This is a genomic window from Curvibacter lanceolatus ATCC 14669 (assembly GCF_000381265.1).
GTDB classification, from domain to species: Bacteria; Pseudomonadota; Gammaproteobacteria; order Burkholderiales; family Burkholderiaceae_C; genus Curvibacter; species Curvibacter lanceolatus.
Genome location: NZ_KB906258.1, coordinates 110,150 through 166,075, shown reverse-complemented (window position 1 = coordinate 166,075; position 55,926 = coordinate 110,150). Strand labels below are relative to the sequence as shown.

Here is a 55,926-nt window from a genome sequence, read left to right as displayed (position 1 = left end):
GCCACGGGCGAGAGGATGGGCGCGGCGTGCAGGGTGCCGCGCACCTCGGGCAGGTCATCGATGTAGGTGGCGGCACCGGCCACCTGGGCGGCGGCGCTTTCGTGTTGCTGGGAGCGGCCTGCGGCCAGTGTCTGGGGTTGGTGGGGGCTGGTGCTGGCGTTCATGCGGCCTCCTTGCGGGTCAAAGGCTGGGCCCCGGACAGGGGTTGCGTGTCGAGGGCGGCGGGGTCCAGGCGCTGCAGCTCCACGGTCTGCAGGCCCTGGCTGTCCAGCCACAGGCGGCGCAGCAGGTTGCCCAGCACCTCGCGGCGGTAGGCACTGCTGGCGCGCATGTCGGAGATGGGCGAGAACTCGCCGCGCAGCACCTCGGTGGCAGCGGCCACGGTGGCCTCGGTCCAGGGCTGGCCGGCGAGCGCGGCCTCGGTGGCGCGGGCCCGCACCGGGGTGGCGGCCACACCGCCCACGCCGATGGAGGCGCTTTGCACCGCGCCCTCGGCCAAGTGCAGGCGCAGCACCAGACACACGGCCGAGATGTCGTCATCCTGGCGCTTGGAGATCTTGTAGGCGCGCAGCAGCTCGCCCGGGGCGGGGCGGGGCACCTTGATCCAGGCCAGCAGCTCGTCGGGCCGCATCACGTTCTGGCGGTAGCCGGTGTAGAGCGATTCGAGCGGTATTTCACGGTGCACGATGCGGCCCGGGCGGCGACCAGAGCGATTGCCCGGTGCGGGCTCCCAGCGCATCAGCACCACGTTGGCGCCCAGGGCGATCAGCAGCGGCATCGAGTCGCCGATGGGCGAGCCGTTGGCCACATTGCCGCCCAGGGTGCCCGAGTTGCGCACCGGCAGGCCGGCGAAGCGAGCGGCAAAGCCATGCAGGCCGGGGCGGTCGGCCTCGAGCGCGGTAAAGGCATCGGCCAGGGGCACGGCCGCGCCGATCGCGATGTGGTGGGGGTAGGGCTCGACGCGCCGCAGCTCGGCGGCACGGGTCACGTCCAGCACCTGATCGAACAGGCGGTGCTGCTTGGTCACCCACAGCCCCACATCGGTGCAGCCGGCCACCACCTGGGCCTGCGGGTGCTGCTGGCGCGCCTGCAGCAAGGCCTGCAGGGTGGTGGGGGCGAGGTAGGCGGGCGTTTGGGCTCCAGCGGCGGGTTCGGCGGGTTCGGTGGGGGCGGCCTGCAGGGCGCGCAGCTGTTGGGCCAGGGCGGCCTCGTCCACGCGTCGGCGCGGCAGGTCGGCCATGGCCTCGGCGGCGTCGAAGATCGGGCGGTAGCCGGTGCAGCGGCACAGGTTGCCCGACAAGGCCTCCACCGCCTGGGTGCGGCTCACGGGCTGGCCCTGCTGGCAGACCTGGCTCTGGTACAGGCCGAACAGGCTCATCACAAAACCCGGGGTGCAGAAGCCGCATTGCGAGCCGTGGCACTGGACCAGGGCCTGCTGCACCGGGTGCAGGGCCTCGGCCTCGGGTTCTTCGGCCTCGGGCTTGATCAGTGGGTCTTGCGCCAGGTCTTCGGCCGTCCACAGCGCCATGCCGTCGATCGAATGGGCCAGGCGAATGCAGCTGTTGATGGCACGGTATTTGATTGCATCCGGGCCTTGAGCTGGGTCCAGCTCGCCCAGGACCACGGTGCAGGCGCCGCAATCGCCTTCGCCGCAGCCTTCCTTGGTGCCGGTGCAGTGCAGGTCTTCCCTGAGCAGCTCCAGCAAGGTGTGAGTGGGTGTTACATTGCCCAGCGAGACAAGCTGGCCACGGCGCAGAAAGCGAATCGGTCTGTGTTGCATGGGTGGTGTGTGATCCCTGGAGTGGTGTTTGGCAGCCTGGGGAAATCCCTTGGATGACTGCCGTCTGGTTCAGAGGGTAGGGCGAGCCATGGTCGCCAGCATAAGCGTTGACGTATGACAAGAATGCAGCCCCTGCTATGAGAGACCAAGCCCTTTTCGACAAGATAGACCTCCACTTGATAAGGGTCTTGCACACCGTGTTAACCGAACGCAGCGTTTCTCGCGCCGCCATCCGCCTGGGCATGCACCAGCCCGCCGTCTCGGCGGCGCTGAAGCGCCTGCGTGATCTGGCCGACGATCCGCTGCTGGTGCGCTCGGGTTCGGGCATGACGCCCACCGACGCCGGCCTGCGCATGGTCGAGCCGGCGGCCAGCATCCTGCGGGCGGCCGAGGTGCTGTTCACCGATGTGCGTGGCTTTGACCCGCGCACCGCCAGCAACACCTTCCGGGTGGCGGCGAGCGATTACCTCGACCCGCTGTTCCTGCCCCAGCTGGTGTCGCAGATCAAGGTGCAGGCCCCGTTCTGCCAGATCGAGATCCACCCGCTGTCGGCCGACACGCACTACCACGCCCACCTGGCCCAGGGCCAGCTCGATGTGGTGATCGGCAACTGGCCCAAACCGCCCGACGACCTGCACATGGGGCGCCTGTTCGGCGACGAGGTGGTGTGCCTGGTGGCGGCCGAGCACCCGGCGGTGCGCCGGGGTTGGGACCAGGCCGCCTGGCTGGCCTCCGAACACATCGCCCCCACGCCCACCCACCCCGGTGCACGGGGTGTGATCGACGATCACCTCGACACGCTGGGTGTCCAGCGGCAGATCACGGCGCGCTGCGCGCATTTCAGCCTGATCCCGGCCATGGTGGCCTCCAGCCTGCTGGTGCTGACCACGGGCCGGCAGTTCTGCGAGCGCTTTGTGGACCGCTACCCGCTGCGCATCCTGCCCTGCCCGGTGGCCTTTCCGCGGCTCATGTATTACCAGCTCTGGCACGAGCGCACGCACACCTCGGTGGCGGCGGCCTGGCTGCGCGACCGGGTCAAGTCGGTCGCCGCCTCGCTTCGAAAAGAGTAGCAACAGATCCCCCACAGGAGCCCCTTGTGACCCGCCAAACTTTGAGAAAATCCGCGGCATGAACACGCACGCTTCACCCCCGCCCAGCGCCCGCCTGGTGCTGCAGGGCATCACCAAGCGCTACCCCTCGGTGGTGGCCAACAGCGGGGTCTCACTGACCGTGCAGCCCGGCGAAACCCATGCCGTGCTGGGCGAGAACGGCGCCGGCAAGTCCACCCTGATGAAGATCATCTACGGCTCGGTCAAGCCCGACGAGGGCACGGTGCTGTTCAATGGGCAGCCCGTGAACGTGCGCAACCCGCAGGAGGCGCGGGCCCTGGGCATCAGCATGGTGTTCCAGCATTTCAGCCTGTTCGACACCCTGACCGTGGCCGAAAACGTGTGGCTGGGCCTGGACAAGCACTTCAAGCTGGCCGAGGTGACGCGCCGCATCACCCAGAAGGCCTCTGAATATGGGCTGGACATCGACCCCAGCCGCCCGGTGCACACCCTGTCGGTGGGCGAGATGCAGCGGGTGGAGATCATCCGCGCCCTGCTGACCGACCCGAAGCTGCTGATCCTGGACGAGCCCACCTCGGTGCTGACCCCGCAGGCGGTCGAAAAGCTGTTCGTGGTGCTGAAGAAGTTGGCGGCCGAGGGCTGCAGCATCCTCTACATCAGCCACAAGCTGCACGAGATCCGTGAACTCTGCACCGCCTGCACCGTGCTGCGGGGCGGCAAGGTGACCGGCGTCTGCAACCCGGCCGAAGAATCGAATGCCTCGCTGTCGCGCCTGATGATCGGTGCCGAGCCGCCGGCCCTCGAACACCGGCCGGCCAAGCTGGGCGCCACGGTGCTGGGCGTGTCCAGCCTGTCGCTGCCGCGCCTGGACCAGTTCGGTGTCGACCTGATCGACGTGAACCTGGAGGTGCGCGCCGGCGAGGTGGTCGGCATTGCCGGCGTCTCGGGCAACGGCCAGCAGGAGCTGCTGTACGCCCTGTCGGGCGAAGACACGCGCGCCGCGCCGGCGGCCATCAGCGTGGCCGGCCAGGCGGCCGGTCAGTTGCCGCCGCAGCGGCGCCGTGCCCTGGGCCTGCATTTCGTGCCCGAAGAGCGCCTGGGCCGCGGGGCGGTGCCCACCATGGGCCTGGCGCACAACCTGCTGCTGACCCGTGACGAGGCGGTGGGCGGGGGCGGCTGGCTCAAGCTGGGCGCGCTGGAGGTGCAGGCGGCCGACATCATCCGCCGCTTCAACGTGAAGGCCGGTGGGCCCCAGGCGGCGGCCAAGTCGCTGTCGGGTGGCAATCTGCAGAAGTTCATCGTGGGCCGCGAGATCGACGCCAAGCCCCGGCTGCTGATCGTCTCGCAACCCACCTGGGGGGTGGACGTGGGCGCGGCGGCCCAGATCCGCGGCGAGATCCTGGCCCTGCGCGATGCGGGCTGCGCGGTGCTGGTGGTGAGCGAAGAGCTCGATGAATTGTTCGAGATCAGTGACCGGCTGCATGTGATCGCCAAGGGCCGTCTGTCGCCCTCGGTGGCGCGCACCCAGGCCACGGTGGAAAAGATAGGCGAATGGATGAGTGGACTCTGGAATGAAGACGTGCAGGCCCACCTGGCCGAACTGGACCAGGCCCAGGGTGCCGCAGCGGAGGTGAGCCATGTTCAAGCTTGAACCCCGGCCACAGGCCTCGCGCTGGTGGGGCCTGGGCTCGCCGCTGCTGGCGCTGGCCATCACGGTGCTGATCGGTGTGGCCTTGTTCATGCTGCTGGGCAAAGACCCGCTGCGCGGGCTGCAGGTGTTCTTCTGGGAGCCCCTGAAAAGCGCCTATGCCATCGGCGAATTGATGGTCAAGGCCACGCCGCTCTTGCTGATTGCACTTGGCCTGGCCGTGTGCTACCGCTCCAATGTCTGGAACATCGGCGCCGAAGGCCAGTTCGTGATCGGCGCGCTGGCCGCGGGCGGCGTGGCCCTGCTGGCCGACAAGGGCACGGGCAGCTGGATCATCGTGCCCATCCTGCTGGCTGGCGTGCTGGGCGGCATGGTGTGGGCCGGCATCACGGCGCTGCTGCGCGACCGCTTCAATGCCAGCGAGATCCTGGTCAGCCTGATGTTGGTGTATGTGGCCGTGCAACTGCTGAGCTACCTGGTGTTCGGCCCCTGGAAAGACCCGGCGGGCTACAACTTTCCGCAGACCCGCATGTTCGATGCGGCCACCCAGATCCCGCGCCTCATGAAAGGCTCGCGCGTCAGCGTGGGCCTGCTGATCGCGCTGGCCGGCTCGGCCGCGCTGTGGGTGTTTTTGTTCCGCACCAAGGCGGGCTTTGCCCAGCAGGTGGGCGGGCTGGCCCCGGCCGCGGCGCGCTACGCAGGCTTTTCGTCGCGCAAGGCCCTGTGGCTGGCGCTGCTGGTGTCGGGCGGCGCGGCCGGCCTGGCTGGTGCGCTGGAGGTGGCCGGCCCGATCGGCCAGCTGACGCCCTATGTGCCGGCGGGCTACGGTTTTGCCGCCATCATCGTGGCCTACGTGGGGCGTTTGCACCCGGTGGGCATGGTGTTTTCGGCCATCCTGATGAGCATGTTCTACATCGGTGGCGAACTGGCGCAGTCGCGCCTGGGCCTGCCCAAGTCGCTGACCGGGGTGTTCCAGGGCCTGCTGCTGTTCTCTTTGCTGGCTTGTGACACGCTGATTGCGTACCGGGTCCGTTTTGTCACCACGCGTTCCACGGGAGGGGCCCGCTGATGGAGTCCTATGCACTGCTTCTGGGGGCCACGCTGAATGCGGGCACCGTGCTGGCCATTGCGGCCCTGGGCCTGCTGATCAACGAAAAGGCCGGCATCGTCAACCTGGGCGCCGAGGGCCTGATGCTGTGCGCGGCCATCGCCGGCTTTGCCACCGTGTCGCACACGGGCAGCGACTGGCTGGGCTTTGCCGCCGGCATGGGCGCTGGCGCCTTGCTGGCCGGGCTGTTCGGTGTGCTGGTGATCTGGCTCAACACCAACCAGTACGCCACCGGGCTGGCGCTGAGCCTGTTCGGGGTGGGCTTCTCGGCCTTTGCCGGCATCAACTACGTGCAGGCCAAGCTGCCTGAGCGGCCGCAGTTTTCCATCCCGCTGCTGGGCGACATCCCGCTGCTGGGCCAGGCCTTGTTCCGCCAGCACCCGCTGGTGTATGGGGCCATCGCGCTGATGCTGGCCCTGAGCTGGTTCCTGTACCGCTCGCGCGCCGGTCTGGTGCTGCGCTCGGTGGGCGAGTCGCCCGAGTCGGCCCATGCGCTGGGCTACCCGGTGCGGCGGATCCGACTGGGGGCCGTGATGGTGGGCGGCGCGCTGTGCGGCCTGGCCGGCGCCTTCATCTCGATCTCCTACACCCCGCTGTGGGTGGAGGGCATGGTGGCCGGGCGCGGCTGGATCGCCCTGGCCCTGACCACCTTCGCCACCTGGCGCCCGGCACGGGTGTTGCTTGGGGCTTATCTGTTCGGTGGCGTCACCATGCTGCAGTTCCATTTGCAGGGGGTGGGGGTCAACGTGCCCAGCCAGATCCTGAGCATGCTGCCCTACCTCGCCACCGTGGTGGTGCTGGCCCTGATCTCGCGCAACCCGGTCTGGATCCGCGTGAACATGCCGGCATCGCTGGGCAAGCCTTTCTATCCCGGCGCCTGAAGCGGGGCAAAGGCCTTGCTGTTTTGTTTTTCCTGACTGGATAATCAATTTTTCAACCCTCGTCACCGACCTCAACAAGGATTTGACATGACTGACCTGAACAAACGCTCCCTGCTCAAGGTAGCCGCCCTGTCTGCGGTTGCCGCAGCGGCCCTGGTGGGTTGCGGCAAGAAGGAAGAGCCGGCACCGGCGCCTGCACCGGCCCCGGCCGCTGCCCCGGCGCCCAAGCCCGAGCCGCTGAAGATCGCTTTCGCCTACGTCGGCCCGGTGGGTGATGGCGGCTGGTCCTTCGCCCATGACAACGGCCGCAAGGCGCTCGAAAAAGAGTTCGGTGACAAGGTCCAGACCTCGTTCGTGGAAAGCGTGCCTGAATCGGCCGACGCCGAGCGCGTGCTGCGCGACATGGCCGGCCAGGGCAACAAGCTGATCTTCGGCACCACCTTTGGCTACATGGAGACCATGCTCAAGGTCGCCGCCGACACCCCGGACGTGAAGTTCGAACACGCCACCGGCTACAAGACGGCGCCCAACATGCGCACCTACGACAGCCGCACCTACGAAGGCGCCTACATGGCCGGCGTGATCGCTGGCGCCATGACCAAGACCAACACGCTGGGCGTGGTGGGCTCGGTGCCGATCCCTGAAGTGATCCGCAACATCAACAGCTTCACCCTGGGTGCCCAGAGCGTGAACCCGAAGATCAAGACCAAGGTGGTGTGGGTGAACGAATGGTTCAGCCCGCCCAAGGAAACCGAAGCCGCCACCGCCCTGATCAACGGCGGCGCCGACATCCTGTTCCAGAACACCGACTCGCCGGCCGTGCTGAAGACCGCCGAAGAAAAAGGCAAGCGTGCCTTCGGCTGGGATTCCGACATGACCGCCTACGGTCCCAAGGCCCACCTGGCCTCCTCGATCATCAACTGGGGCCCGTACTACATCAAGGCCACCAAGGACGTGCTCGAAGGCAAGTGGGAAACCGGCCAAAGCTGGTGGGGTGTGAAGGAAGGCGCGATCGACCTGGTGTCGATCGCCGAAGACGTGCCGGCTGAAACCAAGGCCAAGGTCGAAGAGATCAAGAAGGGCCTGACCGACGGCAGCTTCGCGATCTGGAAGGGCCCGATCAAGGACCAGGCCGGCAAGGAACTGCTGAAGAAGGACGAAGTGGCCGACGACAAGTTCCTCGGCGGCATCAACTTCTACGTCAAGGGCGTGGAAGGCAAGGTCCCCGGCGGCGACAAGAAGTAAGACCTCGCGCCTTGGGGCCTCGGCCCCGAGCGTTGCAAGAGCTGCCCCTGGGCAGCTCTTTTCAATTGGGACGCCGACACGTTCAGGACATTCAGGAATCACCATGGAAAAAAACCTTTGGCACCCGGTGGCGCTGGCCAGCGCGGTGCAGACCGGCCCGGTGGCCGTGACCCTGCTGGAGCAGCCTCTGGTGCTGTGGCGTGACGCCGATGGCCGGGTGCAGGCCTGGGCCGACCGTTGCCCCCACCGGGGTGCGCGCCTGTCGCTCGGGCAGGTGCAGGCGGGTCGGCTGGAATGCCCCTACCACGGCTGGCAGTTCGAGTCGGGCGGGCGCTGCGTGCAGGTGCCGGCCCTGCCGGATTTCACGCCCCCGGCCTCGCACTGCGCCACCGCCCACGCCTGCCGCGAAGCCCATGGCCTGGTCTGGGTGCGGCTGGAGGCCTCCGGCGAAGACCCGGGACTGCCTCCGTTCGAGGCCGAGGCCGATGCCGGCCTGCGCAAGATGAACTGCGGGCCCTACGACGTGGCGGCCAGCGCCCCGCGCATCGTCGAGAACTTTCTGGACATGGCGCATTTCTCGTTCGTGCACGAGGGCTGGTTGGGCCTGCGCGCGCGACCCGAGATCGATGCCTACGAGGTGCACGACACGCCGCGCGGCCTGATCGCCACCGGCTGCAAGGCCTGGCAGCCCCAGTCCAACCTGCATTCCACCGCGCCGGCCCAGGTGGAATACGGCTACGAGGTGACCGACCCCTATTGCGCCTTGCTGACCAAGGTGCCCGAGGCTGGCACCACGGCGGTGGCCGATGCGGTGGTCGATTGGCGCGAGTCGATCGCGCTCTACATCTGCCCCGTCACGCCCGAGACCAGCCGGGTCTGGTTCCGCCTGGCGGTGGCCGATTTCGAATCACCCGACGAGAAGCTGGCCGCGTTCCAGCACACCATCTTCACCCAGGACCAGCCGGTGCTCGAGTCGCAGACCCCCAAGCGCCTGCCGCTGGACCTGCAGGCCGAGCGCCATGCCGCCACCGACCGGGTGTCGGTGGCCTATCGCCGCATGCTGGCGCGCCGCGGTGTGCGCTTCGGCGTGATCTGATCAGCGCGACCTGATGCAGCGCAAGCCCCAGGCCGGCAGGGCGGGAAAACGCTCTGTCGCGCCCTGGGCGCTGTGGTAAAAAACTTCAAACTCTCCGGAAGGCCCCCATGTTCAAGATTCCCCACATCGCACCGGCACGCCTGCCCGAGCTGCTGCGCCGCATGCCCAAGGCCGAGCTGCACATCCACATCGAGGGCTCGCTCGAGCCCGAGCTGATCTTTGCCCTGGCCCAGCGCAATGGGGTGAGCCTGCCCTACGCCGATGTGGAGAGCCTGCGCCGGGCCTATGCCTTCACCAACCTGCAGAGCTTTCTCGACATCTACTACGCCGGCGCCAGCGTGCTGCTGCACGAGCAGGATTTCTACGACATGGCCTGGGCCTACCTGCAGCGGGCCGCGGCCGACCACGTGGTGCATGCCGAGCTGTTCTTCGACCCGCAGACCCACACCGCCCGCGGCGTGCCCATGGCCACCGTGATCCAGGGTCTGCACCGGGCCTGCACCGACGCGGCCACCCAGCTGGGGGTGGATGCCTCGCTGATCCTGTGCTTTCTACGCCACCTCAGCGAGGAAGACGCCCTGGCCACGCTGGAGCAGGCCTTGCCCTGGCGTGAGCACTTCATCGGCGTGGGCCTGGACTCGAGCGAGCTGGGCCACCCGCCCGAAAAGTTTGCCCGCGTGTTTGCGCGCTGCCGCGAGTTGGGCCTGCGCCTGGTGGCCCACGCCGGCGAAGAAGGCCCGCCGGCCTACATCTGGAGCGCCCTCGACGTGCTGAAGGTCGAGCGCATCGACCACGGCGTGCAGGCCCTGAAAGACCCGGCCCTGATGCAGCGCCTGGCCCAGGACCGCATCCCGCTGACCGTGTGCCCCTTCTCCAACGTCAAGCTGTGCGTGTTCCCCGACCTGGCCAGCTCGAACCTGCGCCAGCTGCTCGATGCGGGCCTGGTGGCCACCGTCAATTCGGACGACCCGGCCTACTTTGGCGGCTACCTGAACGACAACTTCGTGCAGACCTTTGCCGCCACCGGGCTGGACGCCTACCACGCCTACACGCTGGCGCGCAACAGCTTCGAGGCCAGCTTTGTCACCGAGGCCCAGCGCCACCAGTGGGAGCACGAGCTCAAAGAGGTGTTCCTGAGCTTTTCCGAGAACGATTACTGACACTGGCCCCAGGCCCCAGCAACAAGGGGCCGGCCAAGGCCGCACAGGCACTGGCCGCCAGCCACACCGCGGGCCAGCCCTGCCACTGCAGCAAGCCGGGCAGCACGCTGGGGGTCACGAAGCACACCACAAACACCCAGGTGTTGGCCAGGCCCAGGGCGGTGCCGGATTGCCGGGCCCCGGCCAGGGTGGCCAGCTCGGCGTAGGCCACGCCGTGCCAGGCCGACACCACGAGGCCGGCCAGCACCAGCCAGGCGGCCAGCAGCGCTTGGAGTGAGTGGGGCGACAGCCCCCAGCCCGCGGCCGGCGATGCCGGTTGAAGGGCACTCAGCGCTGCCAGGCCCAGGAACACCGCGATCACCGCAGCGACGCAGGCACGCAGGTAGGCTGGGCGGTTGCCGTGGCGATCGGTCCAGCGGCCGCTCCACACCCGCAAGCCCATGGCGCCCACCTGCACCAGCGCCATGGCCCCGGTGCAGGCTGGCAGGCTGAGACCGCCGAAGTCGTGCAAAAAGACGGTACCGAACGAGATTACGGCGAATTGCGGCGCGCACAGCAGGCCGATGCCGCTGGCCAGGCGCCACACCCGGCGGTCGCGCAGGGCGCGTGGGGCCGGGGCCAGCGGGCCGGCACCCGGGGCGGGGGCGTCATGGGCGGGCTCGTGCACCCAGGCCGCACACAGCAGGGCCGCTGCGCCACACAGGCTGGCCAGCACCCCGAACAGGCAGGCAAAGCCCCCCTGCCAGGCCAGCCAGGGCAGCAGCAAGGCCCCCACGCCGCCGCCCAGGGGCACGGCGGTCTGGCGGATGCTCATGGCCAGGCCGCGCTCGGAGGCCGGAAACCAGCCCATCACGGCCCGGCCGCTGGCGCCATTGACGCTGCCCCCCAACAGGCCCACCCCCAGCAAGCCGGCGCCCAGCACCCACAAAGGGGCGCCCGGCGCGGCCCACCCGGCCAGGGCGAGCAGGGCCAGTGCGGTGCCGCCCAGGCCCGCCAGCAGCACGGGGCGGTCGCCCAATCGGTCGGTCAGCAGGCCCCAGGGCAGTTCGCTCAGTGCGATGCCCAGGCCCATCAGGCCCAGCATCAGCCCCAGCTGGGCGTTGTCGAGCTGGTAGGCCTGGCGCAGCAGCACGGCCGTCATGGGCAGGCCACTGAAGGCCACAGAAAAAGCCGCATTGGCCGCCACCCCGGCGGCAAGCACTTTCCATCGGTGAATGGGCGGGTGGGAGACCTGGGGCAAGGGAAGGGGATATGACATGGCCCGCAGTGTGGGCTGGCACAATGATTTTGAAAATCAGAAAATTCAGCATCAATTGTTTTGAAAAATGGGACGATTCAATGCCGCAAGCCTTGTTTGACCTGGACGTTCTGCGCACTTTCGTGACCGGTGTGCGCCTGGGCAGCTATGCCAAGGCCGCCGACCGGCTCGGCCGCTCCACCTCCGCCGTGAGCGCGCAGCTCAAGAAGCTGGAAGCCCAGGCCGAGGCGGTGCTGTTCCGCAAGGCCGGCCGGGGCCTGGCCCTGACCGAGGCCGGCGAGACCCTGCTGGCCTATGCCCAGCGCCTGATCGACCTGAATGACGAGGCCAGTGCGGCCTTGCGGGGACTGCACCTGCAGGGCCGGGTGCGCCTGGGCTTGCAAGAGGAGTTCGGTGAGGTGCTGCTGCCCCAGGTGTTGGGGCGCTTTGCCCGGGCCCACCCGCAGGTGCGCATTGAGGCCAGCATGATGCGGTGCGCCGGCTTGCGCGAGCGGCTGAGCCAGGGCCAACTGGACCTGGCCTTGGTGTGGGAGACGGGCGATCAGCCCCTGTTGCCGGGCGCCGAGCGCTGGCTGGAGACGCCGCTGCATTGGATCGGGCCGGCCGTGGCCCATGGCAGCGACCGGCCCGCCTGGTGGGGCGCCGATGCGGTCGGCTGGCGCAGCGATGAACCCCTGCCCCTGGTGCTGCTGGACGAGCCCTGCCCGGTGCGGCGCATGGCCATGGCGGCCCTGGACGCCCAGGGCACCGCCTGGCGCCATGCCTTCACCAGTGCCAGCCTGGCGGCCCTGTGGGCGGCCAGCTCGGCGGGCCTGGGGCTGACGGTGCGCACGGCGCTGGGTTGCCCGCCCGGGGTGCAAAGGCTGGAGGCCGCGGCCTGCGGCCTGCCGGCCCTGCCCACCATCAGCCTGGTGCTTTACCGGGGCGAGACCCAGGTTCCGCCGGTGGTGGAGCAGCTGGCGCGGCTGCTGCGAGAGGCCCTGCCGCTGGTCTAGCGGATGCGGCGCTGGGTGCGCCAGTTCCAGGCCGCCCCCAAGGCCAGCAGCACGCTGGTGCCCAGGAACACCCAGCGCATGCCCAGGTGGCCGCCGATCAGCCCGCCCAGCATGGGGCCGGTGACCTGCCCTGTGTACTGGGCCGAGGTGGAGTAGCCCAGCATCTGGCCGGCCGTGCCTTCGGGCACGTTGTGCCGGATCACCGCCGCAATGCAGGGCAGCAGGCCGCCCAGCGACAGGCCCATGAGAAAGCGCAGGCCCACCAGTTGCCAGGTGGCCGTGACGAAGGCCTGGGGCAGCAGCAGCAGGGCCGCCACCACCAGGCAGGCGATGATCACGTTCCAGTGGCCCACCCGGTCGGCCAGGCGCCCCAGGCGCGAGGCCGACACGATGCTGCCCAGCGCGGCGGCTGACATCACCAGGCCCGCGTGCAGGGTGACCTGGGCCGGGTCGGGCACCAGGGTGGCCACGTAGACGGTGATGATGGGCTCGATCGACATGTTGGCCAGCATCAGCAGCATGCCGGTGAACAGCATGGCCAGCAGCGGGCGCCGGTCGGGAATGGCCTGCCAGCGGCTGGGGGCCCCGGCGGCGGGGCGGGGCGCGGGGCGCACGTCTTCACGGATCAGGGTGCAGGTGGCGATGAAGGCCACAAAGATCACGGCGCCGGCGGCAAAGAAGGTCCAGCGGATGCCGATCCACTGGGGCAGCACGCCGCCCACCAGCGGGCCGACCAGGCTGCCCGCCATCACGGCGGACGACAGCGTGCCCAGCGCCCAGCCCGACTGGGCCTTGGGCGTCTGGGTGGCCACCATCACGGTCGAGCCCGAGGCATAACCGCCCAGAAAGCCCGCCAGCAGGCGCAGCAGCACCAGTTGCCAGACATTGCTGGCCAGGCCGATCAGGGCCATGGCCACGGCCATGCCCAGGCTGGCGCGGATCAGCATCAGCTTGCGGCCATAGCGGTCGGCCAGCCGGCCCCACAGCGGTGCCACCAGGGCGGCCGACAGAAAGGAGGCGGCATACGCCGCCCCCGACCATTGCACGATGGCGGCCGGGTCGTGCACGCCCAGTTGCTCCACGTACAGCGGCAAAAAGGGCAGCAACAGGGTCATGGCCACGATGGTGGTGAAGGAGCCGAACATGCAGACCCAGAGGTTGCGTTTCCAATGGGCTGAACCGGTGGGTGCCGGTGAGGGTGGGGTGTTCATGCAGGCATTGTTCATGGCGCTGCCGGCCCTGTCTCTTGCCGCTTTGCGGGCCCTGCCATCGCGATCGGGGCGGGGCTTAAAATCACGACCCCCAGCGGGTGCCCCGGCCGCTGGGGCTTTTGCATTCCGGGGCCATGTCGAGGAACACCATGTACAAAAACCTCGCCGCCAGGGGCCGCAGCGCCCTCATGGCCGCCTGTTTTTTCACCCCCCTGGTCACTCACCAAGCCGCTCTTGCGGCCCCCGCCACGCCCCCCGTCAAGGCGGCCTTTGTCTATGTGGCCCCCATCACCGAGGCCGGCTGGGTGCGCCAGCACGAGCAGGGGCGCCTGGCGGTCGAGGCCGCGCTGGGCGACCGGGTGAAGACCACCTATGTGCAGGACGTGCCCGAGGGGGCCGACGCCGAGCGCGTGATCCGCGACCTGGCCCAGCAGGGCCACCAGATCATCTTCACCCCCAGCTTCGGCTACACGGAGCCCACGCTCAAGGTGGCGCGGGAGTTTCCGCAGGTGAAGTTCGAGTCCATCACCGGCTACAAGACGGCGGCCAATGTGGCGGTGGCCAATGCCCGCTACTACGAGGGGCGCTACCTGGCGGGCATCGCGGCCGGCCGCATGAGCAAAAGCCATGTGGCGGGCTATGTGGCGGGCTTTCCCATCCCCGAGGTGCTGCAAGGGCTGAATGCCTTCATGCTGGGCATGCGCTCGGTCGATCCGCAGGCCAGCGTGAAGGTGGTGTGGCTCAACGCCTGGTTCGACCCACCGCGCGAGCGCGATGCCGCCATGACGCTGATGAACCAGGGCGCCGACGTGCTGGCCTTCCACACCGGCTCGTCGGCCGTGATGGCGGCGGCGCAGGAGCGTGGCAAGCTGGCCGTGGCCTACCACTCGGACATGCGCAAGGTGGCGCCACAGGCGCAGATCCTGGCCGTGACCCACGAGTGGGGCGCTTACTACACGGCCCGCGTGAAGGCGGTGGCTGAGGGCAACTGGAAGCCCACGGCCCTGTGGGGCGGCGTGCGCGAGGGCATGATCCGGGTCGGCGACTTCGGGCCCCAGGTGCCCCAAGCGGTGCAAAACGAGGTGCTGGCGCGGCAGAAGGACATGGCGGCCGGCCGCCTGCAGCCCTTCAAGGCCGGCGCCCAGCCGGTGCGCGACAACCAGGGCCACACCGTGATCGAGCCCGGCCAGGCCCTGAGCGACGAGCAGATCCTGAACCTGAACTGGCTGGTCGAGGGTGTGCAGGGCAGCCTGCGCTGAGCGTCACGCCACGATTCAGAGTTCAGAGTTCGCCCAGGGGCACCAGCGGCCCCAGCAGCCACAGTTTGAAGCGCAGCCAGGGGCTGGTCTCGGGCTCTTCGGAGTGCACCGTCTCCTGGCCCTCGCCATTGCGTTCTATCCATTCGATGCCCTGGCCATCGGCGGCCAGCCGCAGCTGGTAGACGCTGGCCAGGTCGCCCATGGCCTCCAACTGGGCGGCCATCTCGGGGCTGTCGATGATCAGGCCCAGTTCGGTGTTCAGCCGCACCGAGCGCGGGTCGAGGTTCATCGAGCCGAGGAACACCTGGCGGTGGTCGAGGATGGCGCTCTTCATGTGCAGGGCGCTCAGGCTCTTGCCGATCACGCCCAGGCGTCGGCGCTTGGCGCTCAGGCTGGGGCTGATCTCGAAGATCTCGACCCCCATCTTGAGCAGCGCCCGGCGTTGGCGCGAGTAGCCCACATGCACCCAGGGCTCATCGGTGGCGGCCAGCGCGTTGGTCACCAATTGCAGGCGCACCCCGTGCTGGCGTGCTTCGGCCAGCGATTGCAGGGCCTTGTCGTCCGGCACGAAGTAGGGCGAGGTCATCCTGAGCAGCTCCCGGCTGGTGGTGAACCACTGGTAGGTGCCCTCAAACACCGTGCCGGTGATGGAGTGCTCGTGTTCGTTCACGCCTTCGGTCTTGCTCAGCGGGTCGACCAGCACGCGGGCCTGGGCCGGCAGCAGTGGCCCCAGCCGGCCCTCGGCCAACTCGTAGGGCAGGTTGAGCATGCGCACCAGGGCGGGCGACAGGCGATCAAAAGGCAGGTCCAGCCCCGAGCCCTGGACCTGCCCATCGTCCGGTATCCGCCCGGTGTCGGTGGGCGGGTGGGTGCTGGCGCTCAGGCGCTCGAACTGGCCGCGGCGCTGTTCAGGGCTCAGCGGGCTGAAGGCGATCTGGCCCACCGGGTAGACGTGTTCGCTGTTCCAGTACAGGTCGAAGGCGCGCGAGAGTTCACGCACCGCCGGGCCGGCCACAAAGGTGTCCATGTCGATGAAGTTGCTGCCCTCGGCATTGACCATGTACTCGTCGGCGATGTTGCGCCCGCCCGCCACCGCCGCCACGTTGTCGGCCACGAACAGCTTGTTGTGCATGCGCCGGTCCACCCGGCCGATGTCCAGCCCCGAGCTGATGAAGCGCGTCAGCAGGTGCCCGCGTCCGCCGGGGAAGGGGTTGAACAGCCTCAGCTCCACGTTGGGGTGGGCCGCCAGGCCCAACAGCAAGTCATCCGAGCCGGCCGTGTGCAGGTCGTCCACCAGCACGCGCACGCGCACCCCGCGGGCCGCCGCGTCACGCAGCGCGCGCATCAGGGTGCGGCCCGTGTGGTCGGACTGCAGCAGGTAGTACTGCACATCGAGGCTGCGTGTGGCCAGCCGGCACAGGGCCAGCCGGGTGGCGAAGGAGTTCGGCCCGTAGGGCTGCAGCAGAAAGCCCGAGCGGCCGTCGGCAGGCAGCTGTGGCTGGGTGATGCGAGCCAGCGGCGTGTCCTCGAACCCGGCGATGGCGTGGGTCGGGGCCACCGGCGGCGGCTTGGGCAGGCTGGAGCAGGCGGACAGCGCTGCCAGCATCAGCAGCAGGCTCAGGGCCCGCAGCATGCGCGGCAACCCGTGGGTGCAAGGTCGGATGGGCATGGTGAACGCGATTGTGGGCCCTGAGTCGGGCCGCCTCAAGCGCCGTCCTGGCGACCCGGCAGGGCCAGCGGCAAGGCTGTGCTGCTCTTGATCTGCTCCATCGAAAACGCCGAGGAGACCCCGCTGAGCTCTCCCACCCGGATCAGCTTTTTGTAGAAGGCGTCATAGCCCTCGATGCTGGTGGTGACCACCTTCAGCAGGTAGTCGACATCGCCACTCATGCGGTGGAACTCCTGCACCTCGGGCAGGGCGGTCACGGCGGCAGCAAACTGCGCCAGCCAGCGTTCGTCGTGTCGGGCGATGCGCAGGCTGACGAAGACCGTGATCGGCAGGCCCACCTTCTTGCGGTTGACGATGGCCACGCGCCGCTCCAGGTAGCCCTCGTCCTCCAGCCGTTTGACGCGCTTCCAGCACGGCGTGGACGACAGACCCACCCGCTCCCCGAGCTGGGCGATGGACAGGCTGCCATCGTGTTGCAGGGCGTCCAGCAGTTGCAGATCGATGCGGTCCAGTGGGTTCATGTTTTGATTAGGCTTGAAATTGGGAAAATTTTCTCTCAACAAGCGCTGAATGGGGGATTTTTGGAATGTTTTTCAAGTCCTGGCTCCCTAGACTTTGGGGCTTGCCTGGCCGCCGGCCAGTGCTTGAACACCCTGACGAACCGCCATGAACCTGGACCTGCCCGCCGAGCTCTACCTCGATTTCAACGCCACCAGTGCCGTGCTGCCCGAGGCCGCGGCCGCGGCCCAGGCCGCCATGCTCAGCGCCTATGGCAACCCCAGCAGCACCCACGCGCTGGGCTTGAGGGCGCAGGCCCTGCTCAGCCAGACCCGGCAACGGGCGCGCGAGGTGCTGGGGGCGAGCACGGGCCAGTTGCTGTTCACCAGCGGCGCCACCGAGGGCATCCAGACCGCGGTGCTGTCGGCCCTGTGCGGTCTGCGTGAACGCCGCCGTCAGGGCCTGCCGGCGGGGCGGGTGCTGCTGTACGGCGCCACCGAACACAAGGCCGTGCCCGAGGCCCTGGCGCACTGGAACCAGGTGCTGGGCCTGGGCTATGAAGTGCGCGCCCTGCCCGTGGATGCGCGGGGCCGGCACGATCTGGCCGCCTTGCGCGCCGCCTTGCCCCAGGTGGGGCTGCTGTGCACCATGGCGGCCAACAACGAGACGGGCGTGGTGAGCGATCTGGCCGGCATCGAGGCCCTGTTGCGCGAACTCGACAGCCCTGTGCTCTGGCTGGTGGACGGGGTGCAGGCCCTGGGCAAGCTCAGCCTGACCCTGAGTGCCAGCCGCATCGACTACGCCCCGTTTTCCGGCCACAAGCTGCATGCCCCCAAGGGCGTGGGTCTGCTGTACGTGCGTGAAGGCAGCCCCTTCACCCCCCTGATCGCCGGGGGCGGCCAGGAGGGTGGCGCCCGGTCGGGCACCGAGAACATGCCCGGCATCGCCGCCCTGGGTGCCGTGTTGGCGGCCTTGCAGCGCGGCGACACCTTCTGCCCGCCGGCGCGGCTGCAGGCCTTTCGCCAGCGCCTGTGCGAGGCCCTGGAGGCGGCCTTCCCCGGGGTGGTGTTCAACGCCGCGCTGGAAGACAGCCTGCCCACCACGCTCAATTTCTCCTGGCCCGGCGTGCCTGCGCAGCGCCTGATGAGCGCCCTGGAGGCAGCCGGCCTGATGGTGAGTGCCGGCAGTGCCTGCTCGGCGGCCCAGGCCAAGCCCAGCGCCGTGCTGGCGGCGATGGGGTGGCCCGAGTCGCGCAGCACGGCCTCGGTGCGTCTGTCGCTGGGCCTGCTGGTGGACGAGGCCTTTGTGGATCAGGTTTGTGAGCGCCTGCTCGCCTGTGGGGCTGCTCTGAGAACGGCTCACGGGGAGGTGTCTGCGGCGGCGGAGCCTGCTCTGACAGACCTCACCGAGGCCCCGGGAATCACGCCCGAAGCGCTGGCAGACTGGCTGGCCCGTCACCCCCAGGCCCGCCTGGTGGACGTGCGCGAGCCCCACGAGCACCTGGCCAGTGGTCTGACGCGCCTGGTCGGCCGCCCGGTGCAATCGGTGCCCCTGGCCGAGCTGGCACAGGCGCTGCCGGCTTGGCTGGGTGAGCCGCAACCCTTGCTCTTCTTTTGCCGCAGCGGGGCGCGCAGCCAGCGCGCGGCGGCGCAGGCGCTGGCCGGCGGTCACGCCGAGGTGGGTCAACTGGTGGGCGGGCTGGTGGCTTTGGCCGGAGCCTCCGCCCTGGCGCAAGCCCGTGCAAGCGGCATGCCGTTGTCGCAATAGCGGTTATGGCGGCTGGCATATCGGGGCTGGGGTGAGGGCAGGTATGCTGCGGCCCCATGAAAGCACACCGCGCCGCCATCCTCCGATTTGCCGATGACCGTTCTGCCGTTTATGAAGAAGATGGCCTGCTGGTGATCGGACCCGACGCCCAGGGCCAGCCGGTGGTGCGGGCCGTGGGCCCGTACCGCGAGCTGATCGACCGCTACCCGGGCGTGGTGGTGACGCACCACCCGGGCCGCATCCTGGCGCCGGGTTTTGTCGATCTGCACATCCACTGCCCGCAGACCGATGTGATCGGCTCGCCCGCCGAAGGCCTGCTGCCCTGGCTGGAGAACTACACCTTTCCCCACGAATCACGCTTTCACGATGGCGACTACGCCACCGAGGTGGCGGGTTTCTTCCTGGACGAGCTGCTGCGCCATGGCGTGACCACGGCGCTGGCCTTCGCCACCTCGCACCCGGCGTCGGTCGATGCCTTGTTCGAGCAGGCACGCCAGCGGCAGATGCGCTTCATCACCGGCAAGGTGCTGCAAGACCGTTTCTCGCCGGATGGGGTGCGCGATCAGACCGAGCAAAGCCTGATCGACACCGAAGACCTGATCCGCCGCTGGCATGGGGTGGACCGGCTGGGCTACGCCATCACGCCGCGCTTTGCCCCGACCAGCACCCCCGCCCAGCTGCGCGGCGCCGGCGAGCTGGCGGCCCGCTACCCGGAGGTGTGGGTGCAGTCGCACGTGGCCGAGAACAAGGCCGAGATCGCCTGGGCGCGTGAGCTGTTCCCCGAGTCGCGCAGCTACCTGGGCACCTACGCCGACTTCGGGCTGATGCGCGAGCGCGCCATCTACGCCCATTGCATCCACTTCGATGACGACGACCGGGCCCTGATGCGTGAAACCGGGGCCGCCGCCGCCGTCAGCCCCACCAGCAACCTGTTTCTGGGCAGTGGTTTCTTCGACTACGAAGGCGCCGACCGGGTGGGCTACCGCTACGGCCTGGCCAGCGATGTGGGCGGCGGGACCTCGTTCAGCCCCTTCCACACCATGCTGGCCGCCTATTACGTGGGCCGCGAGGGGCAGACCAAGCCCGGGCTGTCGCTGAGCCCGCAGCAGCTGTGGTGGCAGCACACGGCCGGTGCGGCCCAGGCGCTGGGCTTGGGCGGCGTGGCGGGTGCTCCCGGTGCGCCCAGCATCGGCAATCTGCAGCCCGGCAGCGAAGCCGACTTCGTGTTGTTGAACCCCCAGGCCACGCCCCTGCTGGCGCGCAAGACGGCCCAGGCGCGCAACCTGGACGAGCTGTTGTTCGCCTTGATCGTGCTGGGTGACGACCGCCTCATCGAGCAGACCTTTGTGGCCGGCCAGGCCGCTGTCATCCCCACTTGAGCACTGGCGGGCTGCCCTACAATGGGCCGCCCAACGCCCGGCCTGCGCCAGGGCGGGCAACGGAGCATTCCCATGAGCATCAAGAGCGATAAATGGATTCGGCGCATGGCCGAGCAGCACGGCATGATCGACCCCTTCGAGCCGGGGCAGATCCGTGAGCAGGAGGGTCGCAAGATCATCAGCTACGGCACCAGCAGCTACGGCTACGACATCCGCTGCGCACCTGAATTCAAGGTGTTCACCAACATCCACAGCACCGTGGTCGATCCGAAGAATTTCGATGAAAAGAGCTTTGTCGATTTCGAGGGCGACTCCTGCATCATCCCGCCCAACAGCTTCGCCCTGGCCCGCACGGTCGAGTACTTCCGCATCCCGCGCAATGTGCTGACCATCTGCCTGGGCAAGAGCACCTATGCCCGCTGCGGCATCATCGTCAACGTGACGCCGTTCGAGCCCGAATGGGAGGGCTATGTGACGCTGGAGTTCTCCAACACCACCCCGCTGCCGGCCCGCATCTACGCCGGCGAAGGTTGCGCCCAGGTGCTGTTCTTCGAGAGCGACGAGGTCTGCGAGGTCAGCTACAAGGACCGCGGCGGCAAGTACCAGGGTCAGCATGGCGTGACCCTGCCGCGCGCTTGAGCACCCCCGCTCCGTCGCCGGTGCAGACCACCGGCTACACGCTGGAGTCCGCAGGCGCGCCCGAACTCTCCCGGCCTCGGCCCGAGCGCCTGGAGGTGGGCAACCCTTTGCGCGAAACCTGGACGGCCGTGACCGCCCCGGTGGGCCAGGCCACTGCCTTGAGCAGCGGGCTCTGGCGTTGTGAGCCGGGCCGCTGGCGCATCGAGTTCGGTCCCGCCCAGCAAGAGGTCTTCACCGTGCTGTCGGGCCGCTGCCGCGTGCATGACCAGAACGGCGCTTGGCGCGAAGCCGGCCCTGGCGACAGCCTGCACATCCCCGCGGGTTTCAGGGGCGCTTTCGAGGTGTTGGAAACCGTCATCAAGGCCTGGGTGATCCTCGACTGATTTTGGAGCCGGACTCTGGACCGGTGCGGCTGGTTTTTGAACGGTACTTGTGCTGGTGTCAGCGGCGTTTGTGTCATCTGCTGGACATTTCGCACGGGGGGATGGGCTTCCGTCCTACAGCCCTGAAATATCTGCTTACCTACGATTTCCTGTCACCCAACAGGAGCTCTGTGTCATGAAAATCTCTTCCAGTCGAACGATCCGCTGGACGCAATGGCTGGACTTTCCCATGCTGATTGCCTTGGGCGGCGTGCTGGCCGTCCTGGTCATGATCGAAGTCCTGAGCCGCGGCGGTTTGCTCTACAGCGCCAGCCCCCAAGAAGACGATGCCTTTGCCCCTGCGCCTGCCGCCTGGGTGCAGCAGCGCGAACTGTCGGCCATGTGTGGCACCGTACCAGGGCGACCCCTGCATCCGGCCTGCGACATCCCAAGCACCCAGCGTCGCAATCCCTGAGCCCGGTTCCTCACCCCAGCCTGCGACAGCGCGACGCGCGTCCCTCTGGCAGGCTCAAGCCGTGCCATTTTTCACGCTGCCCGGTCCCTTTTGTGCGCAGCTCCCAGGTAGCATCCGCGCTGACCGCCGTTGATCGGCTTGGGAGCGCCACATGAAATGGGAAGACCAGAGAAGTTCCAGCAACGTTGAAGACCGCCGAGACCAGCCCGCTGCAGGCGGCGGTGGTTTTTCGTTGGGAGGAGGGCGCCTGGGCCTGGGCACCGTGCTGGTGGTGCTGGCCGTGGGCTGGTTCATGGGTATCAACCCGCTCACCTTGCTGGGGCTGCTCGAAGGCGGTGGTGGCCCTGCACCGGCCGCGCCGGTGAGCAGCCACGCTCCCCCCGCAGAAGATCGCCTGGCCCGTTTCGTCTCGGTGGTGCTGGCCGATACCGAGGATGTCTGGAAAGACATCTTCCAGCGCTCCGGTGGCCAGTACCGCGAGCCTCGTCTGGTGCTGTTTCGGGGCAGTACCCCCACCTCCTGTGGCCAAGGGCAGTCGGCCATGGGCCCGTTTTATTGTGCGGCGGATCAGAAGGTCTATATCGACCTTGATTTCTATGAAGTGTTGCGCACCCGCCTTGGCTCGCCGGGTGATTTTGCCCAGGCCTATGTGATCGCCCACGAGGTGGGGCACCATGTGCAGCATTTGCTGGGCATCAGCCAAAAGCTGGACGAGGCGCGCGGCCGGGTCAGCCAAGAGCGCTACAACGCGCTGAGTGTGCGGCTGGAACTTCAGGCCGATTGTCTGGCCGGTGTCTGGGCCCAGCATGCCGATCAGAGCCGACACATCCTGGAGAGCGGCGACATCGAGTCGGCGATGAATGCGGCGGCTCACATCGGGGACGATGCCTTGCAAAAAGCGGCAGGGCGTGCGGTGGTGCCAGAGAGCTTCACGCACGGCAGCAGCGCTCAGCGCCAGCGCTGGTTTGCCACCGGGTTGCGTGAGGGCACGGTTCGCGCTTGCGACACTTTCAACACCCGAAATCTCTGAGTCATCGGCCTGCAGGCCTTGCCATGCTTGAACACGCAGCTATCAATTTCGTGGCGTTCAAGGTGGTGAATCCGCTTTTTGTGGCCGCCAAAATACGCCGCATTACCGGGTTTTCCCCGCCGGTGCGACAATACAAGGCTTCATGACGACATCATTCTCACATTTATCGCTCGCTGAGCCCCTGGCTCGCGCCGTGGCCGAGATGGGCTACGAGTCCATGACCCCCATCCAGGCCCAGGCCATTCCGGTGGTGCTCACGGGCAAAGACGTGATGGGGGCCGCACAGACCGGCACCGGCAAGACGGCTGCGTTTTCGCTGCCCTTGCTGCAGCGACTGCTCAAGCACGAAAACAGCTCGACGTCGCCAGCCCGCCACCCCGTGCGAGCCCTGGTGCTGCTGCCCACACGCGAACTCGCGGACCAGGTGGCGCAACAGGTCAAGCTCTATGCCAAGTACACCCAGTTGCGCAGCGCCGTGGTGTTTGGTGGCATGGACATGAAGCCCCAGACGGCAGAACTCAAGCGCGGCGTCGAGGTGCTGGTGGCCACGCCGGGGCGTCTGCTCGATCACATCGAGGCCAAGAATGCGGTGCTGAACCAGGTTGAGTACGTGGTGCTCGACGAGGCAGACCGCATGCTCGACATCGGCTTCCTGCCCGATCTGCAGCGCATTCTGAGCTACCTGCCCAAGCAGCGCACCACCTTGCTGTTCTCGGCCACGTTCTCGCCTGAGATCAAGCGTCTGGCCGGCAGCTACCTGCAAGACCCGATCACCATCGAAGTGGCCCGCTCGAACGCCACGGCGTCCACCGTGGAGCAGCACTTCTACGGTGTGAACGATGACGACAAGCGCCGTGCCCTGCACCAGGTGCTGCGTCGGCAAGGCATCAAGCAGGCCTTTGTGTTTGTGAACAGCAAGCTGGGCTGTGCCCGGCTGGCGCGCTCGCTGGACCGCGATGGCCTCAAGACGGCCGCATTGCACGGCGACAAGAGCCAGGACGAGCGCCTGAAGGCGCTTGACGCCTTCAAGAAGGGCGAAGTCGACCTGCTGGTGTGCACCGACGTGGCGGCCCGCGGGCTGGACATCAAGGATGTGCCGGCGGTGTTCAACATGGACATCCCTTTCAACGCCGAAGACTATGTGCACCGCATCGGCCGGACGGGCCGCGCGGGCGCATCGGGCCTGGCAGTGAGCTTTGTGGGTGGCAACAACGATGCCCGCCTGGTGGCCGACATCGAGAAGCTGATCAAGAAGAAGATCGAAGTCGAAGCCCTGGAATACGACGAAGACCGTCCTCGCGAGCGCATCAACGAAGGCCGCCGCATGTACCAGCAGGGCGAAGGCCGTCCGGCACCGCGCGAACGTGAACGCGAGCGCACCGAGGCGACGGCGGAGGGCTATGGCCGTGAGCGCCGCTCCTACCGCACCCATTCGGCGCCCCGGGATCCCTTCTTTGATCAGCCCTACCAGGCCCCGGCCGTGGATGCCGCCCCCGCTTGGGAGGCTGCGGCCAAGGCGCCGGCCCGTGCGATTTCCTCGAACATCAAGCCCAAGCGCAAGGTCGCTGCGCTGTTCAAGGCAGCGGATCCGGTCGTTTCCTGACCGTCCTCCCCGGGTGACCTGCCTTTGGCAAGGCCGAAGCCCGGCGAGGTACCGTCAGCGCCCAGGCTTCTGGGCGGGCGGGCATTTCACCTGGATCAATTCTCGCTCGGCAAGGTTTTGACCCAGGCGTACCGCGCTCAGGCAGCCGCCCCAGACACAACCTGTGTCCAGCGAAAGCAGGTTGGGGCGATTCTGCCAACCCAGCGTCGACCAGTGGCCAAACGCCACCAGCGTGTCGGCGGTGGCCCGCCCCGGTACATCGAACCAAGGCAGATAGCCTGGTGGCCCGCCATCGGCACTCTCCGTGCTGGCGAATTCCATTTCTCCCTGAGGCGTGCAAAAACGCAGCCGCGTGAGGGCGTTGACGATGACGCGCAGGCGGTCGTGCCCACGCAGGCCATTGCGCCATCCCAAGGGCAGGTTGCCGTACATATTGCGCAGGAAATCGAGCCAGTCGGGGCCGCTCAGCACATCCTGCACCTCTTGGGCCAAAGCCATGACCTGGCTGGATGTCCAACTGGGCAGCACGCCAGCGTGGAACATCAACACGCCGTTCTCATGGCGGGCCAGGGGCTGGCGCCTCACCCAGTCGATCAAGGTGTCCCGGTCTTCGGCCTGCAGGATGCCCTGCAGGGTGTCCTTGCGTCCGGGGGGGCGCAGACCTTCGGCCGCGGCCAGCAGGTGCAAGTCGTGGTTGCCCAGCAGGCAGCGGGCCGCATCCTCCAGTTTCATCAGGCGCCGCAGCACCCCGGCGGAGTCGGGGCCCCGGTTGACCAGGTCGCCCAGCAGGTAAATCGTGTCACGGCTGGGTGAGAAACCCAGTGTGTCCAGCAGCCGGCCCAGGGCATCGTTGCAGCCCTGGACATCACCAATCAAGTACATTGCCATGGTGTTGATTCTCTACTCCCCTGCATGGATTTCCTGCTGATTGCCCTGCTGACCCTGCTCAATGCAGTGTTTGCCATGTCCGAGATGTCGCTGGCATCGAGTCGCAAAGCCCGTTTGACCGCCATGGCCGAAGCGGGCGACAAGGGCGCGGCCACGGCACTGGCCTTGCTCGACAACCCCACCCAATTCCTGTCCTCGGTCCAGGTCGGTATCACCTCGATCGGCATGCTCAACGGCATTTTGGGTGAGGCCGCATTCAGCGATCGTCTGGCCCATTGGCTGGTGAGCTGGAACATGCCCGAAGGCGTGGCTGGCGTCACGGCGACGGCGGTGGTGGTGACGGCCATCACCTTCATCACCATTGTGTTCGGTGAGTTGGTGCCCAAGCGCATCGGGCAGCTGTACCCTGAGACGGTGGCTCGCTGGATCTCGCGTCCCATGTCCTGGGTGGCGGTCGGGGCCAAGCCTTTTGTGCGTTTGCTCTCTCTCAGCACCCATGCTGTCTTGCGTCTGCTGCGGGTCGATGATTCGGGGGGGCGTTCGGTGACCGAAGAGGAAATCGTGGCCAGCCTCGAGGAAGGGCTGGACGCCGGGGTGATCGAAGAGCATGAGCACCAGATGGTGCAGAACGTGTTTCGCCTGGACGACCGGCCGCTGACGTCGATGATGCTGCCCCGGGCTGAGATTGATTGGCTTGAGGCTCAAGATTCTGCGGCGCAGTGCCTGCAACGGATTCGCGCTGCCGGCGCGCTCAACAGTCATTCCTGGTACCCGGTCTGCCGAGGCTCGCTCGATGATGTGGTGGGGCTGATCAGTGTCGCTTCGCTGCTGGAGTTGGGGCCCGACCATGCCGGGCCCATTGAGGCCCATGCCTTGCCGGCTGCATTTCTGCCAGAAACCCTCAGTGGCATGGAGTTGCTGGAGCAATTCCGGGCTCGCGCCGCCCGCATGGTGCTGGTGGTGGATGAATATGGTGTGGTGCAGGGCTTGATGACGCCGCACGATGTGCTGGAGGCCATCACCGGTGAATTGCAGCCCCTGGCGCAGGCCGATGCCTGGGCTGTGCAGCGCGAGGGGGGGTCGTGGCTGCTGGATGGGCTGATGCCGGTGGATGAATTGCGGGCGCGCCTGGATATTCGCGAGTTGCCCGAGGAAGAGCGCGGCCGCTACAACACCCTGGCGGGCCTGTTGATGTTTGAATCAGGGCATTTGCCTGCGACGGGCGAGCGCATTGAGTGCGCCGGCTGGATTTTTGAAGTGGTGGATCTTGATGGCCGACGAATTGACAAAGTTCTGGCATGGCCCCTGGGTACCAGTCTCTGAGGGACTTCTCATTTCGCATTTCGCGGTGTTGCCGGAACTTCAATAATCAGGTCAACGTGTCTGGTTGGTGAAGATAATCCTGAAATTGCAGAAGGGTTCAGCCTTGGTCTTTGTGCGGCTTGAATTTATTTCTATAATGGCGTTTTAACACGAATGGGTTGATCAAATCATGAGCACCACGTACAAGGATCTACTGAAGCAACGCGAAGCCCTGGAGCAGCAAATTCAAGAAGCCCGCAAGCGTGAAACCGCCGATGCGGTGGCGCAAGTGCGTACCTTGGTCGCTGATTTTGGTCTGACGGCCGAAGATATTTTCCAGGCACCGCGTGCCCGTAGCAGTTCTGCAGCCAAGGGTGGCAAGGTTGCCGCCAAATACCGCAATCCCGCCACAGGCGAAACTTGGACTGGCCGTGGCAAGGCGCCAAAGTGGATTCAGGACCAAGACCGTGCGCAATTTTTGATTGCTGCGTGATCTCCGTCTGATTGATTGAATCCCGTTCTGCGCTGACTGGCGCATGACAACAAAAAGCCCGACCAGAACTCTTTCTGTTCGGGCTTTTTGTTGTCTCCCCGGTCAAGAAGGGTGGTCAGTCGCTCAGTTTGTGCTGTGAACTTGTGTCTAAATGTATTTGCGATGATGCCCTCAGGCCCGACCTGTGGATCTATGAGCTTGATGTTGTGAATTGATATTGTGAAAATCAGGTGTTGCTTATTTTCATTTCCTCAAGGTGCAATCGCATTTAAGCATTGGGATGCTGGCTATCCTCTTGAAATGCGCACAGCCGTGGGGCATGCTTTGACGTTCAGTGCGTGCCTCGGTGCGGATTCTGCAGAACGCCATGCAGCGGCGTGGGTGAAATGAGCTGCAGACGCTGGTGGGTGGGTTGACAAGCCGGTATTTGCCACATGAGAGGGCACCACTGCGTTTGGGGACGAGCAGCGTGCCAGGCGGCCTTGGTTTTCTCAAGGGCAGCTCTCAGCCTGTTTTCAGGCGGGTGACATGCCACTCGCACAAAGAGGCCGTGCAAACTTGCTGGTCACGGCCGCGGAGGCCCATGCCAAGCGATGTGTCGTGGGCCGTATCAGGCTATCCGACCTTGCAGTGGACTGACGAAGACTGTTCCCAGGCAGTCGGCTGTCGGTATTGAGGTATTTAGGCTGCAATGCTCCACATTCTTATTGTCGATCGGTCGTTTTTGCCGGATAAAGGGTGCAACGAAATCGATAGGCTTTCAGCATGAAGGACCAAGACGCCAGTCTTCAGGCGCGCACGATCACGACCCGCCTGGGGATGGTCGCGGGCGTGCTTCTGTCAGTGTTGTTGTTGTCCCCGCCGGTGCGGCTGTTTGATCGGGGCGAGGGTTTGTGGCTGGGCTTGCACCTTATGCTGGAGTTGTCGGCCGTGGTGGTGGCCTCCCTCGTGGTCGCGGTGTCGTGGTATTCACTGGATCGGGTGCAGCGTCGGCAGTCCAATGCCCTGATCTTTGGTTTCACGGTCACGGCGGTCTGTGATCTTTTGCATGCGCTCTCCTATGCCGGGATGCCATCTTTGTTCTCGGCATCGAGTACCTCCAAGGCGATTTACTTCTGGTTGGCGGCCCGAATTTTCGAGACCCTGGCCTTGACCATGCTGGCGATCAACCTTCGTTTGCCGGGCCCGGCCGGACGCTGGTTCGGGGCCGCTGTTGGGGTTTCGCTGGGTTTGTTTGGCTTGTTCACCTGGCCCCCTCTGGGTTTGCCTGCGGTCTACGTGCCGGAATATGGTCTGACGACGTTCAAGGTGTTCGTCGAATACCTGCTGTGCCTGGCCAATCTTGCGATCGCCGTGACTTTCTGGGGCTCAGCGCAGCGCACCGGCCGATCTCGTGGGTATTGGCTGGCGGGGGCCTGCTTTGTGATGGCCCTGGGCGAGGTCGTATTTGCCAGCTACCACGCGCCCGAAGATTCGCTCAACGTGCTGGGGCATGTCTTCAAGGTGCTGGCTGACGGGCTCATCTTCCGGGCCGTGTTTGCCATCAACATCCTCCAGCCCTTTGAGCTGGTGAGGCGGACCGAGGCCTCGTTGCGTGATCGCGAGGCCCAGTTGGCCGCTCTGGCCAGGAATATTCCCAATGGACTGCTTTTTCAGGCCGAACGTGACCAGAATGGGAACAACCGCTTTGTGTATGTGAGTGACGCGGTGCAGCGTGTGGGCGGCATGAACATGGCCGATGTGCTGCGCGACCCGATGCTGCTCTATGGGCGCCTGCTGCCCGAGGATCTGGCGTCGCTTCGCGCAGCCGAGGCCGAATCTGCACGCTTGATGTCCGTGCTGGATGTGGTGGTGCGCATGCCTGTCAGAAATGGCGCCATGCGGTGGCTGCGGGTCTGCTCCGCGCCCAGGCATCTGGAGGATGGACGCGTCATGTGGGATGGGCTGGTGCTGGACATCACCCGTGAAAAGTTGGATGAGCAATTGCAGCGCAGCAATGAAGCCGTTTTGCGCACCATGGTCGACAACATGCCTTTCGAAGCCTGGGTGCGCGACGAGCAGGAGCGCTTGGTGCTCGAGAACCCAGCGCGTGTGGCGCATTTCGGAACGCAACTGGGGCTGACGCCGGCGCAGTGCACCGATCAGGAGGACGAGCAGGAGCGGTGGGCGCGCTACAACGCCCTGGCCTGGCAAGGTGAAGTGATCGAGTACGAGATGGACACCTTGGTGCAGGGGCGCATGCGCTCATTTCTGTGCATCGTGGCGCCCCTCTGGCAGGGCGAGTCGGTGCGCGGGCTGGTTGGGTTCAACATCGATGTCACCCCTCGCAAAGAGGCGGAGCGGCGGGCTCATGAGAAAGATGCGCAATTGGCCAGCATTCTCATGCAGATGCCCGGTGGGGTGTCGCGGCTGGACCGCGACCTCAGATTCCAGTTCGTCAACGAGGCTCATGCTTCCTGGTTTGGCCATTCGGTCGAAGCGATGCGCGGGCAGCCTTTGTCGGCCATCGTCTCACCAGATCGGCTGCAGCGCATGCTGCCCTATGTGCAGCGCACTCTGGCCGGGGAGTTGGTGGTGTTCGAGAACCGTGTGGAACTGCCCTCGGGGCAGGTGCGCTACCGCCACACCACATTGGCCCCGGAGCGGGGGGCGGATGGCGCGATCATCGGCTTCATTGCCTTCGCCATCGACACCACCGAACGCAAGACCATGGAGTTGGCCCTGCAGCAGAATCAGACCCGATTGCGGGCCCTGGTCAATGCGCTGCCTGACATGGTGTTCCTGAAAGACGTCGAAGGTCGTTACCAGTATTGCAACCCGGTCTTCGAGCGGTTTGCAGGGCGTGGCGAGAACGCCATCATTGGTTGCACTGACGAGCAGTTGTTCTCGATGGAGGCCGCCCTGCATTACCGTGCCCGTGACCTGGAATTGCTGAAATTGAAGCAAGCGATGATCTACGAAGAGGACATGGTGTTCTCGGATGGCCACCATGGCTTGTTCGAAACCATCAAGACGCCCATTCGGGACAACGAAGGTCAAATCACGGGCATTCTTGGCGTGGCGCGCGACATCACGGATCGCAAGCGGGCGGAGCGCGAGATTGAGCGCCTGGCTTTCTACGATGCGCTCACCGAACTGCCTAACCGTCGCCTGCTGATCGATCGCCTGCACCAGGCCTGCCTGTCCAGCGAGCGTATGGGGAACCACGGAGCCTTGTTGTTCCTGGATTTGGACAACTTCAAAGACCTCAACGACACCTTGGGCCACGCCAAGGGCGATCAACTGCTGGTGCACGTTGGGCGTCGGCTGGTCAAGTGCGTGCGGCAGTGCGATACGGTGGCTCGCTTCGGAGGCGATGAGTTTGTGCTGATGCTGGAAGACCTGGCCCAGGACAGGGCCGCAGCGGCCGAGCAGACCGAACGCGTGGCCGAGAAACTGCTGGCCAGCATGAACAAACCTTTTGACCTCAATGGCCTGGAGTACTACAGCACACCCAGTATCGGCATCACCCTGTTCCAGGGCGATGACACCCCGATTGACGAGTTGCTCAAGCGCGCTGATCTGGCCATGTACCAGGCCAAGGCGAACGGACGCAACACGCTGCGCTTTTTTGACCCGCAGATGCAGGCCGCGGTCACGGCGCGGTCCGTCCTGGAGGGGGATCTGCGCCAGGGACTGCTGCGCCATGAGTTGCTGCTTTATTACCAGCCTGTGGTCGATGACGCGCGGCGCATCACCGGGGCAGAAGCCCTGGTGCGCTGGGCGCATCCGCAGCGTGGCATGGTCTCGCCAGCAGAGTTCATCCCGCTGGCCGAGCAGACCGGGCTGATCCTGCCCTTGGGGCAGTGGGTGCTGGACCAGGCCTGCTCCCAACTCGTGCGCTGGTCTGAGCAAGAGGCCACACGTGATCTGACCATCTCCGTCAACGTCAGCGCCCGGCAGTTCAGGCACCCCGATTTCGTGGCCTGGGTGCGGCAAAGCCTGTCGCGCTCGGGGGCGCGGGCGCGCTGCCTGCAGCTGGAATTGACCGAGAGTCTGCTTCTCACAGACGTCGAGGACATGATTGCCAAGATGACCGAGTTGCGCATGGAAGGGGTGCGCTTCTCGCTGGACGACTTTGGTACCGGGTATTCGAGCCTGAGCTACCTCAAGCGCCTGCCGCTGGACCAATTGAAGATCGACCAGTCATTTGTGCGTGATGTGCTGGTCGATCCCAACGATGCCGCCATCGTCCGCACCATTTTGGCCTTGGCAAACAGCCTGGATCTTGCCGTGGTGGCCGAAGGGGTGGAAACGCTGGGGCAGCTGGAATTTCTCTACCAAAGTGGGTGTCGGGCCTTTCAGGGCTATCTCTTCGGGCGCCCGTCACCGGTCGATGTGCTTGAGCGAGCGCAAGGCTTGGCCGAAAACGAGCCCTCTGAGCGCGGCACAATCCTCGGATGAGTCAGCAGATCGAAGTTTTGGTGGCCGGTGGCGGTATTGGTGGCTTGGCCGCGGCCCTGGCCTGTGCGCAAGCCGGCTGGGTGGTGCGCCTGTTTGAACGCGCCCCGGTCTTCAGTGAGGTGGGGGCGGGGATCCAGATCAGTCCGAACGTGGTCCGCGTGTTGCACCACTGGGGTCTGGAGACCGCGTTGAAGCCTGTGGCTGCTTTTCCGGATCGGCTGCAGGTGCGTTCAGCCTTGTCCGGGGCTGTGCTGGGAGCACTGCCCTTGCGCGGCCGTGCCGAAGGGCGGTATGGGGCACCCTATGCCACCATCCACCGCGCCGATCTGCACCACCTGTTGCTGGAGGCTGTCCGTGCGCACGGTCAGGTCGTGCTGAACCAGGCCTCTGCGGTGCAGGGTGTTCATGCAGCGGCAGCCGGGGAGGGGGTGGCGCTGGAGCTGGAAGGCCGCAAGCGCATCGAAGGCGATGTGCTGGTGGGGGCCGATGGCTTGTGGAGTCAGGTGCGGCGTGAGGTATGGGGTGACACCCCGCCGCGAGTCACAGGTCATCTGGCCTTCCGCGCCATGCTGCCTCAATCGTCCTTGCCTGCCGGCTTGCGCACTCAGTCGGTGACGGCCTGGCTGGGGCCGCGACTGCACGTGGTGGCCTACCCGGTGCGGGGGGGTGACTGGCAGAACGTGGTGGCCATCGTGCACGGCGAGGTGGAGGGCGATCTCAGCCATTGGGACCACAGCACCAATGCGCAGCAGTTGCAGGCTGCCATGGCCGGCACCTGCGCCGGCTTGCAGGATCTGATCAGGGCGGTTCCTGAATGGCGCCTGTGGGCGCTGTGCGACAGGCCGCCTGTGGCGGGGGCCGAGCAGATGGCGCGTGGACGCGTGGCCCTGCTGGGCGATGCGGCGCACCCCATGCGCCCTTACCTGGCCCAGGGGGCGGGCATGGCCATCGAAGATGCCCATGCCCTGGCGCAATCCTTGGCCATGACGGAGATCGATTTGCCCACCCGACTGCAGCGCTACGCCTTGAACCGGTGGCAGCGCTGTGCCCGTGTACAGGCCCGGGCCGAGCGCAATGGGCGCATCTTCCATTCCAGCGGCTTGCTGCGCTGGGGGCGCGACCTGGGCATGCAGATTCTTGGGGACCGGCTGCTGGATGTGCCCTGGCTGTACGGGGGTGATCCGCTCAATCCCTTGCCCTCGCGCGATTGAGGCGTGGACGTCAGTCGGCGGGTTGGGAGATCTTGCGCGCCTCGTCGATCTGGTACTCGAAGTAGCGCTGAAAGCTGTAGACCAGGCTGGTCATCAGCACGCCAGTGCCGATCAGCAGTGCTGCCGCCAGCACTGCAATCGTGCCCCAGTGGGTACGCCCTGGGGCCGCGTCTTCGGCCAGGCCCGGGTTGTAGCGACGGTTCCACTTCTCGGGCGTCATCAGCCCGTAGACGATGGCACACAGGGCGCAGGCCGCGATGTTGAAGCCCAGCACGGGCAGCAGCACCCAGCTCAGGGTGTCGTCCAGGCCCAGTGCCTGCACGCGCTCCAGGCCCCACAGGCCCAACAGGGTCGGAACCCACAGAGCCCAGCCCAGCCAGTCGCCCCAGCCCTTGAGGTAGAAGCGATGCAGGCCGAGTGGCCCGCCCAGAAAGGCCAGCCACGCGGCCAGGGTTTTGTTTTTCATGCGCCGACTTTACTCGGGCGAGCTGCTGTCGCCCTGGCCCAGGCTTTTTTCCATCAGAACGATGTCAAGCCAACGGTTGAACTTCCAGCCGCAGGCCTTGAGCACCCCGGCCGGGGTGAAGCCGACGCTGCGGTGCACGCCAATCGAGCCCGCGTTGGCCGAGTCGCCGATCACAGCAATCAGCTTGCGCACGCCCACGGCCTCGGCCCGTGCGCCCAGTTCGGCGAGCAGGGCTCGGCCCCAACCCTGGCCCTTGGCCTCGGCGGCCATGTAGATCGAGTCTTCGGCAGAGAAGCGGTACGCTGGCCTGGGCTTGAACCAGTTGCAATACGAGAAGCCGACCACCCGACCCTCGTGCTCCATCACGAGGTAGGGCAGGCCCTTGGCCAGCACGTCAGCACGCCGGGTGGCCATGTCGGCCTCACTGGGTGGATCGACCTCGAAAGTGCCTGTGCCATGCAGCACGTGGTGGGCATAAATAGCGGTGATGGCAGGCACGTCGGCCTCGGTGCTGGGTCGGATGATGGGCATGAAAATGTGAAACGGTTATAATCGTGAGCTTTTCAGCGTGTCGCTGGCCGGGTGGCTATGTCGCGTGTCTCAACGCTGGAAGAAATTTCGGAAGAAATTCCACCACCCAAGGATAAATCATGGTCGTCATTCGACTCTCCCGCGGCGGCTCCAAGGCCCGTCCGTTTTACAACATCGTCGTCGCAGACAAGCGCGAACGTCGCGATGGCCGCTTCATTGAACGTCTGGGTTTTTACAACCCCAGCGCCAAGGAATCGGAAGAAGGCCTGCGCATCGCGCAAGACCGTCTGACCTACTGGAAGGGCGTTGGCGCCCAGGCTTCCGACACCGTGGAACGCCTGATCAAGCAACTCGCCAAGAAGGCTGCCTGATCGCGCCACGCGTTCAATCCGCACGCTCTTCGCTTTGCTGATTGAGCGCACAGACAGGCCGGCAGTGTTCGCACCGCCGGCCTGAATTTTTTTGGGGCCTGCATTTTCATGTCACAGAACTTTCCCCCGCTCGAGGCGGCTGAACTTCCGGCCGATGCCATCGAGGTGGGCCGCATTGCCGATGCCTGGGGCATCAAAGGCTGGTTCCGCGTGTTGCCTTACAGCGCAACGCCAGAAGCCTTGTTTTCATCCAAGCGCTGGTACTTGCAGCCTGCTGAGAAAGGGGCCAAGACCTTCACCGGCACGGTGCGCCTGGCCATCAAGGAAGCCAAGGAACACTCAGACTCCGTGGTGGCCACAGCACACGATGTGCCCGATCGCAATGCCGCCGAAGCCTTGAAGGGCGCGCGCATCTTCGTGCCCCGCTCCAGCTTCCCGACCGCGGCCACCGATGAGTACTACTGGGTGGATCTGTTGGGCTTGAACGTGGTGAACCGCGAAGGCCTGGCCCTCGGCGTGGTGCGCGATCTGATGCACACTGGGCCCCAGACCGTGCTGGTGATTGCCTACGAACAGGACGGCAAGACCCTGGAGCGCATGGTGCCCTTCGTATCGGCCTATGTGGACAAGGTGGATCTGGCGGGCCGCTGCATCACCGTCGATTGGCAGCCGGATTACTGAGCCGAGCCGGCAGCGACCCATGCGATTTGACGTCATCACCCTGTTCCCCGAGTTGTTCGAGCCGTTTCTGGCCGCCGGCGTGACACGCCGGGCCTACGCTTCGGGCCAGGTGAGCGTTCGTCTCTGGAATCCGCGCGATTTCGCGCAGGGCAACTATCGGCGTGTGGACGATCGGCCTTTCGGTGGTGGGCCCGGCATGGTCATGATGATCGAGCCTCTGGAGCGCTGCCTGCAGGCCATCCGTGCCGACCGAGCCAGCCTGGCCGAGCCCGAGCGAGCCCCAGTGGTGCTGTTCTCGCCCATTGGGCAGGCTCTCAACCACCCTGCGGTGGAGCGGTGGGCGCAAAGCCCGGGTGCGATTCTGCTGTGCGGCCGCTACGAGGGCATCGACCAGCGCTTCATCGATGCCCATGTGGATGCTCAGATCAGTCTGGGTGACTTCGTGCTGTCGGGGGGCGAAATTGCCGCGATGGCCCTGATCGATGCTGTCACGCGCTTGCAGCCCGGTGTGCTCAATGACGAGGGCAGTCACCAGTTCGACAGCTTCAACCCTGCGCTGGATGGTTTGCTCGACTGCCCGCATTACACCCGACCGGAAGTCTGGCAGCCCGCTGAGGGCGCTGCACCGGTGCCCGTGCCGGACGTGCTGCTGTCGGGCCACCATGCGCACATCGAGCGTTGGCGGCGGGATGAGCGCTTGCGCATCACAGCACAACACCGCCCGGAGCTGATCGTCGCCGCGCGTGAGGCTGGCCTGCTGAATGCCAAGGATGAGGCTGCTCTGGTCAGAAATTCCTGATTGGTTATAATCAAAGGCTTTTCGATCCTCTGGCCGGCCGCTTGCTCTGTGATTTTTTAGAGCGAGCCACCTTGAAAATTCTTCGAAGTTCTCTTCGGAAATTGTCCACGAGGCATGGGGTGGGCGTTGTGCGCAGGCACGGTGTCTCGCTTCAGGCCTGTGCAGCAAGGTGCAAGTCATTCCGACACTGCCAATCATGGCGCGGGCAAGATCGTATGAGGTCCTCATGAATCTGATCCAAACTCTTGAGCAAGAAGAAATTGCTCGCCTGAACAAGACCATTCCCGAGTTCGCCCCTGGCGACACCGTGATCGTCAGCGTGAACGTGGTTGAAGGCACCCGCAAGCGCGTTCAGGCTTTCGAAGGCGTCGTGATCGCCAAGCGCAACCGCGGCCTCAACAGTGGCTTCATCGTGCGCAAGATCTCGAGCGGCGAAGGCGTGGAGCGTACGTTCCAAACCTACAGCCCGCTGATCGCCAGCATCGAAGTCAAGCGTCGTGGCGATGTCCGTCGTGCCAAGCTGTACTACCTGCGTTCGCGCAGCGGCAAGTCGGCTCGCATCAAGGAAAAGCTGCCGGCGCGTGTCAACAAGGTGGCTGCTGCCGCCTGAGCTTGATAGCTTCGTCCGGGAAAGCCGCTGCAGCCCATGCTGTCAGCGGCTTTTTTGTTTCTGCTGACCATCGCCTTGTTGGTCTCATCCTAGTTTTCCTCCCAGGGGCACTCCCTTGAGCACTGACACCTCTGCCCTCACGCTCCTGTCCCGCCTGCCGAACTTTGACCCGCGTGCGGTGCCTGTGCTGCGCACCGATGCCGATTTGCCTGCCGTGGGCGCTGATCGGCTGCGTCCTGAGGCCTTGGCAAAGCGGTTTGCGCTGCCGCCAAGCTGGCAGCCCGAAGTGACGATGGAGCGGCGCTTTGCCAATCGGCAGCCCGCTCAGGCCTCGGTGCTGGTGCCCATCGTGCTGCGCGATGAGCCGACCGTCTTGCTCACCCAGCGCACCGAGCATCTGTCGACGCACTCTGGGCAGGTCGCCTTTCCGGGGGGGCGTATGGACGACACCGACACCTCGCCTGCGGCCACAGCCCTGCGCGAAGCCCAGGAGGAGGTGGGGCTGGCCCCTGAGCATGTGCATGTCCTGGGCAGCTTGCCCATCTACACCACGGGCACGGCTTACATCGTCACCCCGGTGGTGGGTTTGGTCAGCCCAGGATTCAACCTGCAACTCAACCCCGATGAGGTGGCCTCGGCCTTTGAGGTTCCGTTGGCGTTTTTGATGAACCCAGCGAACCACCGGCGGCATGCCTATGAGGCCGAAGGCGTGCGGCGTGAATGGTTTTCAATGCCCTGGATGGATGGCGAGCAGGAGCGTTTCATCTGGGGTGCCACGGCAGGCATGTTGCGCAATTTCTACCGATTTCTGGCGGCTTGAGGGCCGCGACGCAGAAGCAGTAACAGCCCCCGGTATCATCGCAGCATGAGTTTTTTCGCCATTCTTTTGGCTTTGTTGATCGAGCAGGCCCGGCCCCTGGGGCGCAGCAACCCGATTCATGCGGGATTGCGCGCCTGGGCACGCACCGCCAGCCGCAATTTTGATGCCGGCAAACCCCAGCATGGCTGGATCACCTGGGGCCTGGCGGTGCTGTTTCCGGCGCTGGTGGCTCTGGCGATCCACTGGTTGCTGTGGGTGTTCGTGGGCTGGCCGGCGGCCATGCTCTGGAACGTGGCCGTGTTGTACGTCACCCTGGGGTTCAGGCAGTTCAGTCACCACTTCACCGATATCCGCGATGCCCTGGAAGAGGGTGACGAGGCACGTGCACGCGAGTTGCTGGCCCAGTGGCAACAGGTGGACGCGAGCGAGCTGCCGCGCAGTGAGATCGTTCGTCACGTGATCGAGTATTCGGTGCTGGCGGCGCACCGCCATGTGTTTGGTGTGCTGGCCTGGTACTCTGTATTGGCTGCCGTGGGCCTGGGGCCTGCCGGGGCCGTGATCTACCGGCTGGCCGAGTTTGTCTCGCGTTATTGGCGCTATCGCAACCGGGTGGGTCAGGAAGCTGTCAGCGAAGCGCTTCAGCGCGCCGCGGCCCAGACCTGGACGGTGATCGATTGGCTGCCCGCCCGCCTGACGGCGTTGGTGTTTGCCGTGGTCGGCAACTTCGAGGAAGCCATCGACGGATGGCGCTACCACGCGCAACGCTTTCCCAACGATAACGACGGTGTGGTGCTGGCTGCGACGGCAGGTGCCATCAACGTGCGGCTGGGGGGCGAAGCCTTGAAGGTCACGGCTTTGCCTTCGCAACTGCCTGAGTTTTCGGCAGGTGAGGCCGATGCCGAGTCTGCGGACAGTGACAGCACGCCCGGCCGTGAGCCCGAAGTCGCCCATCTGGCCCAGATCGTGGGCCTGGTGTGGCGCTCGGTCGTGGTGTGGATGGTGTTGTTGGCCTTGTTGACGCTGGCGCGCCTGCTGGGTTGAGGGTGCCTTTTTGAGCACCGCATGCCTGATCGCTTTGGGCTTGCACACCTCCCTATCTGATTCAGCCCTGCGACCTGGGGCACTCATCCAAGCGAGATCTCTGTCATGAATCCGAGTTTCTGGAGCCCTCTGGTGGGCACGCTCAAGCCCTATGTGCCTGGCGAACAGCCACGCATGGCCGGTCTGGTCAAGCTCAACACCAACGAGAACCCTTACCCCCCATCGCCTCAGGTGCTGGCTGCCATCAACGCCGCCACCCGCTCAGGCCTGGAGCGTTACCCCGATCCGGAGTCCATTGAATTGCGTCGCACCATTGCGGCCCACCATGGCTTGCAGTGGGGTGAGGTGTTTGTGGGCAATGGGTCGGATGAGGTGCTGGCACACGCATTCCAAGCTTTTTTCCAGCAGGGCGGAGCCCCCCTGCTGATGCCGGACATCACCTACAGTTTCTACAGCGTCTATTGCGATCTGTATGGCATTCCGGCGCTGAAGGTCCCCTTGCGCGACGACCTGCATCTTGAGGTTTCCGACCTGGTCGCACCGCCGGCCACCGTGGTGGCGGGGGTGGTGGTGGCCAATCCCAATGCGCCCACCGGCATCGGCTTGCCCTTGGCCGAGATCCAGCGCCTGCTGCTTCTGCATCCCGACAGGGTTGTGTTGGTGGATGAGGCCTATGTTGATTTCGGCGCTCAAAGCGCTGTGTCCTTGATCGAGCAGCATCCCAATTTGCTGGTGGTGCACACGTTGTCCAAGTCGCGTTCGCTCGCAGGCCTGCGGGTCGGGGTGGCGATGGGGCAGCGTCACCTCATCGACGCCCTGGAACGGGTCAAGAACAGCTTCAATTCCTACCCCCTCGACAAATTGGCCCAGGCCGGAGCGCAGGCGGCCTATGAGGACCAGGCCTACTTCGATCAGACCCGCCAGGCCGTGATGCACAGCCGCGAAGGCCTGGCCTTGCAGCTTGAAGACCTGGGCTTTGAGGTGCTGCCCTCGCAGGCCAACTTCCTGTTTGTGCGCCACCCGGCTTGTGATGCGGGTTTGTTGGCTGCCGGGCTGCGCGAACGCGCCGTGCTGGTACGTCACTTCCGGCTGCCGCGCATCGAGCAGTACCTGCGCATCACGGTGGGCACCCCGGACCAGTGTCAAGCACTGGTCGAGGCACTGCGTCCTTTGTTGCCAGCCTGATCGGCTGGCGAGGCCGTTATGGCCTCAGTAATTGCCTCAGTAGTGGCCTCAATACCGGCTCTGGCTCAGCTCAGCGAACAGGTCCGCATAGATGCGGTAGCGTTGCTCGCTGATGGCGTCTGGTCGGTCCTCGGTGCTCACCGCGGCCATGACCCCGCAGCCCGGCTCGTGCAGATGGGTGCAGTTGTAGAACTTGCAGTTCGCCACATGGGGCTTGAGGTCGGGCATGTAGGCCGCCAATTGGGCGGGGTCGATGTGATGCAGCCCGAACTCCTGAAAGCCCGGCGAATCGATCAGCCCCGTCTGGCGCTCTGCGTCCACCCAGTACCAGGAGGTGCTGGTGGTCGTGTGCTTGCCCGAGTTCAAGGCCTGTGAAATCTCCTGCGTTTCGACCAGGGCGCCTGGCACCAGCAGATTGATCAAGGTGCTTTTGCCCGAGCCAGAGGGGCCCAGCACCAGGGTGTTCTTGTGGCTCAGCAGACGCAGCAGGTGTTCGCGGTCGACCTCGCCCGACTTCTTGAGCGACAAGGGCATGACGCCGTAATGCATGTGCCGGTAGGGCGCCAGCCGGGCCCAGGCGCGGGCGAAGGGCTCGACCAGGTCGCTTTTGTTGAGGCCGATGATCGGAGTGATGTGCTCGGCTTCGGCCGCGATCAGGGCGCGCGAGAGCTGGTGCGCCGAAAACTCGGGCTCGGCGGCCACCAGGATCAGCACCTGATCAAGGTTGGCGGCAAACGACTTGGTGCGGATCTCGTCTTGCCGGTAGAAAAGATTCTTGCGCGGCAGCACCTTCTCGATGGTGCCTTCCTCGCCTTGACCCGGTGTGGCCGACAACCAGCTCACACGGTCACCCACCACGGCCTGACTCTTCTTGCCACGGGGGTGGCAGATGCGCCTCACGCCGTCGGGGCTTTCGACGACACAGTGACGCCCGTGGCTGGCCACCACCAAGCCCTCTTGCAAGGTGCGGCGCTCACTCACGGAAGTTACCTGCAGGGTCGCTGTCAAGGAGGGCATCGACCAGGGTGGCCGCATCGAAGTCACGCTCGGACAGGCCTTTCACATCGTGGGTGTTGAAGCGAACCACGCAGCTGTGGGGGCGCACCAGCAATTCAGGATGGTGATCGCGCCGGCGGGCGATGAAGGCCACGGCATTGACGAAGGCCATGGTGTCGCCATAGCTGGTGAAGGCATAGCTCTTTTCGATGCAGATGTCGGCGCCATCGCCGTTGAGCCGCCAGCCTGGGTGGCGGGCCAGGCGGGTCACGATTTCGGTCGGGCTCAGAGCGCGCAAGGGGCGCTCTGGCTTGGAGGGGGATTGCGGGGCGTTCATGGAGGGGCGTGTGGGCCAGGAGCCAAACCGTTTCAAGTGCCCAGGCGGACCAGCCGTTCAGAGGCCGGAGGGTGGGAGTAGTAAAAATTGGCAAACACCGGATCAGGTGTCAGCGTGGAGGCATTGTCCTCGTAAAGCTTGAGCAGCGCGCTGGCCAGGGCCTGCCCGTCGGTCTGCGCGACGGCGTAGGCGTCGGCCTCGAACTCGTGGCGTCGCGACATGCGAGCCATCAAGGGCGAGACAAAAAAGCTGAAGACCGGCACCACCAGCATGAACAGCAACAAGGCCAGGGCATCATTGGCGCCCGTCAGTGAGGGCTGTACGCCCAGCCCGGCAAAGAACCACACCTGGCCACTCACCCAGCCCAGCAAGGCAAAGCCGGCCAGGCTGAAGGCAAACACGCCGATCAGGCGCTTCAGGATGTGCTTGTGTTTGAAGTGCCCCAGTTCATGGGCCAGCACGGCATCGACTTCTGCAGGCGAGAGTTTGCTGAGCAGGGTGTCGAAAAACACCACCCGCTTGGCGGTGCCAAAGCCGGTGAAATAGGCATTGCCATGGGCGCTGCGCCGGCTGCCATCCATCACGAACAGGCCTTTGGCCGAGAAGCCGCAGCGCTGCATCAGCGCCGTCACCCGTGCCTTGAGCGTTTCGTCTTCCAGCGGCTGGAACTTGTTGAACAGCGGCGCAATGAAGGTGGGGAAGACGATCATCATCAGCAGGCTGAAGGCCATCCAGGTGCTCCAGGCCCAAAGCCACCAGAAACGCCCTGTGCTGCCCATCAGCCAGAGGATCAGGCTGGCCAGGGGCAGGCCGATCAGCACGCCGAGCAGGCTGGACTTCAGAAGGTCGCCCAGCCACAGACGCCAGGTGATCTTGTTGAAGCCGAAGCGCTCTTCGATCACAAAGGTCTGGTAGAGCGAGAACGGCAGGTCCAGCAGGCCGCCGATGAGCACGAAGCCGCCCAGCAAGGCCAGTTGCTGCACCATGCCAGCACCCAGCCAGCCGAGCAGGGCCTGGTTCAGGGCATCCAGGCCACCCAGCAGCGTCCATGCCATGAGGGTGGCCGTGCTCCAGGCCAACTCCAGCATGCCAAACTGGCTCTTGGCGATGGTGTAATCGGCGGCCTTTTGATGGGCTGCCAGAGGAATGCTCTGGGCGAACGGCGTGGGCACCGAGGCGCGGTTCAGGGCCACATGGCGGATCTGCCGTGACGACAGCCACAGGCGCAGCAATACACTGCCCACCAGGGCGAGCGCAAAAACGCTGGTGAGTAGCAGCGCGGGGTTCAGGGTCGAGGAGGCTTCAGGCATGGTGGCGGAGTTTAGGCCATCAGCGACAATCGACCCATGTCAGAAACCATTTCTCCCCTGAGCAAATCCGACCTCAACCTGGTGTGGCTGGATTGCGAAATGACCGGACTCGACCCCGAGGTGGACCGCCTGATCGAGATCGCTGTGGTCGTGACCGGACCGAATCTGGAGCCCCGCGTTGAAGGCCCTGTCTTCGTGATTCACCAAAGCGATGCGCAGCTCGACAAGATGGACGCCTGGAACAAGGGCACCCATGGGCGCAGCGGCTTGATTGACAAGGTGAAGGCGTCCACCACCACCGAAGCCGAAGCCGAGGCTGGCTTGATCGAGTTCATCCGCCAATACGTGCCCAAGGGCAAAGCCCCCATGTGTGGCAATTCGATCGGTCAGGACCGGCGCTTCCTGGTCAAGTACATGCCCAAGTTGGAGGCTTTCTTCCATTACCGCAACCTGGATGTCAGCACCCTCAAGGAGCTTTCCAGGCGTTGGAAGCCGGAGGTCTATGCCAGCTTCAAAAAGGCACAGAAGCACACCGCCTTGGCCGATGTGCATGAGTCGATCGACGAGTTGGCGCATTACCGCGAGCACTTTCTCAAGCTGTAAGTGCCCGGTGCTCTGCTGTCATCGACAGCGCATAAAGGTCATTTTTGGGCTTTCTCTTGCGGGAAAACCCTGAACCTGTCACAATCGCAGGCTGCACTCGGAAACGGGTGCTTCTTGTGCATCTCCCTTCACTCCCGGGCTTGCGGCTGTGGATGATGACCCAGAGCTTTCCAGAAAAGCAGGTCTCGTCCGGATCGATGAATGTCGGTCTTCCAGATTCGCTGAAACGCCCACCCGCGCCATCGTCTCCCAGACACCAGATGGCTCAGGCTTCGTTTGATGGTTGATGTTGTTTAACCATTGACGAAGCGTCCGCTGGCTACGCCGGCGGCGCATTTCGTGTGAGAAAACCATGACCGACACTCTTGCAGTGCAGGGCGACATCGCGCCTGCCGAATCCTTTGTTTCCACCGCCGCCGTGGTCGCCCAAGTGGCTGCCCAGGTGCTGGGTACCGAATCTGATGCTGCCAGCCAGCCCGCAGAACCCGCTCTCCCCAATGGCTTCGTGAAGCTGGGCCTGGCGCCCGAACTGGTTCAGGCCGTGGCCGACCTGGGCTACACCGAACCCACCTCCGTGCAGTTGAAGGCCATCCCGCTGGCCCTGCCCGCCGATGTGCAAGCCGGCGAAGCCGCCCGCTACATCGATTTGATGGTCTCCAGCCAGACCGGCAGCGGCAAGACCGCCGCCTTCCTGCTGCCCGTGCTGCACACGCTGATCCAGCAACAAGCCCAGGCCGAGGCCGATGCCCGCGCCGAGTTCGATCGTGCCGTGGCCGAAGCCGCTGCCCGTGGCGAGCCCGCCCCCAAGCGCCCCAAGCGCAAAGACCCCACCAACGCCCGCAACTTCAAGGCCGCCGTTCCTGGCGCCCTGATCCTGTGCCCGACCCGCGAGCTGGCTCAGCAGGTGGCCCATGACGCCATCGACCTGGTCAAGCATTGCCGTGGCCTGCGCGTGGCCAACGTGGTGGGCGGCATGCCCTACCAAGTGCAGATTGCCAAGCTGCAAAACGCCAATCTGGTGGTGGCCACCCCGGGCCGCCTGCTCGACCTGCAGCGCTCGCAGCAGATCAAGCTGGACCAGGTTCAGTTCCTGGTGGTGGACGAAGCCGACCGCATGCTGGATCTGGGCTTCTCGGACGATCTGGCTGAAATCAACCAGCTCACCATCCAACGTCAGCAGACCATGATGTTCAGCGCCACCTTCGCGCCGCGCATTCAGCAACTGGCTGCCCGCGTGATGCGCGAGCCGCAACGCATCCAGATCGACTCCCCGCAGGAGAAGCACGCCAACATCAAGCAGGTGCTGTTCTGGGCTGACAACGCCCAGCACAAGCGCAAGATGCTGGACCACTGGCTGCGTGACACCACCATCGACCAAGCCATCGTGTTTGCCAGCACCCAGGTGGAATGTGATGGCCTGGCCACCGATCTGCAGCAAGAAGGTTTCTCGGCCGTCGCATTGCACGGTGCCCTGAGCCAGGGTCTGCGCAACCGTCGCCTGATGGCCCTGCGCAGCGGCCAGGTGCAGATTCTGGTGGCCACCGACGTGGCAGCCCGTGGCATTGACGTGCCCACCATCACCCACGTGTTCAACTTCGGTCTGCCGATGAAGGCCGAAGACTACACCCACCGCATTGGCCGTACTGGCCGTGCCGGCCGCGATGGCCTGGCTGTGACCTTTGCCGAGTTCCGCGATCGTCGCAAGATCTTCGACATCGAGGGTTACAGCAAGCAGACCTTCAAGGCCGAAGTCATTCCCGGCATGGAGCCGCAACAGCGCTTCGATGCACGTCCGCGTGGCGACTTCGGTGGCCGTGGCCGTGGCAGCGAAGGCCGTGACTACGGTCCGCGTGACCGCAAGTTCGGCGGCGGTGGTCGTGGCGGTTTTGCCGGTGGCGATCGCGGTGGCTTTGGTGGTGGTGACCGTGGCGGCTTCGGCGGCGGTGACCGCGGTGGTTTCGGTGGTGGCTTTGGCGGTCAAGGTGATCGTGGCGGCCAGCGCCCGGCCCGTGGCGAAGGTTTCCAAGGGGCTGACAGCTTCGGCGGTGGCCGCCGTGAGCCGCAGCGCGATGGTCAGGGTTATGGCCGCAAGTCGGGTTTCGGTGATTTCGGCGGTGGCGCTGCGCCCCGTGGTGATTTCGCTGCCCGCAAGCCTGGTGGTGCTCCGCGTCACGCCGGCCCCGGCCCGGCCCGTCCTTTCGTTCCGCACGACGCACGCAAGCGTCCCGTTCGTTGAGCTTGATGCTCAGGTCACGGCCGATTCGGCTGTTTGACTGAGACATCTGCCCATCAGAAAGCGCTGACACCGCAAGGTGTCGGCGCTTTTTTGCGTCCGGCAGGGTGTCTTTGCTCACATGGGCGTCGCAATGCTGGGCAAGCGACCAGAGCCTGCGGTCCTGTGGCTCCTTTAAACCACTTGATCCCAGGGCCGTGACAGGCGCATGGCACCATGGATGATCCCCACCATCGAGTAGGTCTGTGGAAAGTTGCCCCAGAGCTCACCTGTTTTCGGCGCCAGATCCTCTGAGAGCAATCCCACGTGATTGCGATGGCCGAGCAGGCGCTCGAAGCTGGCACGGGCCTCGTCCAGGCGTCCCACCCTGGCCAAGGCATCGACACGCCAGAACGAGCACACATTGAACGCGGTTTCCGGTAAACCAAAATCATCAGGGGCCTCGTAACGGCGCATGAAGGGGCCATCGCACAGTTCGTTGTCCAACACCCGGACGGTGCTCACGAAGCGGGGATCCAACGCATCGATGAACCCCACCTCGCACATCAGCAGCACGCTGGCGTCAAGATGTTCGCCCTCGAAACTCTCGACAAAGGCCTGACGCTTGTCGCTCCATGCCCGCTCCAGGATCTTGGCGCGGATCAATGTGGCGCGCTCCGCCCAGAATATCTCGCGCTCATGCAGTGCCAGCGTGCGGGCGATCTTGGCCAAACGGTCGCATGCGGCCCAGCACATGAGCGATGACGAGGTGTGCACCCGTGCCCGTGTGCGCAGTTCCCACATTCCGGCGTCGGGGACGTCGTGCAGTTGCCAGGCCTGCTCTCCCATGCGTTCGAGCAGCCTGAAATCTTCGGCATCTGCCCGGCGTTGCAGCCGATGATCGTGAAAGGACTGTGCGGCGCCCAGCACGATGTTGCCGTAGACGTCGTGCTGGAAGTGTTCGTAGGCCTGGTTGCCCACCCGCACCGGACCCATGCCACGGTAGCCGGCTGGCCCAGCCTGCAGACGTTCAGGCAGTTGCGATTCCAGTCCGACGCCATACAGGGGCTGAACGTGACCAGGGCTGGCGCGCACCACATCGTGCAACCAGCGCAGATAGTCTTCCATGGTGCCCACCTCGGCCAGGCTATTCAGTGCACGCACCACAAAAAAGGCATCGCGCAGCCAGCAGTAACGGTAGTCCCAGTTGCGTTGGCTGTGGGGGGCTTCGGGCAGGCTGGTGGTCACGGCGGCAAGGATCGCGCCGGTTTCCTCGAACTGGCAGAGTTTGAGCGTGATGGCTGCGCGAATGACGGCGTCCTGCCATTCCAGCGGTAGAGCCAAGCGTGAAGTCCAGTGACGCCAATAGGCGTGGGTCTCCTCTTCAAACAGGCGCGCAGTCTCCTCGATTCCTCCGTTGAGGGATTCATCAGGGCCCAGCAACAGGCTCACGGGCCCGGACAAGGAGAACCAGGTCTCGTCCACCAGGTAGGTGATGGGCACATTGGTGTTGACCCGCCAGGTCCAATCTGGCGTCACGTATCGGACATGGTTGCTTCCCCGGGTCAGTTCGGGGCGGGTGTTGCCCCAGTTGGCGCGCGGTCGCAGCACGAAGCGAACCCTTGGATGACCCGAGAGCGGCCGGACCCGGCGCACCAATTGGGCGGGCCTGAACATGCGATCGCGACTGCGGTAGCGCGGCGCGAAATCAATCACCTCGATACCCGCACCGGCGGTGTTGAAAAGCCGTGTTCGCACAATGGCGGTGTTTTCATCGTAAGACTGCTCGGATCGACACAGGTCTTCCAGCTCGACGGCCAAGGTGCCGTCCAGCCCAATGCCATCGCTGGAGTCGAGCAAGGCATGGAACAGCGGATCCGCATCGGGGCGGGGCATGCAGCACCAGACGATGCGGGCCTGCCGATCAATGAGTGCGTTGACGGCGCAGTTCCCGATCAGGGCCAGTTCAAGGTTGGGATTGGGCTGTCGTTGGGGCAAGGCACACCTCCTGACATTGGGTTGTGAAATGCAGTCATGTATATTTGTACAAATGTATTTTGACGGCCTGACGCATCAAAGTCCATCGGGCACATGATCTGGCAATTCGATCTGCAAACGAAGCCCGAACCAGGATGGCGTCAGGGTGAAGAGGGGAGGGAGGGCATGAAGGGAAGGCTGAAACCATGATCCTGAATACCTTGCGGTTGCAATTCCGATTCCTGCTGCCACTGGTTTTGACCCTGGTGGCTGCGGCTTACCTGGCTTTGCCCTTGATGGACAAGCTCACGCTGCGCTGGTCTTCACGGGACCTGTCGTTGCGCGGTGAACTGGTGACTCGTGCGCTGACCGAGCCGATTGCAGAGGCCTTGCCTGAGCCAATGCGGCAGCGCACCGCGCGGCTTCAGGCTTTGTTCAACCGTGCCGTGCAGGACGAGCGCCTGTTTGCCATGGCTTTGTGCGGTTCTGACGACACCATCGTCCACAAGTCGGGGACCTATCCTGCGGATCTGGGGTGTGCCCAGGCGCGCAGCCTCTCGGCCCAAACCCTGGCGCAGTTGTCTCTTGCCAGTGGTGCGGTGCATGTGGGCATGCATCCGGTGGTGGTCGATGGTGAGCGGGTGGCCAATCTGGTGCTGTTGCATGACCTCAGCTTTGTGGAGCGGCGCAGCCAGGATACGCAAAAGTACCTGATCGCATTCATGGCCGGCTTGGGGCTGGTCATCTCTGTCATCACCGTGGTGGTGGCTCAGCTGAGCTGGCGTGGATGGGTGTCCGGCGCCCGCGCGTTGTTGCGTGGAGAAGGTTTGCTGAGCCCGCTGATCAGCACCCGTGGTGAATTGGCGCCACTTGCCGCTGATTTCCGTGAGCGCCTGCGCGATCTGGAGGACAGCTATCGGCGTTCGCTCGATCGCGATGACCATTGGGGGCCGGAACGTCTGCGGGCCTTGTTGCGCTCCCAGCTGCGTGGCGATGAGTTGATGGTGGTGTCCAATCGCGAGCCTTACATCCATGAGCAGCGCGGTGACGGCGTCGTGTGCAAACGACCGGCCAGTGGGCTGGTCACGGCGGTCGAGCCGGTCATGCGTGCCTGCTCAGGTACCTGGATTGCCCACGGTGGGGGCAGTGCAGACCGAAGCGTCGTCGACGCGCATGACCGGGTGATGGTGCCGCCAGGCAGCAACGACTACACGCTGCGGCGTCTCTGGCTCAATGCGGAGGAAGAGCAGGGCTATTACAGCGGTTTCTCCAATGAAGGCCTTTGGCCGCTGTGCCACGTCGCCCATGTACGTCCTGTGTTTCGCGAATCCGATTGGGTGGCCTACCGTGCCGTGAATGAGCGCTTTGCCGATGCTGTGGTGGCTGAGGCGCGCAGTGCGGATCCTGTGGTGCTGGTGCAGGACTACCACCTGGCCTTGTTGCCCGCCCTGATCCGTCAGCGTCTGCCGCGTGCCACGATTCTCACCTTCTGGCACATTCCTTGGCCCAACCCGGAGTCCTTTGGCATCTGCCCCTGGCGCGAGGAGTTGCTGCAAGGCCTGCTGGGCAGCACCATCGTCGGCTTTCATACGCGCTACCACTGCAAGAACTTCATGGAGACCGTGGACCGTCATCTGGAAGCCCGCATCGAACACGAGCATTCGACCATCACCGTGAACAAGCAGACTACGCTGATCGAGAGCTACCCGATTTCGATCGCCTGGCCCGATGAACAGGAGCGTCAGCGTTGGCCTGTCATTGCGCACTGCCGGGATGCGGTGCGCCGGCGCCTCGGGATGTCTGCGGGGCACAAACTGGCGGTTGGGGTGGACCGCTTCGACTACACCAAGGGCATTCTGGAGCGCTTGCATGCGGTGGAGCGCTTGTTGGAAAAGTACCCGCAGTGGGTGGGGCAGTTCAGCCTGATCCAGGTGGCCGCGCCCTCCCGCAGCACGCTCGATGAGTACCAGGCTTTTCAACAGCGCATCCATCAGACAACCGAAAGGCTCAACACCCGGTTTGGTCGGCCGGGCTACCTGCCGGTGCACTTGTTGGCGGAGCACCATGAGTTCGAGGCGGTCAACGAACTCTATCGGGCCAGCGAAATCTGCCTGGTCACCAGCTTGCATGACGGCATGAACCTGGTGTGCAAGGAGTTCGTGGCCGCACGCGATGACGAACAGGGCGTGCTGGTGCTGAGTCGCTTTGCCGGTGCCGCAGCGGAGCTCAATGAGGCGCTGATCATCAACCCCTATCATGTGGAAGAGGGTGCTGACACCCTGCATCGTGCCCTGACCATGCCCGAAGCCGAGCAACGCGAACGCATGGGCAATCTGCGCACCACGGTGCGAGATGACAATGTGTACCGATGGGCAGGGCGCATGCTCACGGATGCAGCGCGTTGGCGCCTGCGCGAGCGCATTGAAGCCCGCATGCAACGCCACAATGGAGCTTGAGAGGCGTCATGCAACATCTGTTGGCTACTCCTGGGCTGCGGGCGCTTTCCCGTTTGATGCGTCGGCGAGTCCTGTTTGCTTTCGACCTGGACGGTACCTTGGCCCCGATCGTCGACCACCCGGCCGATGCCCGGGTTTCCGATGCCATGGCCAAGCGCCTTCGTCAGTTGGTGGTGCTGTCGCCGGTGGCGGTGGTCACCGGGCGCAGCGTGGCAGACGCCCGGTCGAGGCTGGGCTTTCAGCCGCACTATCTGATTGGCAATCATGGTGCAGAGGGCCTGGGCACCCTGACCGAGTCCAGTGGATTGGACCGATTGCGTGCCCGTTGGCGTGACCGTGGTGCCAACCTGCAGGCGGCCGGCATTGTGTTTGAAGACAAGCGGTTCTCGCTCGCCTTGCACTACCGCCAGGCCCCCGACCTGCGACACGCGTTGCAGGCCATCCAGGCCTGGTTGCACCCGCTTCCGGGCGATCTGTCTACGTTGGGGGGCAAGGCGGTGGTCAATGTGTTGCAACGTGCTGCACCTGACAAGGCCGATGCGGTGCTCCGTCTTCTGGAGCTCAGTGCCTGTGAAAGCCTGTTGTTTGCGGGTGACGATGTGAATGATGAGCCCGTCTTTGAACGCGCCCGGCCCGATTGGTTGACGGTGCGCATCGGCTCACCCGAGGCCATCAGCCGCGCCATGTATTGCCTGGAAGACCCTGCCGCCATGGAGCAGTTGCTTGATGTGATCTTGCAACACCTGATGGCCCGCCCCTAGGTTCGCATGTGGATGACGGGACTGGGATCAGGTGCGGGCCTGATCCACCGTTCGGGTCAATGGCAAGCCGGCCTTGATCCTGGCCGTTTGCCTTCGTATGGCTTCCTTCAGTTGGTAGCGGTCGGCCACGGTCAGCCCTGGAAAGCCGTTCCTGAGTAACTTCTCGAGGGGTTCCAATGAGCTCAGGTACTCCACCGAGCGTCTGTAGAACTCCAGCAACAGCGTTGATCGCCTGGCATCCAGGGCATGGAGCAGCGGCCGTGGCACTTCGGCAGGCCCCATTTGTTGAAATGCTGAATCCAGGAACTCCAGGGCCAGCAGGCTGTCATGTTCTTCAATGAGGTGGATGGCCGTGTGCAGGTCGAATGACGGCCCCTTGGCTCGCTTGAGTACGGTGTTGACAAAGACTTCCATGATGCTGGCAGGCTTGATGGCGCCTGGATTGTCAATCACCCATGCCTATAGATGCCTTGATCTGAGTGATATATCTGCCGGATTTCGGCCCCGTTTTTCATAAAGCCAGGAATCGCTACTCAGGCTGGCGGCCGGGAATCGAGCGATGCCTGTGTTCTGTTCCAATGGGGGCCAGTTTTAAACTGGGGAACAAAGTGTTTGATCGTCTCCTGCGGATTGCCCAGGTGCTTGCCTTGCTGTGGATCGGTTACGAATTGCATGCCCTGGCCAATCCAGATGCAGAAAGTCCGGAGTCTGAAAGTGCGGTGGACTCGGCGGCCATTGTGGCGCCACGTTTGTGACGTCCGTTTGCACCACCTGTATTCGGGCGGCTTGGCCACCGACCCTCAGTCATTCCACTGTATCCAAAGCCACGCGCACAGAATCGCACCCAGTGCCCAGAGCATCCAAGTCTCCGAAACCGCGTAGGGGTAGAGCATCAGAACGAGCCCGCTCCATCTGACGACTGGGCGCTCGGTGCGTCGGCCGTGGCGCCATGCGACCAGGCCTACCAAGCCAAAGATCACAGATCCGATCAGGTAGCTGAGGCTTGGTAGCTCGATGCCAAGCTGGCTAAGTGGGTTCATGATGCCCCTCCAGGGTTGAACCGGAATGTGGTCAGCGGTCGCGCCGTTGTGCAGTCAGATGTGTGGCGCGTGACGTGCATCCGAAGTGCATCCGAGCGTTTGGATGCTTTACAAACAAAAAAGCCACCCGAAGGTGGCTTTTGCGTCCAAGTGCTTGTCGCACTTGAAGAAATTTTGGTGGCGCTTCACGGATTCGAACCGCGGACCTGTGGATTATGATTCCATCGCTCTAACCGACTGAGCTAAAGCGCCAACTTTTCAAAAGCCTTGCGATTGAGGCTTTTGTTTCAGACTCATTTCGTCTGAGCCCTCAATTATAGACACAAAATTTGGGGCGCAATCACTGGTGCGTGAAATTTGGGGTGCGCTTGTTCAAAAATGCGTCCATGCCTTCCTTCTGGTCCTGGGTCGCGAACAGCGAGTGGAACAGCCGGCGCTCGAACATCACGCCGTCAGACAGCGTGCCCTCGAAGGCGCGGTTGACCGACTCCTTGGCGGCCATGACCGCGATCTGCGAGTAAGAGCAGATCACCAGCGCAGCGCCGAGGGCTTCTTCCATCAATTTGTCCACCGGAACGACCCGGCTCACCAGGCCCGAGCGTTCTGCTTCGGTCACGTCCATCATCCGTGCCGTGAGGGCCATGTCCATGGCCTTGGACTTGCCGACGGCCCGTGGCAGCCGCTGGGTGCCGCCCGCGCCGGGGATGACGCCGATCTTGATCTCAGGTTGGCCGAACTTGGCGTTGTCGGCGGCGATGATGAAGTCGCACATCATCGCCAGCTCACAGCCGCCGCCCAGGGCAAAACCGGCCACGGCGGCAATCACGGGTTTGCGGATGCTGCGGATGGTTTCCCAGTTGCGCGAGATGAAGTCGCCCTTGTACACATCCTGGAAGCTGAACTTGGCCATGGCGGCAATGTCGGCCCCGGCGGCGAAGGCGCGCTCGCTGCCTGTGACGATGATGCAGCCGATCTTGGCGTCGGCATCGAACTCGCGCAGGGCGCTGCCCAGTTCGGTCATCAACTGGTCGTTCAGGGCGTTGAGCTGTTTGGGGCGGTTCAGGGTGATGATGCCGACCTGGTCAGCCTCGACGCGCACTTCGATGGTTTCGTAAGCCATAAACCTATATCTCCGTCAGTAGGGGTTGCCGGGACTATACCCAAGCCATTTGTCGCCAGGCTGTCAAACGGGTTGCAATGCGTGCTGAGAGGCTTGGGCAGAATGCCTGTTCCGATTCCATGATTTCAAATACCCACCAGGAGACACGGCATGACCGATGACGCCCAGCCCGCTGTTCTGTATGCCACCGACGACGCCAGCGCCGGTGCGGTGGCCTTGATCACCTTCAACCGGCCGCAGACGCTCAACAGTTTTGACCTGGCCATGCACCGCGCCCTGTGGGCGGCCCTGGATGCAGCGGAGGCCGACGAGAAGGTGCGTGCCGTGGTGCTGACCGGGGCGGGCCGAGGTTTTTGTGCGGGGGCCGATCTGTCGGCCTTCGACTTTGCACCCGGGGCTGATCGGGTGCGCCGTGCCGACCCGGGGCCGGTGATCGATCAGGCCTTCAACCCCACCGCCCGCCGTCTGCAAGCCCTGCGCATGCCGGTGCTGGCGGCCGTGAACGGGGTGGCGGCCGGGGCCGGCATGTCGCTGGTGATGAGTTGCGATCTGGCGATTGCCTCGCCCCAGGCCAGCTTCATCCAGGCCTTCAGCAAGATCGGGTTGGTGCCGGACGCGGGCAGCACCTGGCTGCTGCCGCGCCGCGTGGGCCTGACGCGGGCGCTGGGCCTGGCGTTGACGGGTGACAAACTTGGCGCCCAGCAGGCGCGGGACTGGGGCTTGATCTGGGATGTGGCCGACGATTGTCTGGGCACCACGCTGACCATGGCCCGCCGTCTGGCGGCCATGCCCACGGCCGCTTTGGTGGCCACCCGCCGCCTGCTGCGTGACTCCACCACGCGCGAGCTGGACGCCCAGTTGCTGGCCGAGCGCGATGCCCAATCCGCCATGGGCCGCACCCACGATTACTTTGAGGGCGTGGAAGCCTTCTTGGCCAAGCGCGCGCCGGTTTTCCGGGGCGATTGAGGCCCTTGGGCCTTGGTTTCGGGGGCGGCGGCTGGCACGCTGACTGGCGCGCCAAGGGATGCCGGGCCTGGCGTCGGGTCACCCCCCAGCCAGGCCTTGACCAGCGCAGCCTGCTCGATGGCCAGGCGCACGGTGGTGGCCTGTGCCGGCAGCTTCAGCGGCAGGCGCAGCAGGCGCCGGTCGCGCGCCACCAGGGCCGTGGCCCGTTTGGTTGGGCCGGCGTAGAGGGCCAGATCGTCCAGCTTGCTCAGGCGCCAGCCTTGTGTGCCGCTCTTTGCGGCCACTTCCAGACCAAGCCACTCGTCACCGGCGGCCATGCCGGCCTTCTCGGCCAGGCCGCCGCGCAACACCGCCTTGATCTGAATGCTGCCGTTTTCCGTCACCCGCAGGCCCAACGCTTGCGCGGGCTGGGCCGGGTCATCGTGCCAGCGCACACCGGTCTTCTCCAGCAGGGCTTGCACCGGCAGGTCGGCCACGCCGTGCACCCAGGCCTTCAGCTCGGGCCCGAAATCGCGGCCCGAGACCTCGTTCAGCACCTGGGCAAAGTCGGCCTCGCTCATGGGGCCGCCGCTGCAGCGCTGCCACACGGCACGCAGGGCCTGGTCCAGGCTCTTGCCCTGGGCGCGCAGCGTCAGGTCCAGGCACAGGGCCACCAGCGAGCCCTTGGTGTAGTAGCTGATGGTGGCGTTGGCCGTGTTTTCGTCTTGCCGGTAGTACTTCACCCAGGCGTCAAAGCTGGCCTCGGCCACGCTCTGCACCAGGCGCCCCGGGGCCTGCAGCACCTGGTTCAGGGCCTTGTTGAGCAGGCGCAGGTAGGCAGCATCGTCGATCAGGCCGGCGCGGCGCAGCAGCAGGTCGTCGTAGTAGCTGGTGAAGCCCTCGAAGAACCACAGCAGCTGGGTGTAGTTCTCTTGGGTGTAGTCGTAGCGGGCCAGTTCTGCGGGGCGCAGGCGCTTCACGTTCCAGGTGTGGAAGTACTCGTGGCAGATCAGGCCCAGCAGGGTGGTGTAGCCCTCGGGCGTGCGGGTTTCGCCCAGGCGCGGCAGATCGCGGCGGCCGCAGATCAGCGCGGTGCTGGCGCGGTGCTCCAGCCCACCGTAGTTGTCGTCCACCACATTGAGCATGAAGACATAGCGCTGGTGGGGCACGCCGCTGGCCGCCGGCTTGGCGGGGTCGACTTCTGGGTGCCAGAAGCGAATGGCGGTCTCGCAGATCTGCTGGGTGTCGCGCAGCAGCCGGGCCGAATCAAAGGACGCCGGGGCCCCGGCCACCACGATCTGGTGTTCAACGCCACAGGCGCTGAAGCTGGCCTGCCAGAAGTCGCCCAGCTCGAAAGGGCTGTCCACCAACTCGTCGTAGTCGGCCGCCTGGTACAGGCCAAAGCCGCGCCGGTCGGCCTTCAAGGCGGTCAGGGCCGTGGCGGCGCGCCAGCTGTCATCGGGCGATTCGACCGTGATCTGATGCGGCAGGCCTTCCTGGCCGTGTACCCGCAGGCACAGGCTCGTGCCATTGAAAAAGCCGCGCTGGCTGTCCAGCCAGGCCGTGCGCACCGAATTGTCGAAGGCATAGACCTCGTAGCGCAGCTCCAGCGCACTGCCAGCCTGGCTGGCCACCTGCCAACGGCATTTGTCCAATTGCTGAATGGCCACGCGCCGGCCTTTTTGCCGGGCCTGCAGTTGCTGCAGGTTCTTGGAGAACTCGCGCACCAGGTAGCTGCCCGGGATCCACACCGGCAGCGAGACCTCTTGCTGGGCGGCTGGGGCGGGGATGGTCAGTGTCACCTCGTAGAGATGGGCGTGGCGTTGCCGGGCGTCGATGCGGTAGTGCGGAGCGCTGAGGTGTTGTTTCATACGGGCCGGTGGGGGCAGTGGGCGGTGCGGTTCGCCGCTGGGTGCGCGGCGGTGGGGTTCAGGTGTTGGCTGCGCCCAGCAGGCAGCTCAGGGTGGCCACCACGGTGAGCCTGAAGCGCAGCGTGAGCCAGGGCCTGAGTTGCGGCGAGGTCCAGGTCTTGCGGTCCACCAAGTAGCACACCACCAGCAGCAGGCCCAGCAGCGGCAGGCCGGCATAGATGGGCATCACCACGGCAATCCAGGCCACGATGGGCGGGATCACGCCCCAGACCAGATGGATGCGGGGGGCGGCCTCACCCTGTTGAAAGGCAATGCCCCAATGGATGCCGCCCAAGAAAGAGGCCACGGTGGCCGCATAGGCCATCAGGGCCAGCGCCACAAAAGGCATCAGGTCGGGTGTGACCAGCCACATCAGCAGGGCCAGCAACACAAAGGGCGCCAGACCGGCATAACCCAGGCGCTCGATCACGAGGGACAAGGGGGCCCCAGCCGGATGGGGTGTCGGGACGGAGGTGTTCATGCCCCGGATTGTGGCCGGGTTTGCGAGCCCCAGCCGCGGGCCAGGGCAATCCAGTGGGCCGAGTGTGGCGTGAACGACGCACTCAGGCTGTACCGGCGGTCCGCCAGATCACTCTTTGCTGGGGCTGGCCGCCTGCGCGATGCGCTGCTCGATCTGCTGGGTGTTGAGCGCGCCGGGCACGCGGCTGCCGTCCGAGAAGATGATGGTGGGCGTGCCGGTGATCTTGTACTTGCGCCCGAATTCCACGTTGCGGGCGATGGCCGCCACGTCGCAACTGGCGTTGGGGGCCGCCTTCTCGCGCACCATCCAGTCCAGCCAGACGCCGCTCTTGTCCTTGGCGCACCAGTGGTTGCGCGCCTTGTCGGCCGAGTCCGGGCCCAGGATGGGGTACAGGAACATGTAGACCGTCACGTTGTCCACTTTGGACAGGTCTTTCTCGAAGCGCTTGCAGTAGCCGCAGTTGGGGTCTTCGAAGACGGCGATCTTGCGCTGGCCATTGCCACGCACGATGGTGAACGCGTCCCCCATGGGCAGGGTGCTGAAGTCGACCGCGGTGATCTTGGCCACGCGTTCTTCCGTCAGGTTGCGTTGCTGGGCGGTGTCGATCAGTTCGCCCTGGATCAGGTAGTTGCCCTTGGCGTCGGTGTAGAACAGGTCATTGCCCACGCGCACCTCGTAGAGGCCGTTCATGGGCGTCTTGCGCACTTCGTCGATGTTCTGCAATTGCGGAATGCGGGCCGCCAAGGCCTTTTTGATCACCGCCTCCTGGGCGATGGCCCCCAGGCTGAGCAGGGGCAATGCCGC

General features: G+C 65.1%; 52 protein-coding genes, 1 tRNA gene and 1 pseudogene (2 of these 54 only partly in view). 35 read left to right on the top strand and 19 right to left on the bottom strand.

All coding sequences use genetic code 11. The features are described 5' to 3' along the window. A protein-coding gene (gene xdhB / locus F624_RS0113020) for a xanthine dehydrogenase molybdopterin binding subunit (protein WP_019574750.1) crosses the window boundary here: on the bottom strand, positions 1–164 show its 5' portion. The gene continues 2,155 nt to the left of window position 1, outside the view; 164 of the gene's 2,319 nt are visible here — the first part of the coding sequence; the start codon lies at positions 162–164; the stop codon falls past the left edge of the window. Then, a complete protein-coding gene (gene xdhA / locus F624_RS0113015) occupies positions 161–1,780 on the bottom strand; it encodes a xanthine dehydrogenase small subunit (RefSeq protein ID WP_051107394.1) in 1,620 nt (539 codons plus the stop codon). The genes xdhB and xdhA overlap by 4 nt, the downstream gene beginning before the upstream one ends. Positions 1,781–1,917: 137 nt before the next feature. Between xdhA and F624_RS0113010 the strand changes: the two genes are divergently transcribed. From F624_RS0113010 to F624_RS0112980, 7 genes are all read left to right on the top strand, one after another. Beyond that, a complete protein-coding gene (locus tag F624_RS0113010) occupies positions 1,918–2,850 on the top strand; it encodes a LysR family transcriptional regulator (protein ID WP_031254919.1) in 933 nt (310 codons plus the stop codon). 58 nt (positions 2,851–2,908) lie between these two features. Next, positions 2,909–4,501 (top strand): ABC transporter ATP-binding protein, encoded by a 1,593-nt coding sequence (locus F624_RS0113005; protein ID WP_019574747.1) that lies wholly within the window; start codon positions 2,909–2,911, stop codon positions 4,499–4,501. Continuing rightward, positions 4,488–5,567, top strand: coding sequence for an ABC transporter permease (locus F624_RS0113000; RefSeq protein ID WP_019574746.1), 1,080 nt, complete (start codon positions 4,488–4,490; stop codon positions 5,565–5,567). Before F624_RS0113005 ends, F624_RS0113000 begins: the two co-directional genes overlap by 14 nt. Then, positions 5,567–6,487 (top strand): ABC transporter permease, encoded by a 921-nt coding sequence (locus F624_RS0112995; RefSeq protein ID WP_019574745.1) that lies wholly within the window; start codon positions 5,567–5,569, stop codon positions 6,485–6,487. Before F624_RS0113000 ends, F624_RS0112995 begins: the two co-directional genes overlap by 1 nt. Positions 6,488–6,574: 87 nt before the next feature. Then, positions 6,575–7,732, top strand: coding sequence for a BMP family ABC transporter substrate-binding protein (locus F624_RS0112990; RefSeq protein ID WP_019574744.1), 1,158 nt, complete (start codon positions 6,575–6,577; stop codon positions 7,730–7,732). 103 nt (positions 7,733–7,835) lie between these two features. Further along, on the top strand, positions 7,836–8,828 hold the full coding sequence (locus F624_RS0112985; protein ID WP_019574743.1) for an aromatic ring-hydroxylating dioxygenase subunit alpha: 993 nt from the start codon (positions 7,836–7,838) through the stop codon (positions 8,826–8,828). Between the two features lie 107 nt (positions 8,829–8,935). After that, positions 8,936–9,988, top strand: a complete 1,053-nt coding sequence (locus F624_RS0112980) for an adenosine deaminase (protein WP_019574742.1) — start codon at positions 8,936–8,938, stop codon at positions 9,986–9,988. Here F624_RS0112980 and F624_RS0112975 read toward each other — a convergent pair. Then, positions 9,948–11,246, bottom strand: a complete 1,299-nt coding sequence (locus tag F624_RS0112975) for an MFS transporter (protein ID WP_031254917.1) — start codon at positions 11,244–11,246, stop codon at positions 9,948–9,950. The two genes, F624_RS0112980 and F624_RS0112975, sit on opposite strands and share 41 nt — an antisense overlap. Before the next feature lie 80 nt (positions 11,247–11,326). Here F624_RS0112975 and F624_RS0112970 point away from each other — a divergent pair, with 80 nt between their 5' ends. After that, on the top strand, positions 11,327–12,241 hold the full coding sequence (locus F624_RS0112970; protein ID WP_019574740.1) for a LysR substrate-binding domain-containing protein: 915 nt from the start codon (positions 11,327–11,329) through the stop codon (positions 12,239–12,241). Here F624_RS0112970 and F624_RS0112965 read toward each other — a convergent pair. After that, positions 12,238–13,452 carry an MFS transporter gene (locus F624_RS0112965; RefSeq protein WP_084679510.1) on the bottom strand — a complete coding sequence of 405 codons (1,215 nt, stop codon included), beginning with the start codon at positions 13,450–13,452 and terminating at the stop codon, positions 12,238–12,240. The two genes, F624_RS0112970 and F624_RS0112965, sit on opposite strands and share 4 nt — an antisense overlap. Positions 13,453–13,601: 149 nt before the next feature. Here F624_RS0112965 and F624_RS0112960 point away from each other — a divergent pair, with 149 nt between their 5' ends. Next, positions 13,602–14,711, top strand: a complete 1,110-nt coding sequence (locus F624_RS0112960) for a BMP family ABC transporter substrate-binding protein (protein WP_019574738.1) — start codon at positions 13,602–13,604, stop codon at positions 14,709–14,711. A gap of 22 nt (positions 14,712–14,733) precedes the next feature. Here the strand turns inward: F624_RS0112960 and F624_RS0112955 are convergent, their stop codons facing one another. Both F624_RS0112955 and F624_RS0112950 read right to left on the bottom strand, forming a co-directional pair. Then, entirely contained in the window at positions 14,734–16,380 is a 1,647-nt protein-coding gene (locus F624_RS0112955) for a phospholipase D family protein (protein ID WP_245573631.1), read from the bottom strand. A 35-nt stretch (positions 16,381–16,415) separates the two neighbouring features. Beyond that, the gene (locus F624_RS0112950; RefSeq protein ID WP_019574736.1) at positions 16,416–16,901 is read right to left on the bottom strand and encodes an Lrp/AsnC family transcriptional regulator; all 486 of its coding nucleotides are present in this window, start codon (positions 16,899–16,901) and stop codon (positions 16,416–16,418) included. Between the two features lie 145 nt (positions 16,902–17,046). Between F624_RS0112950 and F624_RS0112945 the strand changes: the two genes are divergently transcribed. From F624_RS0112945 to F624_RS0112915, 8 genes are all read left to right on the top strand, one after another. Continuing rightward, the gene (locus tag F624_RS0112945) at positions 17,047–18,645 is read left to right on the top strand and encodes an aminotransferase class V-fold PLP-dependent enzyme (protein WP_019574735.1); all 1,599 of its coding nucleotides are present in this window, start codon (positions 17,047–17,049) and stop codon (positions 18,643–18,645) included. A 56-nt stretch (positions 18,646–18,701) separates the two neighbouring features. Next, complete coding sequence (gene guaD / locus F624_RS0112940; RefSeq protein WP_019574734.1) at positions 18,702–20,024, top strand: guanine deaminase; 1,323 nt, start codon at positions 18,702–18,704, stop codon at positions 20,022–20,024. Between the two features lie 72 nt (positions 20,025–20,096). Then, positions 20,097–20,663 carry a dCTP deaminase gene (dcd, locus tag F624_RS0112935; protein WP_027478110.1) on the top strand — a complete coding sequence of 189 codons (567 nt, stop codon included), beginning with the start codon at positions 20,097–20,099 and terminating at the stop codon, positions 20,661–20,663. Further along, a complete protein-coding gene (locus F624_RS0112930) occupies positions 20,660–21,046 on the top strand; it encodes a cupin domain-containing protein (RefSeq protein ID WP_245573630.1) in 387 nt (128 codons plus the stop codon). The genes dcd and F624_RS0112930 overlap by 4 nt, the downstream gene beginning before the upstream one ends. 175 nt (positions 21,047–21,221) lie before the next feature. Next, entirely contained in the window at positions 21,222–21,500 is a 279-nt protein-coding gene (locus F624_RS0112925) for a hypothetical protein (protein ID WP_157443457.1), read from the top strand. A 151-nt stretch (positions 21,501–21,651) separates the two neighbouring features. Continuing rightward, the gene (gene ypfJ, locus F624_RS0112920) at positions 21,652–22,530 is read left to right on the top strand and encodes a KPN_02809 family neutral zinc metallopeptidase (RefSeq protein WP_019574730.1); all 879 of its coding nucleotides are present in this window, start codon (positions 21,652–21,654) and stop codon (positions 22,528–22,530) included. A gap of 23 nt (positions 22,531–22,553) precedes the next feature. Next, positions 22,554–22,676, top strand: a complete 123-nt coding sequence (locus F624_RS36250) for a hypothetical protein (RefSeq protein WP_273421952.1) — start codon at positions 22,554–22,556, stop codon at positions 22,674–22,676. Continuing rightward, positions 22,673–24,133 (top strand): DEAD/DEAH box helicase, encoded by a 1,461-nt coding sequence (locus tag F624_RS0112915; RefSeq protein ID WP_031254910.1) that lies wholly within the window; start codon positions 22,673–22,675, stop codon positions 24,131–24,133. Before F624_RS36250 ends, F624_RS0112915 begins: the two co-directional genes overlap by 4 nt. Positions 24,134–24,187: 54 nt before the next feature. Here F624_RS0112915 and F624_RS0112910 read toward each other — a convergent pair whose 3' ends face one another. Continuing rightward, positions 24,188–25,021 carry a symmetrical bis(5'-nucleosyl)-tetraphosphatase gene (locus tag F624_RS0112910; protein ID WP_031254908.1) on the bottom strand — a complete coding sequence of 278 codons (834 nt, stop codon included), beginning with the start codon at positions 25,019–25,021 and terminating at the stop codon, positions 24,188–24,190. A 24-nt stretch (positions 25,022–25,045) separates the two neighbouring features. On the opposite strand from F624_RS0112910, the gene F624_RS0112905 reads away from it, so the two are divergent. From F624_RS0112905 to F624_RS0112890, 5 genes and pseudogenes are all read left to right on the top strand, one after another. Then, positions 25,046–26,344: a hemolysin family protein gene (locus F624_RS0112905; protein ID WP_019574727.1), complete on the top strand. Its 1,299-nt coding sequence runs from the start codon at positions 25,046–25,048 to the stop codon at positions 26,342–26,344. A 169-nt stretch (positions 26,345–26,513) separates the two neighbouring features. Next, positions 26,514–26,816, top strand: coding sequence for an H-NS histone family protein (locus tag F624_RS0112900; protein WP_019574726.1), 303 nt, complete (start codon positions 26,514–26,516; stop codon positions 26,814–26,816). Between the two features lie 765 nt (positions 26,817–27,581). Further along, positions 27,582–28,739: pseudogene (locus F624_RS36245) on the top strand (MASE3 domain-containing protein); the annotation flags it as partial. A gap of 9 nt (positions 28,740–28,748) precedes the next feature. Next, positions 28,749–31,259, top strand: coding sequence for a sensor domain-containing protein (locus F624_RS34080; protein WP_273422016.1), 2,511 nt, complete (start codon positions 28,749–28,751; stop codon positions 31,257–31,259). Further along, positions 31,256–32,470: an FAD-dependent monooxygenase gene (locus tag F624_RS0112890; RefSeq protein WP_019574724.1), complete on the top strand. Its 1,215-nt coding sequence runs from the start codon at positions 31,256–31,258 to the stop codon at positions 32,468–32,470. The genes F624_RS34080 and F624_RS0112890 overlap by 4 nt, the downstream gene beginning before the upstream one ends. A gap of 10 nt (positions 32,471–32,480) precedes the next feature. Here F624_RS0112890 and F624_RS0112885 read toward each other — a convergent pair whose 3' ends face one another. Both F624_RS0112885 and F624_RS0112880 read right to left on the bottom strand, forming a co-directional pair. Continuing rightward, positions 32,481–32,936, bottom strand: a complete 456-nt coding sequence (locus tag F624_RS0112885; protein WP_019574723.1) for an NINE protein — start codon at positions 32,934–32,936, stop codon at positions 32,481–32,483. Positions 32,937–32,945: 9 nt separating this feature from the next. Continuing rightward, the gene (locus tag F624_RS0112880; protein ID WP_019574722.1) at positions 32,946–33,467 is read right to left on the bottom strand and encodes a GNAT family N-acetyltransferase; all 522 of its coding nucleotides are present in this window, start codon (positions 33,465–33,467) and stop codon (positions 32,946–32,948) included. Positions 33,468–33,586: 119 nt separating this feature from the next. Between F624_RS0112880 and rpsP the strand changes: the two genes are divergently transcribed. The 7 genes from rpsP (at position 33,587) to hisC (ending at position 38,974) form a co-directional block, all read left to right on the top strand. Next, complete coding sequence (gene rpsP, locus F624_RS0112875; RefSeq protein WP_019574721.1) at positions 33,587–33,838, top strand: 30S ribosomal protein S16; 252 nt, start codon at positions 33,587–33,589, stop codon at positions 33,836–33,838. Between the two features lie 108 nt (positions 33,839–33,946). Next, positions 33,947–34,519 carry a ribosome maturation factor RimM gene (gene rimM / locus F624_RS0112870; RefSeq protein ID WP_019574720.1) on the top strand — a complete coding sequence of 191 codons (573 nt, stop codon included), beginning with the start codon at positions 33,947–33,949 and terminating at the stop codon, positions 34,517–34,519. 19 nt (positions 34,520–34,538) lie between these two features. Then, positions 34,539–35,318 carry a tRNA (guanosine(37)-N1)-methyltransferase TrmD gene (trmD, locus tag F624_RS0112865; RefSeq protein ID WP_019574719.1) on the top strand — a complete coding sequence of 260 codons (780 nt, stop codon included), beginning with the start codon at positions 34,539–34,541 and terminating at the stop codon, positions 35,316–35,318. A 226-nt stretch (positions 35,319–35,544) separates the two neighbouring features. Continuing rightward, positions 35,545–35,928, top strand: a complete 384-nt coding sequence (gene rplS / locus F624_RS0112860; RefSeq protein ID WP_019574718.1) for a 50S ribosomal protein L19 — start codon at positions 35,545–35,547, stop codon at positions 35,926–35,928. 115 nt (positions 35,929–36,043) lie between these two features. Further along, on the top strand, positions 36,044–36,748 hold the full coding sequence (locus F624_RS0112855; RefSeq protein ID WP_019574717.1) for a CoA pyrophosphatase: 705 nt from the start codon (positions 36,044–36,046) through the stop codon (positions 36,746–36,748). Positions 36,749–36,793: 45 nt separating this feature from the next. Continuing rightward, entirely contained in the window at positions 36,794–37,789 is a 996-nt protein-coding gene (locus F624_RS0112850) for a CobD/CbiB family protein (protein ID WP_019574716.1), read from the top strand. 105 nt (positions 37,790–37,894) lie between these two features. Continuing rightward, positions 37,895–38,974, top strand: coding sequence for a histidinol-phosphate transaminase (hisC, locus tag F624_RS0112845; protein ID WP_031254905.1), 1,080 nt, complete (start codon positions 37,895–37,897; stop codon positions 38,972–38,974). A gap of 48 nt (positions 38,975–39,022) precedes the next feature. Here the strand turns inward: hisC and rsgA are convergent, their stop codons facing one another. From rsgA to F624_RS0112830, 3 genes are read right to left on the bottom strand one after another with little or no spacing between them, the layout of a single operon-like run. Continuing rightward, a complete protein-coding gene (gene rsgA, locus F624_RS0112840) occupies positions 39,023–39,991 on the bottom strand; it encodes a ribosome small subunit-dependent GTPase A (RefSeq protein ID WP_211224154.1) in 969 nt (322 codons plus the stop codon). After that, positions 39,948–40,307 (bottom strand): 4a-hydroxytetrahydrobiopterin dehydratase, encoded by a 360-nt coding sequence (locus F624_RS0112835; protein WP_019574713.1) that lies wholly within the window; start codon positions 40,305–40,307, stop codon positions 39,948–39,950. Before F624_RS0112835 ends, rsgA begins: the two co-directional genes overlap by 44 nt. 32 nt (positions 40,308–40,339) lie before the next feature. Continuing rightward, positions 40,340–41,617 (bottom strand): M48 family metallopeptidase, encoded by a 1,278-nt coding sequence (locus tag F624_RS0112830; protein WP_019574712.1) that lies wholly within the window; start codon positions 41,615–41,617, stop codon positions 40,340–40,342. A gap of 36 nt (positions 41,618–41,653) precedes the next feature. Here F624_RS0112830 and orn point away from each other — a divergent pair, with 36 nt between their 5' ends. Together orn and F624_RS0112820 are read left to right on the top strand one after the other, a co-directional pair. Continuing rightward, complete coding sequence (gene orn, locus F624_RS0112825) at positions 41,654–42,220, top strand: oligoribonuclease (RefSeq protein WP_019574711.1); 567 nt, start codon at positions 41,654–41,656, stop codon at positions 42,218–42,220. A gap of 352 nt (positions 42,221–42,572) precedes the next feature. Next, positions 42,573–44,456, top strand: a complete 1,884-nt coding sequence (locus tag F624_RS0112820) for a DEAD/DEAH box helicase (RefSeq protein ID WP_019574710.1) — start codon at positions 42,573–42,575, stop codon at positions 44,454–44,456. A gap of 171 nt (positions 44,457–44,627) precedes the next feature. On the opposite strand, the gene F624_RS0112815 is transcribed toward F624_RS0112820, so the two are convergent. Further along, the gene (locus F624_RS0112815; protein WP_019574709.1) at positions 44,628–46,430 is read right to left on the bottom strand and encodes a glycoside hydrolase family 15 protein; all 1,803 of its coding nucleotides are present in this window, start codon (positions 46,428–46,430) and stop codon (positions 44,628–44,630) included. A 185-nt stretch (positions 46,431–46,615) separates the two neighbouring features. Between F624_RS0112815 and F624_RS0112810 the strand changes: the two genes are divergently transcribed. Both F624_RS0112810 and otsB read left to right on the top strand, forming a co-directional pair. Then, positions 46,616–48,865: an alpha,alpha-trehalose-phosphate synthase (UDP-forming) gene (locus F624_RS0112810; RefSeq protein WP_019574708.1), complete on the top strand. Its 2,250-nt coding sequence runs from the start codon at positions 46,616–46,618 to the stop codon at positions 48,863–48,865. An 8-nt stretch (positions 48,866–48,873) separates the two neighbouring features. Further along, positions 48,874–49,626: a trehalose-phosphatase gene (gene otsB, locus F624_RS0112805; protein WP_031254903.1), complete on the top strand. Its 753-nt coding sequence runs from the start codon at positions 48,874–48,876 to the stop codon at positions 49,624–49,626. A 27-nt stretch (positions 49,627–49,653) separates the two neighbouring features. Here the strand turns inward: otsB and F624_RS0112800 are convergent, their stop codons facing one another. Beyond that, entirely contained in the window at positions 49,654–50,040 is a 387-nt protein-coding gene (locus F624_RS0112800) for a hypothetical protein (protein ID WP_019574706.1), read from the bottom strand. 194 nt (positions 50,041–50,234) lie between these two features. Here F624_RS0112800 and F624_RS35365 point away from each other — a divergent pair, with 194 nt between their 5' ends. Further along, the gene (locus F624_RS35365; protein WP_019574705.1) at positions 50,235–50,381 is read left to right on the top strand and encodes a hypothetical protein; all 147 of its coding nucleotides are present in this window, start codon (positions 50,235–50,237) and stop codon (positions 50,379–50,381) included. Positions 50,382–50,841: 460 nt separating this feature from the next. On the opposite strand, the gene F624_RS0112785 is transcribed toward F624_RS35365, so the two are convergent. Both F624_RS0112785 and F624_RS0112780 read right to left on the bottom strand, forming a co-directional pair. After that, positions 50,842–50,918, bottom strand: a tRNA-Met gene (locus tag F624_RS0112785). A gap of 88 nt (positions 50,919–51,006) precedes the next feature. Continuing rightward, on the bottom strand, positions 51,007–51,786 hold the full coding sequence (locus F624_RS0112780) for an enoyl-CoA hydratase (RefSeq protein WP_019574703.1): 780 nt from the start codon (positions 51,784–51,786) through the stop codon (positions 51,007–51,009). A 150-nt stretch (positions 51,787–51,936) separates the two neighbouring features. Between F624_RS0112780 and F624_RS0112775 the strand changes: the two genes are divergently transcribed. Then, positions 51,937–52,752, top strand: coding sequence for an enoyl-CoA hydratase-related protein (locus F624_RS0112775; RefSeq protein WP_019574702.1), 816 nt, complete (start codon positions 51,937–51,939; stop codon positions 52,750–52,752). Here F624_RS0112775 and F624_RS0112770 read toward each other — a convergent pair. From F624_RS0112770 to F624_RS0112760, 3 genes are all read right to left on the bottom strand, one after another. Next, the gene (locus tag F624_RS0112770) at positions 52,692–54,602 is read right to left on the bottom strand and encodes a M61 family metallopeptidase (RefSeq protein WP_019574701.1); all 1,911 of its coding nucleotides are present in this window, start codon (positions 54,600–54,602) and stop codon (positions 52,692–52,694) included. The genes F624_RS0112775 and F624_RS0112770 overlap by 61 nt on opposite strands. Positions 54,603–54,660: 58 nt before the next feature. Then, positions 54,661–55,122: a DUF3429 domain-containing protein gene (locus F624_RS0112765; protein ID WP_027478084.1), complete on the bottom strand. Its 462-nt coding sequence runs from the start codon at positions 55,120–55,122 to the stop codon at positions 54,661–54,663. A 108-nt stretch (positions 55,123–55,230) separates the two neighbouring features. Next, positions 55,231–55,926, bottom strand: the 3' portion of a protein-coding gene (locus F624_RS0112760) for a DsbC family protein (protein WP_019574699.1). 33 nt of this gene lie beyond the right edge of the window; the window shows 696 of its 729 coding nt (coding positions 34–729); the start codon falls outside the window, past its right edge; the stop codon is at positions 55,231–55,233.

Bases quoted from the DNA above. Each gene is read 5' to 3' on its own strand.
- xdhA (WP_051107394.1), bottom strand. From the start codon at position 1,780: ATGCAACACAGACCGATTCGCTTTCTGCGCCGTGGCCAGCTTGTCTCG.
- F624_RS0113010 (WP_031254919.1), top strand. From the start codon at position 1,918: ATGAGAGACCAAGCCCTTTTCGACAAGATAGACCTCCACTTGATAAGG.
- F624_RS0113005 (WP_019574747.1), top strand. From the start codon at position 2,909: ATGAACACGCACGCTTCACCCCCGCCCAGCGCCCGCCTGGTGCTGCAG.
- F624_RS0113000 (WP_019574746.1), top strand. From the start codon at position 4,488: ATGTTCAAGCTTGAACCCCGGCCACAGGCCTCGCGCTGGTGGGGCCTG.
- F624_RS0112995 (WP_019574745.1), top strand. From the start codon at position 5,567: ATGGAGTCCTATGCACTGCTTCTGGGGGCCACGCTGAATGCGGGCACC.
- F624_RS0112990 (WP_019574744.1), top strand. From the start codon at position 6,575: ATGACTGACCTGAACAAACGCTCCCTGCTCAAGGTAGCCGCCCTGTCT.
- F624_RS0112985 (WP_019574743.1), top strand. From the start codon at position 7,836: ATGGAAAAAAACCTTTGGCACCCGGTGGCGCTGGCCAGCGCGGTGCAG.
- F624_RS0112980 (WP_019574742.1), top strand. From the start codon at position 8,936: ATGTTCAAGATTCCCCACATCGCACCGGCACGCCTGCCCGAGCTGCTG.
- F624_RS0112975 (WP_031254917.1), bottom strand. From the start codon at position 11,246: ATGTCATATCCCCTTCCCTTGCCCCAGGTCTCCCACCCGCCCATTCAC.
- F624_RS0112970 (WP_019574740.1), top strand. From the start codon at position 11,327: ATGCCGCAAGCCTTGTTTGACCTGGACGTTCTGCGCACTTTCGTGACC.
- F624_RS0112965 (WP_084679510.1), bottom strand. From the start codon at position 13,452: ATGAACACCCCACCCTCACCGGCACCCACCGGTTCAGCCCATTGGAAA.
- F624_RS0112960 (WP_019574738.1), top strand. From the start codon at position 13,602: ATGTACAAAAACCTCGCCGCCAGGGGCCGCAGCGCCCTCATGGCCGCC.
- F624_RS0112955 (WP_245573631.1), bottom strand. From the start codon at position 16,380: ATGCCCATCCGACCTTGCACCCACGGGTTGCCGCGCATGCTGCGGGCC.
- F624_RS0112950 (WP_019574736.1), bottom strand. From the start codon at position 16,901: ATGAACCCACTGGACCGCATCGATCTGCAACTGCTGGACGCCCTGCAA.
- F624_RS0112945 (WP_019574735.1), top strand. From the start codon at position 17,047: ATGAACCTGGACCTGCCCGCCGAGCTCTACCTCGATTTCAACGCCACC.
- guaD (WP_019574734.1), top strand. From the start codon at position 18,702: ATGAAAGCACACCGCGCCGCCATCCTCCGATTTGCCGATGACCGTTCT.
- dcd (WP_027478110.1), top strand. From the start codon at position 20,097: ATGAGCATCAAGAGCGATAAATGGATTCGGCGCATGGCCGAGCAGCAC.
- F624_RS0112925 (WP_157443457.1), top strand. From the start codon at position 21,222: ATGAAAATCTCTTCCAGTCGAACGATCCGCTGGACGCAATGGCTGGAC.
- ypfJ (WP_019574730.1), top strand. From the start codon at position 21,652: ATGAAATGGGAAGACCAGAGAAGTTCCAGCAACGTTGAAGACCGCCGA.
- F624_RS36250 (WP_273421952.1), top strand. From the start codon at position 22,554: ATGCTTGAACACGCAGCTATCAATTTCGTGGCGTTCAAGGTGGTGAAT.
- F624_RS0112915 (WP_031254910.1), top strand. From the start codon at position 22,673: ATGACGACATCATTCTCACATTTATCGCTCGCTGAGCCCCTGGCTCGC.
- F624_RS0112910 (WP_031254908.1), bottom strand. From the start codon at position 25,021: ATGGCAATGTACTTGATTGGTGATGTCCAGGGCTGCAACGATGCCCTG.
- F624_RS0112905 (WP_019574727.1), top strand. From the start codon at position 25,046: ATGGATTTCCTGCTGATTGCCCTGCTGACCCTGCTCAATGCAGTGTTT.
- F624_RS0112900 (WP_019574726.1), top strand. From the start codon at position 26,514: ATGAGCACCACGTACAAGGATCTACTGAAGCAACGCGAAGCCCTGGAG.
- F624_RS34080 (WP_273422016.1), top strand. From the start codon at position 28,749: ATGTGGGATGGGCTGGTGCTGGACATCACCCGTGAAAAGTTGGATGAG.
- F624_RS0112890 (WP_019574724.1), top strand. From the start codon at position 31,256: ATGAGTCAGCAGATCGAAGTTTTGGTGGCCGGTGGCGGTATTGGTGGC.
- F624_RS0112885 (WP_019574723.1), bottom strand. From the start codon at position 32,936: ATGAAAAACAAAACCCTGGCCGCGTGGCTGGCCTTTCTGGGCGGGCCA.
- F624_RS0112880 (WP_019574722.1), bottom strand. From the start codon at position 33,467: ATGCCCATCATCCGACCCAGCACCGAGGCCGACGTGCCTGCCATCACC.
- rpsP (WP_019574721.1), top strand. From the start codon at position 33,587: ATGGTCGTCATTCGACTCTCCCGCGGCGGCTCCAAGGCCCGTCCGTTT.
- rimM (WP_019574720.1), top strand. From the start codon at position 33,947: ATGTCACAGAACTTTCCCCCGCTCGAGGCGGCTGAACTTCCGGCCGAT.
- trmD (WP_019574719.1), top strand. From the start codon at position 34,539: ATGCGATTTGACGTCATCACCCTGTTCCCCGAGTTGTTCGAGCCGTTT.
- rplS (WP_019574718.1), top strand. From the start codon at position 35,545: ATGAATCTGATCCAAACTCTTGAGCAAGAAGAAATTGCTCGCCTGAAC.
- F624_RS0112850 (WP_019574716.1), top strand. From the start codon at position 36,794: ATGAGTTTTTTCGCCATTCTTTTGGCTTTGTTGATCGAGCAGGCCCGG.
- hisC (WP_031254905.1), top strand. From the start codon at position 37,895: ATGAATCCGAGTTTCTGGAGCCCTCTGGTGGGCACGCTCAAGCCCTAT.
- rsgA (WP_211224154.1), bottom strand. From the start codon at position 39,991: ATGCCCTCCTTGACAGCGACCCTGCAGGTAACTTCCGTGAGTGAGCGC.
- F624_RS0112835 (WP_019574713.1), bottom strand. From the start codon at position 40,307: ATGAACGCCCCGCAATCCCCCTCCAAGCCAGAGCGCCCCTTGCGCGCT.
- F624_RS0112830 (WP_019574712.1), bottom strand. From the start codon at position 41,617: ATGCCTGAAGCCTCCTCGACCCTGAACCCCGCGCTGCTACTCACCAGC.
- orn (WP_019574711.1), top strand. From the start codon at position 41,654: ATGTCAGAAACCATTTCTCCCCTGAGCAAATCCGACCTCAACCTGGTG.
- F624_RS0112820 (WP_019574710.1), top strand. From the start codon at position 42,573: ATGACCGACACTCTTGCAGTGCAGGGCGACATCGCGCCTGCCGAATCC.
- F624_RS0112810 (WP_019574708.1), top strand. From the start codon at position 46,616: ATGATCCTGAATACCTTGCGGTTGCAATTCCGATTCCTGCTGCCACTG.
- otsB (WP_031254903.1), top strand. From the start codon at position 48,874: ATGCAACATCTGTTGGCTACTCCTGGGCTGCGGGCGCTTTCCCGTTTG.
- F624_RS0112800 (WP_019574706.1), bottom strand. From the start codon at position 50,040: ATGGAAGTCTTTGTCAACACCGTACTCAAGCGAGCCAAGGGGCCGTCA.
- F624_RS0112780 (WP_019574703.1), bottom strand. From the start codon at position 51,786: ATGGCTTACGAAACCATCGAAGTGCGCGTCGAGGCTGACCAGGTCGGC.
- F624_RS0112775 (WP_019574702.1), top strand. From the start codon at position 51,937: ATGACCGATGACGCCCAGCCCGCTGTTCTGTATGCCACCGACGACGCC.
- F624_RS0112770 (WP_019574701.1), bottom strand. From the start codon at position 54,602: ATGAAACAACACCTCAGCGCTCCGCACTACCGCATCGACGCCCGGCAA.
- F624_RS0112765 (WP_027478084.1), bottom strand. From the start codon at position 55,122: ATGAACACCTCCGTCCCGACACCCCATCCGGCTGGGGCCCCCTTGTCC.